Origin of the sequence: Chryseobacterium sp. C2(2020), assembly GCF_014218915.1 — a bacterium.
In the GTDB taxonomy this organism is placed as follows: domain Bacteria; phylum Bacteroidota; class Bacteroidia; order Flavobacteriales; family Weeksellaceae; genus Chryseobacterium; species Chryseobacterium mucoviscidosis.
This window is the reverse complement of record NZ_JACLCT010000033.1, coordinates 1-46,639: the sequence shown is the minus strand read 5'-3', so window position 1 is coordinate 46,639 and position 46,639 is coordinate 1. Positions and strand designations below refer to the sequence as shown.

At 34.9% G+C, this 46,639-nt stretch carries 38 protein-coding genes and 26 tRNA genes; 58 read left to right on the top strand and 6 right to left on the bottom strand.

Features of this window, described 5'->3' with window-relative positions; all coding sequences use genetic code 11:
- Positions 1-267: 267 nt before the first annotated feature.
- A complete protein-coding gene (locus H6W52_RS16615) occupies positions 268-756 on the top strand; it encodes a hypothetical protein (protein WP_185216818.1) in 489 nt (162 codons plus the stop codon).
- Positions 757-1,051: 295 nt separating this feature from the next.
- Here the strand turns inward: H6W52_RS16615 and H6W52_RS16610 are convergent, their stop codons facing one another.
- Both H6W52_RS16610 and H6W52_RS16605 read right to left on the bottom strand, forming a co-directional pair.
- Positions 1,052-3,124, bottom strand: coding sequence for a leucine-rich repeat domain-containing protein (locus H6W52_RS16610; protein WP_116099294.1), 2,073 nt, complete (start codon positions 3,122-3,124; stop codon positions 1,052-1,054).
- Between the two features lie 120 nt (positions 3,125-3,244).
- Positions 3,245-4,273: a LacI family DNA-binding transcriptional regulator gene (locus H6W52_RS16605; protein ID WP_116099295.1), complete on the bottom strand. Its 1,029-nt coding sequence runs from the start codon at positions 4,271-4,273 to the stop codon at positions 3,245-3,247.
- 338 nt (positions 4,274-4,611) lie between these two features.
- Between H6W52_RS16605 and H6W52_RS16600 the strand changes: the two genes are divergently transcribed.
- From H6W52_RS16600 to H6W52_RS16520, 17 genes are all read left to right on the top strand, one after another.
- Positions 4,612-5,598: a hypothetical protein gene (locus H6W52_RS16600; protein ID WP_087708894.1), complete on the top strand. Its 987-nt coding sequence runs from the start codon at positions 4,612-4,614 to the stop codon at positions 5,596-5,598.
- 11 nt (positions 5,599-5,609) lie between these two features.
- Positions 5,610-6,323: a DUF434 domain-containing protein gene (locus H6W52_RS16595; RefSeq protein WP_116099296.1), complete on the top strand. Its 714-nt coding sequence runs from the start codon at positions 5,610-5,612 to the stop codon at positions 6,321-6,323.
- Between the two features lie 450 nt (positions 6,324-6,773).
- Positions 6,774-7,439 carry a hypothetical protein gene (locus tag H6W52_RS16590; RefSeq protein ID WP_116099297.1) on the top strand — a complete coding sequence of 222 codons (666 nt, stop codon included), beginning with the start codon at positions 6,774-6,776 and terminating at the stop codon, positions 7,437-7,439.
- Between the two features lie 447 nt (positions 7,440-7,886).
- Positions 7,887-9,251, top strand: a complete 1,365-nt coding sequence (locus H6W52_RS16585) for an SDR family NAD(P)-dependent oxidoreductase (protein ID WP_116099298.1) — start codon at positions 7,887-7,889, stop codon at positions 9,249-9,251.
- Between the two features lie 5 nt (positions 9,252-9,256).
- Positions 9,257-9,328 (top strand) — tRNA-Val (locus H6W52_RS16580).
- Between the two features lie 85 nt (positions 9,329-9,413).
- Positions 9,414-9,484, top strand: a tRNA-Asp gene (locus H6W52_RS16575).
- 9 nt (positions 9,485-9,493) lie between these two features.
- Positions 9,494-9,568, top strand: a tRNA-Ala gene (locus H6W52_RS16570).
- A gap of 4 nt (positions 9,569-9,572) precedes the next feature.
- Positions 9,573-9,644 (top strand) — tRNA-Gly (locus H6W52_RS16565).
- 2 nt (positions 9,645-9,646) lie between these two features.
- Positions 9,647-9,718, top strand: a tRNA-Asp gene (locus tag H6W52_RS16560).
- 7 nt (positions 9,719-9,725) lie between these two features.
- Positions 9,726-9,798, top strand: a tRNA-Arg gene (locus H6W52_RS16555).
- A gap of 7 nt (positions 9,799-9,805) precedes the next feature.
- Positions 9,806-9,877: transfer RNA gene (locus H6W52_RS16550), tRNA-Gly, on the top strand.
- A 112-nt stretch (positions 9,878-9,989) separates the two neighbouring features.
- Complete coding sequence (locus H6W52_RS16545) at positions 9,990-10,508, top strand: hypothetical protein (protein ID WP_116099299.1); 519 nt, start codon at positions 9,990-9,992, stop codon at positions 10,506-10,508.
- Entirely contained in the window at positions 10,495-12,423 is a 1,929-nt protein-coding gene (locus H6W52_RS16540) for a hypothetical protein (protein ID WP_116099300.1), read from the top strand. The genes H6W52_RS16545 and H6W52_RS16540 overlap by 14 nt, the downstream gene beginning before the upstream one ends.
- A 7-nt stretch (positions 12,424-12,430) precedes the next feature.
- Positions 12,431-12,501: transfer RNA gene (locus tag H6W52_RS16535), tRNA-Cys, on the top strand.
- 281 nt (positions 12,502-12,782) lie between these two features.
- On the top strand, positions 12,783-13,610 hold the full coding sequence (locus H6W52_RS16530) for an SIR2 family NAD-dependent protein deacylase (RefSeq protein ID WP_116099324.1): 828 nt from the start codon (positions 12,783-12,785) through the stop codon (positions 13,608-13,610).
- Between the two features lie 11 nt (positions 13,611-13,621).
- Positions 13,622-13,690 (top strand) — tRNA-Arg (locus tag H6W52_RS16525).
- 318 nt (positions 13,691-14,008) lie between these two features.
- On the top strand, positions 14,009-14,794 hold the full coding sequence (locus tag H6W52_RS16520) for a TatD family hydrolase (protein ID WP_116099325.1): 786 nt from the start codon (positions 14,009-14,011) through the stop codon (positions 14,792-14,794).
- Positions 14,795-14,850: 56 nt separating this feature from the next.
- Here the strand turns inward: H6W52_RS16520 and deoD are convergent, their stop codons facing one another.
- On the bottom strand, positions 14,851-15,561 hold the full coding sequence (deoD, locus tag H6W52_RS16515; protein WP_116099301.1) for a purine-nucleoside phosphorylase: 711 nt from the start codon (positions 15,559-15,561) through the stop codon (positions 14,851-14,853).
- A gap of 139 nt (positions 15,562-15,700) precedes the next feature.
- Between deoD and H6W52_RS16510 the strand changes: the two genes are divergently transcribed.
- From H6W52_RS16510 to H6W52_RS16340, 35 genes are all read left to right on the top strand, one after another.
- Complete coding sequence (locus tag H6W52_RS16510; RefSeq protein WP_116099326.1) at positions 15,701-16,339, top strand: hypothetical protein; 639 nt, start codon at positions 15,701-15,703, stop codon at positions 16,337-16,339.
- A gap of 522 nt (positions 16,340-16,861) precedes the next feature.
- The gene (locus H6W52_RS16505) at positions 16,862-17,995 is read left to right on the top strand and encodes an AAA family ATPase (RefSeq protein WP_116099302.1); all 1,134 of its coding nucleotides are present in this window, start codon (positions 16,862-16,864) and stop codon (positions 17,993-17,995) included.
- On the top strand, positions 17,968-18,711 hold the full coding sequence (locus H6W52_RS16500; RefSeq protein ID WP_116099303.1) for a hypothetical protein: 744 nt from the start codon (positions 17,968-17,970) through the stop codon (positions 18,709-18,711). Before H6W52_RS16505 ends, H6W52_RS16500 begins: the two co-directional genes overlap by 28 nt.
- Positions 18,702-21,098 carry a hypothetical protein gene (locus tag H6W52_RS16495; protein ID WP_116099304.1) on the top strand — a complete coding sequence of 799 codons (2,397 nt, stop codon included), beginning with the start codon at positions 18,702-18,704 and terminating at the stop codon, positions 21,096-21,098. Before H6W52_RS16500 ends, H6W52_RS16495 begins: the two co-directional genes overlap by 10 nt.
- Positions 21,088-22,785, top strand: a complete 1,698-nt coding sequence (locus tag H6W52_RS16490) for an APC family permease (RefSeq protein WP_116099305.1) — start codon at positions 21,088-21,090, stop codon at positions 22,783-22,785. Before H6W52_RS16495 ends, H6W52_RS16490 begins: the two co-directional genes overlap by 11 nt.
- Positions 22,778-23,797 (top strand): tetratricopeptide repeat protein, encoded by a 1,020-nt coding sequence (locus H6W52_RS16485; RefSeq protein ID WP_116099306.1) that lies wholly within the window; start codon positions 22,778-22,780, stop codon positions 23,795-23,797. Before H6W52_RS16490 ends, H6W52_RS16485 begins: the two co-directional genes overlap by 8 nt.
- An 855-nt stretch (positions 23,798-24,652) precedes the next feature.
- Positions 24,653-24,725: transfer RNA gene (locus tag H6W52_RS16480), tRNA-His, on the top strand.
- 100 nt (positions 24,726-24,825) lie between these two features.
- Positions 24,826-24,899 (top strand) — tRNA-Arg (locus H6W52_RS16475).
- A 95-nt stretch (positions 24,900-24,994) separates the two neighbouring features.
- A tRNA-Lys gene (locus H6W52_RS16470) sits at positions 24,995-25,068 on the top strand.
- 95 nt (positions 25,069-25,163) lie between these two features.
- Positions 25,164-25,237 (top strand) — tRNA-Ile (locus tag H6W52_RS16465).
- A gap of 101 nt (positions 25,238-25,338) precedes the next feature.
- Positions 25,339-25,412: transfer RNA gene (locus H6W52_RS16460), tRNA-Arg, on the top strand.
- Between the two features lie 5 nt (positions 25,413-25,417).
- Positions 25,418-25,502 (top strand) — tRNA-Ser (locus H6W52_RS16455).
- A gap of 5 nt (positions 25,503-25,507) precedes the next feature.
- Positions 25,508-25,579 (top strand) — tRNA-Asp (locus H6W52_RS16450).
- A 68-nt stretch (positions 25,580-25,647) separates the two neighbouring features.
- Positions 25,648-25,719, top strand: a tRNA-Pro gene (locus H6W52_RS16445).
- A 6-nt stretch (positions 25,720-25,725) separates the two neighbouring features.
- Positions 25,726-25,797, top strand: a tRNA-Glu gene (locus H6W52_RS16440).
- A 99-nt stretch (positions 25,798-25,896) separates the two neighbouring features.
- A tRNA-Met gene (locus H6W52_RS16435) sits at positions 25,897-25,970 on the top strand.
- A 100-nt stretch (positions 25,971-26,070) separates the two neighbouring features.
- A tRNA-Met gene (locus H6W52_RS16430) sits at positions 26,071-26,144 on the top strand.
- A 695-nt stretch (positions 26,145-26,839) separates the two neighbouring features.
- Positions 26,840-26,926: transfer RNA gene (locus tag H6W52_RS16425), tRNA-Tyr, on the top strand.
- A gap of 160 nt (positions 26,927-27,086) precedes the next feature.
- Positions 27,087-27,159: transfer RNA gene (locus H6W52_RS16420), tRNA-Glu, on the top strand.
- 305 nt (positions 27,160-27,464) lie between these two features.
- Positions 27,465-27,538: transfer RNA gene (locus H6W52_RS16415), tRNA-Leu, on the top strand.
- A gap of 90 nt (positions 27,539-27,628) precedes the next feature.
- Positions 27,629-27,701: transfer RNA gene (locus H6W52_RS16410), tRNA-Phe, on the top strand.
- Between the two features lie 88 nt (positions 27,702-27,789).
- Positions 27,790-27,862: transfer RNA gene (locus tag H6W52_RS16405), tRNA-Gln, on the top strand.
- An 8-nt stretch (positions 27,863-27,870) separates the two neighbouring features.
- Positions 27,871-27,941, top strand: a tRNA-Trp gene (locus tag H6W52_RS16400).
- 224 nt (positions 27,942-28,165) lie between these two features.
- Entirely contained in the window at positions 28,166-28,651 is a 486-nt protein-coding gene (locus H6W52_RS16395; protein ID WP_029298559.1) for a ribonuclease H-like YkuK family protein, read from the top strand.
- A 99-nt stretch (positions 28,652-28,750) separates the two neighbouring features.
- On the top strand, positions 28,751-29,563 hold the full coding sequence (locus H6W52_RS16390; RefSeq protein WP_116099327.1) for a RimK family alpha-L-glutamate ligase: 813 nt from the start codon (positions 28,751-28,753) through the stop codon (positions 29,561-29,563).
- A gap of 23 nt (positions 29,564-29,586) precedes the next feature.
- On the top strand, positions 29,587-30,363 hold the full coding sequence (locus H6W52_RS16385) for an ATP-grasp domain-containing protein (protein ID WP_116099308.1): 777 nt from the start codon (positions 29,587-29,589) through the stop codon (positions 30,361-30,363).
- A 10-nt stretch (positions 30,364-30,373) separates the two neighbouring features.
- Entirely contained in the window at positions 30,374-30,745 is a 372-nt protein-coding gene (locus H6W52_RS16380; RefSeq protein WP_116099309.1) for a cyclic-phosphate processing receiver domain-containing protein, read from the top strand.
- Between the two features lie 96 nt (positions 30,746-30,841).
- The gene (locus H6W52_RS16375; RefSeq protein WP_116099310.1) at positions 30,842-31,858 is read left to right on the top strand and encodes an RNA ligase, Rnl2 family; all 1,017 of its coding nucleotides are present in this window, start codon (positions 30,842-30,844) and stop codon (positions 31,856-31,858) included.
- A 200-nt stretch (positions 31,859-32,058) separates the two neighbouring features.
- Positions 32,059-33,003 carry a peptidase gene (locus tag H6W52_RS16370; RefSeq protein ID WP_116099311.1) on the top strand — a complete coding sequence of 315 codons (945 nt, stop codon included), beginning with the start codon at positions 32,059-32,061 and terminating at the stop codon, positions 33,001-33,003.
- A gap of 278 nt (positions 33,004-33,281) precedes the next feature.
- Positions 33,282-33,749, top strand: coding sequence for a hypothetical protein (locus H6W52_RS16365; protein ID WP_116099312.1), 468 nt, complete (start codon positions 33,282-33,284; stop codon positions 33,747-33,749).
- A 69-nt stretch (positions 33,750-33,818) separates the two neighbouring features.
- Complete coding sequence (locus tag H6W52_RS16360; protein ID WP_123892003.1) at positions 33,819-34,151, top strand: hypothetical protein; 333 nt, start codon at positions 33,819-33,821, stop codon at positions 34,149-34,151.
- Positions 34,152-34,345: 194 nt separating this feature from the next.
- Entirely contained in the window at positions 34,346-34,909 is a 564-nt protein-coding gene (locus H6W52_RS16355; RefSeq protein WP_116099314.1) for a metallophosphoesterase family protein, read from the top strand.
- 93 nt (positions 34,910-35,002) lie between these two features.
- On the top strand, positions 35,003-35,548 hold the full coding sequence (locus H6W52_RS16350; protein WP_116099315.1) for a 3'-5' exonuclease: 546 nt from the start codon (positions 35,003-35,005) through the stop codon (positions 35,546-35,548).
- A 108-nt stretch (positions 35,549-35,656) separates the two neighbouring features.
- Positions 35,657-36,208 (top strand): 3'-5' exonuclease, encoded by a 552-nt coding sequence (locus H6W52_RS16345; RefSeq protein ID WP_116099316.1) that lies wholly within the window; start codon positions 35,657-35,659, stop codon positions 36,206-36,208.
- Between the two features lie 61 nt (positions 36,209-36,269).
- Complete coding sequence (locus tag H6W52_RS16340; RefSeq protein WP_116099317.1) at positions 36,270-37,289, top strand: hypothetical protein; 1,020 nt, start codon at positions 36,270-36,272, stop codon at positions 37,287-37,289.
- Positions 37,290-37,313: 24 nt separating this feature from the next.
- On the opposite strand, the gene H6W52_RS16335 is transcribed toward H6W52_RS16340, so the two are convergent.
- Entirely contained in the window at positions 37,314-37,763 is a 450-nt protein-coding gene (locus H6W52_RS16335; RefSeq protein WP_116099318.1) for a VOC family protein, read from the bottom strand.
- A gap of 306 nt (positions 37,764-38,069) precedes the next feature.
- Here H6W52_RS16335 and H6W52_RS16330 point away from each other — a divergent pair, with 306 nt between their 5' ends.
- From H6W52_RS16330 to H6W52_RS16315, 4 genes are all read left to right on the top strand, one after another.
- Positions 38,070-39,587, top strand: coding sequence for a TROVE domain-containing protein (locus H6W52_RS16330; RefSeq protein ID WP_116099319.1), 1,518 nt, complete (start codon positions 38,070-38,072; stop codon positions 39,585-39,587).
- A 169-nt stretch (positions 39,588-39,756) separates the two neighbouring features.
- A complete protein-coding gene (locus H6W52_RS16325; protein ID WP_123892004.1) occupies positions 39,757-40,368 on the top strand; it encodes a hypothetical protein in 612 nt (203 codons plus the stop codon).
- A gap of 119 nt (positions 40,369-40,487) precedes the next feature.
- Positions 40,488-41,015 (top strand): DUF6584 family protein, encoded by a 528-nt coding sequence (locus H6W52_RS16320; protein WP_116099321.1) that lies wholly within the window; start codon positions 40,488-40,490, stop codon positions 41,013-41,015.
- Between the two features lie 126 nt (positions 41,016-41,141).
- Entirely contained in the window at positions 41,142-41,369 is a 228-nt protein-coding gene (locus H6W52_RS16315) for a phosphate ABC transporter substrate-binding protein (protein WP_116099322.1), read from the top strand.
- 1,782 nt (positions 41,370-43,151) lie between these two features.
- On the opposite strand, the gene H6W52_RS16310 is transcribed toward H6W52_RS16315, so the two are convergent.
- Complete coding sequence (locus H6W52_RS16310; RefSeq protein WP_076393123.1) at positions 43,152-43,496, bottom strand: hypothetical protein; 345 nt, start codon at positions 43,494-43,496, stop codon at positions 43,152-43,154.
- An 11-nt stretch (positions 43,497-43,507) separates the two neighbouring features.
- Positions 43,508-43,924 carry a transposase gene (locus H6W52_RS16305; RefSeq protein ID WP_076392800.1) on the bottom strand — a complete coding sequence of 139 codons (417 nt, stop codon included), beginning with the start codon at positions 43,922-43,924 and terminating at the stop codon, positions 43,508-43,510.
- Positions 43,925-44,715: 791 nt separating this feature from the next.
- Here H6W52_RS16305 and H6W52_RS16300 point away from each other — a divergent pair.
- A complete protein-coding gene (locus H6W52_RS16300) occupies positions 44,716-46,254 on the top strand; it encodes a SulP family inorganic anion transporter (protein WP_116099323.1) in 1,539 nt (512 codons plus the stop codon).
- The last annotated feature ends 385 nt before the right edge of the window (positions 46,255-46,639 follow it).

Genomic DNA, 46,639 nt, shown 5'->3' with positions numbered 1-46,639 from the left:
CGAACTGGATAAATGCATAGATGGCAAGGAAAACTAAATATAATTCAATATTTTAGCGTCGAGTTCACGTTAAATTAGCATAAAATAAGCAGAATGATTCCTTTACATAGTTTTTTTCAGATCAATATTAAATACTTAAGTTTTGATCAATATTTAAATAGTAATATTGAATTCTTTTTAGAAACAAATAATATAAAATTTGAAAAAAGTAACTTTTATTATTATCCGATATTATTATCCGAAAATTGAAATGAAATAAAGAATAAATTGATTACAGAATACTCTTGTATTTCTTACGAAAGCTATTGTTCATTTGAGTATTATTTACAAGCAGAGAAAACGGATGTGTTCAATGAATATAAAGACCATATGGAAACATTGTTAGATTTATTTGAAGATTCCTATTTGCTATGGAAAAAAGATATTTTAGAAAAAGCTTTTTTAAACAAAACGAAGTTTGTTTACGAAAAATTTATAAGCAATTTACAAAAAGACAGCTTGATTAAAGATTCAAGCATTTTAATTGATATTAGGTATTTTGAAGTGTTTATTCTTAAATATAATGATTGTAAGTATATAGATTGGGACTTAATATCTGAAGTTGAATATTATCCTTGGAATGTTCAAATAATTGAAAGAAGCATACAATTAAATTGGTATAAATTACTTGAAAATAAAACTACAAGAAAAATAATTTTAGATTCTGAAAACAAGAAAAATTTCAAAATAAATTACATGATTTTTCTCTGCACTTAAGTAATATTGAACGTAGTCTAAATATGGTTGAAAACAAGAAAAGTTTATTTGTTATAGCAAATACAAACGGTGTAATATCTGAAAAGTATAGAATTCAAAGAAATATAAACCAATATATCAAAGATCACTTACCACAAATAGGAATTGTTAAATGGCTAGAAAGTTCAATTTATTCAGATGATATTATGATCAGAGAAAAGTTAATGATTGACATTTATAACATTTCATAATACTAATTTATGAAATATATTTTAATTTAACAATACCCTTAAAGTTATTTTTTCAGGCTCTATTCCTAATCAATTTCTATTGAAAAAGGAACAAAAGGTCTAAAATACCAAGTTGCAATCTCTGGTTTGTCCAGTTGTTTTTCAACGTCTTTCTCTTCTATCCTGTTTCCTGCAAGGTTGGCTTCGTGAAGTCTGGGAAGTTTATTTAATATACTTATATCATCGATTTTGTTACCATAGAGGTTCAGGCGTTCCAGATTCTTAAGATTTTCTAAACCGTCGATATTTTCAATTTGATTTTCCTCAAGATTTAATATTTTTAAATTGGATAAATCCTCCAGTTTGGATACGGTGGAAAGCGAACAGTTACTAAGATCCAGTTTTTTAAGATGAGGAAGGTTGTTTAAAGCAATGATATTATTGAAGTTGCTTACAGAAAACATAAGTATTTTTAATTTTTCCAGATTGCTGATGGTTATTTTTTGATCTTCCCAAGCAATCAGATGAAGTTTCTCAAGGTTTGGAAATTGATCTTGTACGTTTATTTCACAATAATCCCTAACTTTTAACTCAAGTAATTTAACGTTGTGTAAACGAGGAAGCTCATCCATTGTATTAACTCCGCTGTATAATTTTTCAAGAAAAGGCAAGGCCGCCAAATCTTTAAGGTCTCCTCTGTCACTCAGGTTAAGCATTTTTAATGATTTTAAATGACTTATTCCTTTAAAATAAAAATCTTTATTAGTATACAGTTGTAATTTTTCCACATTTTTAAGATGTTGTAAATCCAAAATAAAAGATCCGTTATTTTCCGGCTTATCCTCTTTAGGATAAATTCCCAGCTCCAGATTTTTAAGAGATTTCATAGATAATATTTTCTGTGCAAATTCTATAGAATCAGCGCTGATATCAAGCTCTTCTAATGTGGTAAAATTTGTTATCTGGTCAATGTTCTGGATGACCTCAGTATCCAAAAGAATGATTTTTTTTAAACTTTCTTTCAGAGGCAAAAGCTTTTCGATATCTACAAAATATTGTTCTTCGTAACGATTCACTGAAAAATCTATCTTTTTCAGTTTTATAAAATACCTGAAGGCATTCTGGTTTTTTATCGCAGTCATACGGAACCTTATCTTTTTAATTTGTGCTGCCACAGCTGAATAATCTTCCAGATCTACGGTGCATTTTTCAAAGGTGAGTTGATCTAACTTTGGTAAATGTTTCAAGTAATCTGTATTGGTGAGTTTGTATCCTTCTACTGTCAGATTTCGGAGATAAGGAGCAGCCGAAAGGAGTAGTTTTGCATCAAAATCAGGCTGTATAAAATCAGGAGTCAGATCGTAATATTGTACAAATGATTCAATAACGCATTCTTTAAGTGTAAACTGTTGTGAATTATCATAATCAGGATTGGGATCATTAACTTTTAAATTAGGATCAAGATAAAGCCTTTTCAGATCAGGAAACTGACTGATATTTTTTAAACTGTCCAGTTCACAGTTGTATAATTTTAAAATGGTTATTTCTTTCGATACAGGAATAAAGAAATCGAAGTTCTTCAATTTCATACTGTCGAAAGTTAAAAATCTTAATCCACCTTTCGTTTCTCTTTGATATTGAATGTCGTTTTCTGATTCGTTGAAACGGGTGTCTTCTATCGTTAGACTGTTTAGCCTGGGAAAAAGATTCAGTTCAGAAATGTTACCGACTGTACATCTTGTGAATGAAAAATTATAAAGATAGTTAGAGACAGGCAGGAAAAATCCGGGATGGGGAACATCCATATCTTCCAGACTAATATTGCAGAAATTTCCGGGAATGGTTTCAGCTTTTGGAATATTGGGATCAAAAGTATCTTCCGTGAAAATAGAACATTTCTTCATTTTAAGATGATCTAACCCATAAAGCAGGTTCAGATCTTTAGCATCCGCAATAGAACATTCTGTTAATATGAGTGTTTGCAGGGTGTTGAAAATAGGTTTTAGAACAGAGAAATTTTCAAGATGAATATTTGAAAGCGTTAAATAACTTAATCGTTCTGAAATATAACAAAGCTTTTCGTCTTCGTGATTTTCTTTTTCAAATTTAATATTGAGGGTATTTTCGAGTTGGCTGATTATAGTTTTAGAATCATTCATATTTTTCAATTAAATAAGGGCTGTTTTTACGCAATATAAAGCATTTCCATCATATTGAAAATCATTTTGTAAATGTTTTCTGATGAAATGAATAGAAGAATATTTAAAAAAATAAAAAACTTACTTCCTCTTCGAAGACTTTCGGATATGAAGCTGAGGAGCCAGAACCACTTTTTTCTCGATGGAAACACCAAAGCTGTTTTCCTTTACACTTTCGATAAAAACCTGTCCTGCCATTTTCCCCATCGTTACCGGAGTCTGGTCAACAGAACTCATCGGAAGCTCCATAAACTGGGTGAAAGGTTCATTGGAAAAGCCAATTACGGCAACTTCCTGAGGAATTTTAATCTTTCTTTTCTTAAGTTCCTGACAGGCTCCCAAAGCAGCAAAATCACTGGACGAAAAAATGGCATCGGGAACAGATTTTCTTTCCCACAACTTTTTAATAGCATCGATTCCGGCATCAATAGAACTTCCTGTAGAAATAATATTTTCCTCTTTTACAGAAAAATGATGATCGATGAGTGCCTGTTTATAGCCATTAAGACGGTTGCGGTAAATCTCAAGATTCAGATCTCCCGAAAAATGACAGATGTTTTTATAACCTTCGCTGATGAGGTGCTCCGTAGCAATATAACCCCCTCTGTAATCATCAATCGTAACCGTACTTATTCCCGGAATATCCTTTTTACGGTCGAAAAATATGATCGGCGTATTTGATGTATCTAAAATGTTCTGGATATGTTCCGTATCAACAGTCGTTCTGGAAACTGACATGAAAATACCGTCAACCTGCGCATTAAGAAGCGTATTCAGATGCTTCTTTTCAATGATCACATCTTCATGGCTCTGGCAGATGATCACATGATAACCAAAAGGAGAAAGCTCCTCTTCAATGCCGCGTATAACAGAAGAAAAAAAGTTGGTATTGATATACGGAACGATAATTCCCACATTCTTAGTTTCACCGCTTTTTAAGGCTTTGGCAAGATTGTTCTGCTTATAGTTCATTTCTTTGGCAGTTTTTCTTACCAGTTCCTTCGTTGCCTCACTTATTCTCGGATGATCGTTCAATGCTCTGGAAACCGTTGCCACACTTACATTTAGCTTTTTCGAAATATCGTATATCGTGGCACTTTTTTTATTCATAAAAACTTTTTTCAGGATGATGATGTACTTCAAAAGGAAATACGTTATTGAGGTAAATTTAATCAAATTATGGAGATTAAAAAGCAATTGAAATGATATTATAACAGAGAACTGTTATTATAAAAAAAAAGGTATGCTTAAATTGCTGATTTTATTTGCATTAAAAAGCAGTGCGCTTAAGTTGAAAAGAGTAGATTTGCATAAAATAAAACGTATTTCCGCTATTGTTAGATTTAGTTTTCTTAAGATTTTTCTGTAACAACAGTAAGTATAAATAATTTCAGTTTTGTATTGTTAATTGAGATAGTTTTGTAATTTGTAAAAATATTTTTATAACCATGAATTTGCAGAGGAAAATATCATATACTGTTCTCATTTTACTATTCTTTTCCGGAAGTCTTTTCTCTCAGAATCCACTTTCTGAATTTAAAGATAAAATAGATTTTTACTTGCTGGATAATTTCGTTAGGATGACTGATAATGACACGGTTTTTGTCAGTAATTTATATGATTATTCTGGTGACGGTTCCCATGAATTTTATTTTTATAATAGTAAAACAAGGCAAAAAATATTTCCTTACGGATTTGAAATGGCTTATCCTTTTGTTGGAAAAACGGCTGTTGTAAAGTATAAAAACCGATGGGGATTGATTGATCGAAGTGGTAGATTTATTTTTTACTCTTTATCTTCCTATCCGATTAAATTAACTTCTTACGAAAAATATGCAGTATTCGATAATGTCGTTAAATATGATGTGAGAAATGGAATTTTCCGGGAATCTTCTATTTACTGCGGAGAGCCCGCAACGCCCGATTATTTTATATCGAAAAGCCCAAACGGGAAATATAATTTAATTGAGATGGACAAAGGACCGGTTTTTAAAACAGAAATGGATTCTATTATTTCGCAGCACCGTTTAATTTATAAAGAAAATACAGACTTACTGATTTTAAAAAAGAAAAATAAATATGGTCTTTATCTGCCAGACGGAACTGAGATTCTTAAAATAAAATTTGAAAACGCAAAATTTATAGGGAATTACGTTATGCTATACGAAAACAGTAAGTGGAATTATTATACCTATGAAAATAATAAACTCAATTTAATTCTTTCAACACCATTTGAGTGTGTTACTCCAGCTTATCAAAATAATGTTATTGGCGCATTTAAAAAAGACAACAAATACAATCTGCTAAAAACGGACGGCGAAACTTTGCCTGAAAATTTTGATTATATAAGCGAAAATGCAACTTACGGCATAAAAGAAAATAGCTTAATTATTTTCGATTCCAATGCAAATTATTATACTTACGCTGAAAAATAATTCATTTGGGCATGAGCAACAGAAATCGGGGAAAAAATACAGGAGATGATACCTTATTCGGTTCCGCAAAACAGCTTGAGAAAATGAAATTGGCAGTTCAGGATATGCAGTATTTATTAAGCCGGAATTATGCTGAAAAAGCTTCGTCGGAACTGGTGGGAAATCATTACCGCCTCAAAACAAGACAGATTCAGGCAGTTCGTGGAGCTTCCACTTCAGAAACTCAGCTTCAGAACAGAAAATCTAAACAACTCGAAATTTCTGAATTGAAAACCAAAACAATATATCTTGATGGCTTCAATGTCCTGATTTTACTGGAAAGCCTTCTTTCCGGAGCTTATATTTTCGAAGGAACGGATGGCTGTTTCCGAGATCTTTCCGGTGTTTTCGGAACATACAAAAGAGTAAATCAGACGCAGAAGGCCATTGAACTCGTTGCTTCTTTTTTGCATAAATCTCATGCAGAAAAGCTGATCTGGATTTTCGATAAACCAGTGTCAAACAGCGGAAGAATTAAACAGATGATCATGGATTTTGCCATTGAAAATAACCTCAACTGGAACGTTGAACTGGAATTTAATCCCGATAAATTTTTAGCAGAAAATGCCGAAATCCTCGTCACTTCTGATGCATGGATTCTGGATCACTGCAAAAGCTGGTTCAATCTCATCGGATATTTAATTCAGGAAGAAAACCTGTTGGCTAATGTTATCAAAATGTGTTAATTTAAACAAACGCTATATAAAACACAAATGGCACAAATATCAACACTAAAAATCACAAATAATTATTGTATTATCTGTGAAAACATTAGCATTATTCGAGTTTAAGTAAACACAAATTGCACAAATATTAACACTAAAAGCACAGATAATTTATTGTGATATTTGCGGAAACATTAGTGTTATTCGAGTTTAAGTAAACACAAATGGCACGAATAAAAACACTAAAAATCACAAATAATTTATTGGGCTATCTGTGAAAACATTAGCGTTATTCGAGTTTAAGTAAACACAAATTGCACAAATAAAAACACTAAAAGCACAGATAATTTATTGTGATATTTGCGAAAAACATTAGTGTTATTAGTGTTTAAAGAACATAAGTCGCACAAATAATTTATTGTGATATTTGTGAAAGACATTAGCGTTATTCGTGTTTTAAAAATAAAAACCATGCAATTATTTCAAAAATATACATCATTATTTTCTGCGGAATGGAAAGAAAAATATCACGCCATTCTAGCCGAAGAACATCTTGAAAATTTACAGAAAAATGTACAGAGATTTAAAGACCAAAATTTAGATTGGGATCTGCCCTATTTTAATGAAGAAATTAAAATCGACCGTGATGAAAGTTTTAAATTATTCATCTCTGTTTTAGAATCTGAAAATTCAGATCAAAACAAAGCAGAACAATTGCAAGAAATTCCTTTCGAACATTGGCTGAATATTTTAGGACAACGCCTCACTTCGGCAAGCCTTCGTGATGAAAACGCCGTTCCGCCTTTAAGAAGTTTACTGGTTGAAGCCTGCGAAAAACCTTTCAACAGCGAAATTACCATTGCGCAGAGAGCGTGGGAAAAACACGTCGGTCGGCTGAATGACGATTTCTGGGGCGAAGTAAAAGGAAATAATCAGCAGAAACAGCAAAAAGTGATGGAGAAAATACACTATATTCTCGACCACACTACATGGTGGAATGTTTTCTTTCATTACAAACACGAACTGGTTTTTGAAGTCAGAGAAAAAGAAGGTCACGGAATCCGCTGGAGCCACGGCGGAAAACATTTGATCGGCTTTCTGGAGTTTTTTATTAATGATGAAAATTCTTCACAATAAGTTTTTGAACCATTTAATAGGTCATTAAGCTTTAGGAGTATTAAAATCTTAATATAAACTTTAAAATCAGAATGATTTAATCTCAACTAATTAAAAAAAACTCAGTTCGTGATAAGAAATGAGTTTAAATAATTGATTTATAGTGTTATATTAATTTGTCGCAAAGAAAAACAAAAGATTTTTTTACTTATTGAAAGTTGGTAAGCTAAACAAAGGCACTTCGTTTATTTAAAGAAGGCAAAAATAGTATTCCTTTGATAAGTTTTACGCCTTTGTATATCTTAAAAGCGGAATTCTTGATAATTGAATTTCGTTATTTAACCTTGCGTTTAAGAAAACTTATCCCGAACTCAGGTTAAAAAAACTTAATGGTTTAAAAATTTTTTATCTCTACGTAAAAACATTGCGCATTACGCAGATAATTTTGTAAGCGTAAAATAAAAAGCAATGGATTTTTCTAACCAAAACTTTACGCAAAACGAATGGGAATCATGTCTCAAGGTATTAAAAGCCCTGAAAGATGAACCATTTCTTAATCCGGACAATCAAACTTTTTCCGGGTTGATCACAAAAATTCATAAGAACGCCAAAAAGCAAAACCGTCTGGAAAGTTATTCTCAGATGAAAACGCACGATCTTGAAATTAATTCAGAATCGGTACTGATGAAAAAAGCTTTGGCGGGAGTTTCTGCTTTTTATGATGATGAAAAAAATGATACCCGACTCACCAGATTACAGATTCCCAAAAACTGCTACTGCTGTAACCAGAGTTATCAGTACGCCCATTCCTTTTACACCAGATTATGCCCGAAATGTGCGGATGAAAATTATGAAAAGCGTTTTCTTTCGGCAGACTTAACGGGACGGAATGTCATCTTAACCGGAGGACGTGTAAAGGTAGGTTTCGCAACGGCTTTAAAGCTCCTGAGAAATGGTGCCAATTTGGTTTTGACGACCCGTTTTCCGGCTTTGGCACTGGAAACTTTGCAGCAGGAAGCAGATTATGAAGAATGGAAAGACAGACTTTGGATCTATGGTCTCGATCTCAGAAATTTAAAAGCAATTCAGGAATTTATAGATTTTTATAAGGCGAAATTTGAAACGCTCGATATTCTCATCAATAATGCAGCACAGACGATTAAATATCCCGATCAGTATTACCTTCCGATCATCAGACGTGAAAACGAAATGCTCGTTGAGTTTAAAAACAATCATACATTGATTCCGAACGCAACCCCCATTTCCGCAGAGGTCGGAAAACTGGAATATGCGCAGAATGAAGAAACAAATGTCGCTTTAACACGTTTTGGACAACCGGTGGATAATCGTGATAAAACAAGCTGGAATTCGACACTGGAAGAAATTTCGATGTACGAATTGGTTGAGGTGAATTTAATCAATCACATTGCGCCGTATTTTCTGATCAAAGAATTAAAACCTTTAATGAAGGCTTCTTCTTTCAAAGAAAAATTCATCGTTAATGTAACATCTTCAGAAGGTATTTTCAGCTATAACAACAAAACGATGTTTCATCCGCATACCAATATGACGAAAGCCGCTTTGAATATGATGACACTTACTTCTGCTAAAGAATTTGAAAAAGACCAGATTTATATGACGGCAGTAGATGTAGGATGGATTTCTACAGGTGCGAAGGAAAGTTTAAGAAAGAAACAGTTTGAGCAGGGATACATTCCGCCATTGGATTCTGTGGATGGTGCCGCAAGAATTCTGCATCCGATTGTTGAAGGAATCAACGGAAATTATTTCAGCGGAGTTTTATTGAAAAATTATAAAATTAATGAATGGTAAAATATAAAAAGTTAGCTCAGAGGAAGAGCATCCGGTTGACACCCGGAAAGTCACGGGTTCGAATCCTATACTTTTTAGAAAGAAACTCATAGTTATAACTGGAAAAACATTGCACTTTCTATGCAAAATTACAGGTTCGAGTCCTGTTGAGTTTCCAAATAGAAAGCGTTAGTTCAGCAGGAAGAATACCGCCATGTCGCGGCGGAGGTCGTGGGTTCGAGTCCCACACGCTTTCCAAAACGGAGATAATAGTTTAATCGGAAAAATGTATTCCCTGCACGGAATAGATGCAGGTTCAAATCCTGCTTATCTCCCCAAACAGAAACGGTAGCTCAATGGAAGAGCATTAGTCTTCCTCACTAAGGGTTGCGGGTTCAAGTCCCGCCCGTTTCTAAGAGCGCATCGTCTAAATGGAAGGACACCGGCTTATCGTGCCGGAAATTCAGGTTCGAGTCCTGCTGCGCTCCCAAAATGGAGACAATAGTAATAAAATTGGAAAAATACATTCTTCTAAAATGAGTTGCGGGTTCGAGTCCTGCTTGTCTCCCAAAACGGAAATGGTAGCTCAAGGGAACAGCGCTGACCTTCCAAGTCAGAGGTTGCAGGTTCGAATCCTGCCCATTTCACAATGAATGCATAAGACAAAAGTTGTAGTTTAATCCGGAAAAATATATTCCGACCGAATAAGTTGTCGGTTCGATCCCGGCCTTCTTTTGCTTTATCTTAAAAATAAAAGCCATGTTAAAAAAAGTATTAGTTTTTTTCGGAATTATTGACGAAGTGTATACCCCAGTTCCGATGCAGTGGAAAGAAAGACCGGTTGTTGAAAAGCTTCCTGAAACATCTAAACCTTTGGTACATAAAACAGAAAAAGTCATTTTGGAAACTTTGCCAAAACCTGTTCCCCAATCTGTAGAAAAAAAATTGGAAAAGCCTGAAAAAAAAGAAAAAGAATTAACCAGAACTGAAAGAAAAAGACCGGCTAATAATCATCATCCAATTGAAAACTTCTCAGAATTCACCAAAGATTTTAAAACTTACTGTCTTGAAAAAACAAGCAACCAGCATATGCTGAAAGCTAAAAATTACAGTATTTATGATAAAAACGGAGTTACGGAAACATTCATTACTTCAGAGGATTCTTTTATCACGCATAACGAACACAAAACGCTCCGCATCCAAAGCGAATGTTTTGTAAAATATATCCAGCAGGAATATAACCCCATAACAAGACTCATAGAAAATGCATACGACTAAACCCATACAACGATATAAAATATTTTCCGTAAAAGACTTCACGGAAGCTGTTTTTGATGAGAATGCATCTATAGAAATTTATGCTAAAAACACAGCCTTTGATTGTACTGAAATTAAAGGAAATCTCGTGTTGAGAGGGGAAGGCTGTAATTTTCCGAATCTTGAGACTGTAAAAGGGAATCTCTCCATAGATGCTCCTAACTGTTCTTTTCCGGAGCTGAAAATGGTAGAAGAAAATTTTACGATGCATTGCCCTGCAATGTTGGACCGGTTGGAAAAAGTAAGAGGTAATTTTAAATGTATTGTTGATTTCAGCTTTAAAAACTTAGCAACAATAGGAGGAAGCATTGAACTGAAAAACGCTGCCGTGTATGCAAAAAGTAAAAAGTTGGTACAAGGAAGAGTCGTTATCCCGATAAACCATCAGTATGAAGTTAAAAATCTTCCAAAAGACGGAATCTTTAATATTGATATTTTCGGAGATCATATTATCATACCGCATCAGGAAATCCGTGGAAGAATCAACATTTTTGGTAAAGATATTTCCTTTCCGAATCTGGAATTCGTTCATGGAGGGCTTAAAATAGAAATCACCGATTCTTTAGCCGATGAATGTACCCATGATTTCCCTGTGCTGAAAAAAATGACAGGTAATCTTCGCTTTGTGCGGGCAAAACTTTCTTTTCCTGAACTTCAGGAAATGACGGGCACCATTCATCTTGAAAATGGTTCGTATGTTAACTTTTCTGCTTTGGAAATCTCTGGCGGAATTATGATCAATCATCGGTCCGGAGCTTCTTTTCCCGTATTGAAAGAAATAAACGGAGCATTGAAAAATCATGGTTCGGAAACCTGTTACTTAAATGCACTGGAAAAAATAAAAAGTACATTTTGTACCTATCAGATTTCAGCCCCGAATATTGTTGAAATTGGCGGAGATTTAGACATTCATGCTTATACTCATAATAGATTTGATCATTTAAAGAGAGTCAGCGGAAGAATACTGGGTTCTTCAAAAGTTCAGCTTAAAGCGCTGGAATATGTAGGAATTTTAGATAATGCAAGTTTAGCAGGCTCCGAGTTTCCTTCTTTGAAGGAGGTTACGCATTATTTTTACGGAACGCATACCGGACTGGAGAATGTGGCAAAAAATATTTATTTTAGAGTTACGGACAGTCTTTGCATTACAAAAGATCAGTTTATTGTCGGAAGGTCAAATTTTACTTTTGTTTTGAATTTGCAACGTCATTATTTTAAAAAGCTGATTTCTATTTTAAAACTTAGACACAGCAGCTTTCAGAATTTTAAAACACGGGAATTTGAAAGAGAGTGGACTCATTACAATACTCCGATTTTTAATGATGTTTTAAATAGAATTGAAAAATTATGGGATAAGGTAGAGCCGATCGGTTTTGATGAATTTTTCAATGACAAAGACCGAAACTTTAAGCTTTTCTGTTTCAGTTATTTCGGAGTTGGGAATTTAATGAAAAACCTGAAAGCTGAAAAAATAAATCAGGCAGAAATTGAGGTTAATTATTTTGGGTATGATGATAATGGAAATGAATATATAACGAAAAAAATCAATCAGTATGAAGTTCATCAGGTTGAAAATGAAAAACTCGGAATATTCGCCTGGGGTTCTGCAAACCGTTATTCTTATGCTGTAAAATGCTGGTGTCCCTCTACGGAAAAAGAACATTGGCTGTGGATTGAAGAAGCGTATAAAGACAATGCGTTAACGGCAATTGCATCCACTTTCAGAATTCATGAAAACATCATCCCGCACATCAGATGTTTAAAAAGACAGGGAGATCTGCTGATTTGCGAATTGAATAAAAAAATTCCGCCGCGAGGTGCTGTAAGAGCTTTAACCGCTTCAGAATATTTCGGTCTTCTGGAAGCTGAAACCTAAGAAATAAGAAACAGTAGTTTAATCTGGAAAAGCACTCCGAGCACAGGAGGGTTGCAGGTTCGAATCCTGCCTGTTTCTGTTTTTTTAAAATTTAAAAAGCATTTTAGGATTAATCTTTTTCTCTCGCAGATTTTTTTTCATTAAGCCGACATAGAAAGCTGAAGTGTTAAGAAAATTAATCATGCAAACGTTAAGAAAATTCTACTGTTTGAGCGCGGGGAAAATATTAAATCAAAAAGCAAATACCAAATTCGCGCGAGTTTTAGAATTTTTAGAGAACATTATTAATTTTTAGCGTAAGATTCCAAGTCTTGAACTTTTGTTTTGCTTCAAGGCAAAAGAAAATTAAAATGAAAATCATGAAAGAATTACAAACCATATTAAATACCATCCTTAAAGAAAAACAAGGATACATTACTTTCCTTACCGGAGCCGGAATTTCTGCGGAAAGCGGACTTCCGACTTACCGCTCGATCGACGGAATCTGGATTAAAGGAACAAAATATCACCGTCCGGAAGAATTCGGGACGTATAAATATTTCAGCCAGAATCAGGAAGAAGTATGGCAGTATAATCTGTTCTGGAAGAAAATGATTGCCGAAGCAAAACCTAATCCGGGACATTTGGCGATTACGAAAATTGAAAAACTTTTAGGTGAAAGATTTAAGCTAATTACTCAAAATGTTGACGGGCTTCACCAAAGATCGGGAACGCAGAATGTCTATGAAATTCATGGAAGCAAACAGAAAGTCCGATGTTCAAAAGAATGCAGCGAACCTTTCGATTTTCCTGAAAATATTAAGTTTAAAGAATATACCGAAGATTTAACGGCAGATGATATCGACGATCTGAAATGTAAAAAGTGCGGAAATTGGCTTCGTCCTCATACTTTATGGTTTGATGAAAGTTATAATGAAAAATACTATCATTTCGATACGGCTTACAACATTGCAGACCATACAGATATTTTATTTGTAGTCGGAACTTCGGGATCAACGGCTTTGCCTGTAAATATTGTGGAAGCGGTAAAAATCCGTGCAAAATGGATCGTCGTGGTCAATCCTGAGAGCGATACGTATTTTGATTATATTTTGAAAGGAAGCAAAACATTATTTTCGGTACAGGAAAGCAGTTCAAAAGCACTTCCTGAATTAAAAATGATGATTGAAGATATTATAAACGCTTAAATTTTCATACGGAAGCAGTAGTTTAACGGAAAAGCGCATCATTCTAAGATGAGTTGCAGGTTCAATTCCTGCCTGTTTCCCTTTTTTTAAATTTTAAAAACATTTTATGATTAATCTTTTTCTCTCGCAGATTTTGCGGATGACGCAGATTTTATTTCATTAAACCGACATAGGAAGTTGAAGCGTTAAGAAAATTAATCATGTGAACGTTAAAAAAATTCTACTGTTTGAGCGCGGGAGCTATTTAGAGCCGAAGGACAAATGTGAAATTCGCGCGAGTTTAGAATTTTTAGAGAATATTATTAATTTTTAGCATTCAGATTCCAGGTCTTGAATTTTTGTTTCTTTTGCTTCAAGGCAAAAGAAATATGTCCAATAAAACTAAATTTAATAAAGAAATGAACACATTAATCGACATTGGTATAAACTTAACCAATAAACAATTTTATGACGAACAGGAAGAAATAATCAACCGCGCACTCGACAATGGAGTAGAGCAGATGATTCTCACGGGAACGAGCGTTCGCGGAAGCAAAGAATCTGCGGAAATTGCAGAAGATTATCCCGAAATTCTGTTTTCAACGGCGGGAATTCATCCTCATGATGCAAAATCTTTCAACAGCGAAAGCATTCCTGCATTAAAAACATTATTAAAACAAGACCACGTTGTTTCCGTAGGAGAATGCGGACTGGATTTCGACAGGGATTTTTCACCAAGACCTGTTCAGGAAAAATGTTACCGCGCCCAGCTTGAACTTTCGGTTGAAGTGAATAAACCGCTTTTTCTTCATGAAAGATCTGCCTTTAAAAGATTTAATGAAATAACGGATGAATATTTGTCTAAACTTCCAAAAGCCGTCGTTCATTGTTTTACAGGAACTTTACAGGAAGCCAAAATATATCTGGATAAAGGCTTTTATTTAGGATTTACGGGAGCCATCAGCGATCAGAACAGGTTTAAACATTTGGAAGAAGTGATAAAATACGTTCCTCTCGACCGGATGATGATTGAAACCGATGCGCCTTTTATGCTTCCGAAAAATATGCCGAGAATGCAGAACCGCAGAAACGAGCCTTCCTTTTTACCGTATGTAGCACAGACGATTGCCCATCTGAAGAAAATCGGCATAGCAGAAGTTGCAGATGAAACCACGGAAGTCGCCCGTAATTTTTTCAGGATATAAAAAAAGAGTTCTACAGATGATGTAAAACTCTTTTTATTTTGGATGATCGATAATGATTACAAACTCTTAATCCCCGCTTCCAAAGCAAGCTCGATCATTGGTTTCAAAGCCTTTTCTCTCTGGTCAGCCGAAATATTTTCGTGCGTAGGAATAATATCCGAAACCGTAAGAATCGTTGCCGCATTTTTTCCTAAATGTTTAGCATTGGCAAACAATCCGAAAGCTTCCATTTCTACCGCCGGACAATTATATTTTGTAGCAATTGCTGGAATTGCAGGATCTTTTCTGTAAAAAATATCACTACTGTGGATGTTCGTCGCTTTTGCCGTTAAAGACATTTCTTTTGCCGTTTCGTTGATGGTATTGAAGATATTTCCCTGATGAGAAATACTTTCCTCTTCAATTCCCCATGCGAATTTTGCGTAGGTGCTTTCACTGGCTGCATTTTCCACATTCAGAAGATCATACACTTTCAGATCTGTGGTATACGCACCGCAGGTTCCGATTCTGATGATCGTCTCTACATCATACTCTGTAAAAAGTTCAAAAGAGTAAATTCCGATGCTTGGAAAGCCCATTCCGCTTGCTCCCACAGAGATTTCTTTCCCTTTATATAAACCTGTGTAATATAAAATTCCTCTGGTCTGGCTTACCAGTTTAGCATCTTCCAAAAAGTTTTCCGCAATGTATTTGGCACGCAGCGGATCTCCGGGTTGTAAAACAACTTTAGCAATTTCTCCTTTTTTTGCACTGATGTGGATACTCATAATTTTTTATTTGAAAGGGCAAAGATATAAAATTGTGATTTCTTAATCCTTGAACAATAATTTTTTAATTAAAGATTTATAATCAACTTACCTTCAAAATTTTCAATTCGAAAAGAATATTTTTTATTTTTGTTAAATGATGGAAAAAAAATCAGCTTTTTTAGACACTTTATTTCTGCTTCGAAAAGAAGAATGCATTACCATTTTTTCAGATATTCATGAAATTACCAAAAAGGAAGAACAGGATGCCGCAGATTATTTTCAGGCTGAATTTGAAAAAGAAAGGCTTGAATTTTTATCCGACACACTTGTCTGCGATACAGAAACAGCAGTCTGGGCTGCCAAAATAGTCTATCACAGTGCGCAGCTTCATTTAATAAGAGAAAATACGGCTAAAGATTTAAACAAATTAATTCCGTCTTTCAAAGGGAAAAGAGATGTTTCAGGCATCCTGTCCGCAGATTTATCACTCCGGTTTTTACCACAGATTGTTTCTGCTTTACAGGTTTCAGATCCGGAAGATCCTTTGGTGAAAATGCTGGAAAATATTCTGAAACAATTTCACTATTCAGCAGTAGGATTTGATCTCGATCTCGAAGACACCAACTGGGAAGAAGAATTAAAAGACAAAACCTACCGAAAGCTCTATCTGGAAAGAATTGTAGAAAAGAAATCCTATCGGCTTGCTGAAATTCCTTACCTCAATCAGTTGTTAATTGCTGAATTTGGACTGCATAAAGATGTATTTTGGAAAGAATTAAAAACAACAGAAAACTAACCTTTTTCTTCTTTGCTAAGTGAATAGTTTATACTGAACTTGTCGAAGCACCTTTGCGAACTTAAAAACAGTTAGTAGTTAAAATAAACTTTGTGGTCTTTGCGTTCAAAACCTAAAATCACGCAAAAATTAAACAATTAAGAATAGGTAAGAAGTTAAGACGAATTAAGAATTTGCAAGCAAATTAAAGGCAAGCTTAAGAAATTTATTTCTCTTAACTAATCTTAAACCCTTAATAAATCTTAATGATTAAAATATATAGAAAGTAAATAAAAACTTTGTGGACTTTGTGTTAAAAAAACAGTTCAAAAAAACAATTATTTTCGTCAAAAAAGAAAAATAACAATAAATTTAGACCTTTGCTTGCTTTGTTAAATGAATAGTTTATGCTGAGCTTGTCGAAGTACCTTTGCGAACTTAAAAACAGTTAGTAGTTAAAAGAAACTTTGCGGACTTTGCGTTAAAAAAACAGTTCAAAAAAAATAATAATTTCCATCAAGAAAAATTATAACATAAAAACAAATGACTCAAAATATAGAAAAATTAAACACCGTTCTTAACCACGTCAAAGAAACCTTTGTCGGAAAAAACGATGTCGTCGATTTATTGGGAATCTGTCTTCTGGCAAGAGAAAACGCCTTTTTGTACGGACCTCCCGGAACCGCAAAATCTGCCATTGTAAGAACGTTGGCAAAAACCGTGAAAGACGGAAAAAACTTCGAATATTTATTGACCCGTTTCACAGAACCGAACGAAATTTTTGGTCCTTTTGATATCAGAAAATTAAAAGAAGGAGAATTATTAACCAACACCGAAGGAATGATGCCCGAAGCATCCATGGTTTTTCTTGATGAGATTTTCAATGCCAATTCAGCCATTCTGAATTCCCTTTTGATGGCTTTAAATGAAAAGATTTTTAAAAGAGGAAAAGAAACCAAGCACCTTCCTGCGCTCATGTTCGTGGGAGCGAGTAACGTTCTTCCTGAAGACGAAGCATTGAATGCGTTGTTTGACCGTTTTCTCATCAGAATTAATGTAGATTATGTTCATCCCGACCTTCTTCATCAGGTGCTTTTAGCAGGAAGAAAACTGGAAAATAATACAGAAACAGAAACGCCCGAAATTCTTTCCCACGAAATAAAAGAACTTCAGAATCTTTGTAAAACAGTCGATCTAAGACCCATTTACGAAGTCTATTTAAATACCATCATCAGTCTCCGAAATACAGGAATTGCCATTTCCGACCGTAGAGCCGTTAAATTGCAGAACCTTATCGCGGCAAGTGCTTTAATTTGTGGCAGAAACGAAGCCATTTTATCAGATTTATGGGTGCTAAAACATATTTGGGACACCGAAGAACAGATTGAAATTCTCGAAGGTATAATCAACAGAACGATTGAAAAAGATGATCATCCAAAATCTCATCCGCAGGCGTTGCAAAACAAAACGCCGAATCCGGAAGAAGTGATGAAAGACGTAAAAATCTTAGTCGAAAAATGGAATCAGGGATCTTTGAGTTTTGAAGAACAGAACGTCATCAAAGATAAACTGAGATACCTTCAGACGCGATGCGAGTGGATCAGAATCCCTGAGCAGAAACAGTACATTCAACAGGAAATTGAAAATCTATGGCAAAAGATTCTTCAAACAGTCTAAAAGAATTCTGGGCAGAAATTCCGCGTGCAGATGAAGATGTTCTGGGCTCGATCCGTGACTGGAAAAATGTTCAGATCGCTTTAGAAGAAGATGTAGTCTGGCTGAAAGGTTTTACCGATGAACAGGCGGTTTCACCGGAAATTCAACAGTTGCCGAATTTTCTGCTTTATGAATTAAGAGACGGACTTTTATTCAGAAAAGAGGCTTTGGTTCCGAGCAAAAAAATGAGAACGGCTTTACTGTGGACTTCCATTGATAAAGCTTTGCGCTTAACTTTTCCTTCATTCAATAATAATTTTTTCGGAATTGACGGAAAAATTGAAATTAAACTGAAACCGAGCGAAGAAGAGCATCCTGCAACAGCATTGTTATGCTCAATGAAAGAAATCAGGGAAACCATAATTGCGCTGCCGAAATTTAAAGTGGAGAAAATCGAATGGTTGGTGATTAATGACAATGCCTTATTTCTAGGAACCCCTTTATTAAGTTTTCCGGGAAAAACATTTTGGTCAAAAGACGGACATCTTTTACCTACAGGTTACGATTTTGAATTTAAAAACATGAGCTCTTTATTACAGAGAAAATATAACGCAGGTCGCGATCAGTGGCTTTTATGGAACGAAAACGGAAATGTTCTTTACCTAAATAAAGAAGATTTCCGCAAATTATCCGTAAGCTCTTTCCGACTGACTGAAAAATCACAGGAATGGATATAATTGCATATTTCCAATCATATATCAATTATTTCTGGGAGTGGACAACCGACGAAGATGTTCCGGACGACACCCGATATAATGAAAACAACCTTATTTCGATCCCGAATGTAGGCGCAATTGCGTACAGACCCTACGTAATGGAAATTCTTAAGGAACTTAAAGAACAGGGTCTTCCGCCTTTCGGTTCTTTATTGCTTGTTTTGTATGCGCTTCATGATGGCTACTTAAATTTAGACGGCGTTTTTTATTATCTGAACAGACAGAAAGATAATTTTGCGGAAAATGAATCCGATGTAGATCTTGTCATTAAATTTTTAGAAAATCTGAGCAGTATCGGAAGTTCTTTAAAGCGGGGACAGAATAAAATCATTCTTTTACAGACCATTTTTAAAGACAGTCACAATCGGGTTTCCTCTGTAAATTCAGGGTTAATCTTAAAAATATTTGAGACCAAACCTCATATCATCGGCGAAGCTGCTGTTAAAAAGCCTCTGACTTCAATTGCGGTTAACAGAGATATTAAAACTTTAGCGCTTCTTCAGAATAAATTTCCGACTAGAAAATCCATTATCAATGCCATGAAAGGTTTCACAGATATTTCGGAATTGGAAGATGAAGTGGTGGAAGAAGAAACCACCGTTGAAACCGATAAAGATTTTATTCAGGAACTTATTGAAGAGCCGAAAACGTTTCAGGTCGGAAGTTTGATTAAAAGGATCTGGAGCGGTCTGAAAATCCCGATGCGTCATCTTTCGCCCGGAGAACAGCCGATTGGAGGAATCTCGGATATGACGAATAAAGGCGAACTTCACAGAATGCTTTTGTCTGAATTTGCCAATGAAGACGACATTTTCATGAACCGTGTTGCAAACAATGAAGCGTTGTTTATCCAAAGAGAAATTCCGCCCGAAGAAAATATTTTTGAAAGAATTATTTTAATTGATACTTCCCTGAAAAACTGGGGAACCCCGAAAGTTTTGGGGTTTGCATCGGCAATTGCGGTCATCAAACATCCGAAAGCACTTTCAGAATGCAAAGTTTTTGCATTGGGACAGAATATCATCCCGATGTCTCTGGATAATGTGGATGAAGTAGTGGAAAATCTCAATCATGTAAGTCCGGTTCTGGAAGTTTCAGGCGCACTTGAAAAGTTTTTTAATAAAGAACATAAAGAAAAAGATCTGGAAGTTTTTTTCATCACGAATCAGGAAAACTTAAGCCATCAAAATCTTCAGAAAATCATTCATGAAAACAGAGACCGCCTGAAATTTTTGGTGACAACTTCTGCAAACGGTGAACTGAACTTTTACAAATATCATAAAGGAACAAGAAAGCACATCCAGAAAATTATGCTTCCGTTGCAGGAACTGTGGGCAAACCCGCCGGAAAGAAGACAGAGAAGGGAAAGTAAATTTTCAGGAAACGGCAAAAAAGCAAATGTTCCGTTCAATTATCCGATTTTGTTTCCTGCGCCAATCAATAAAATCGCAACCTTTCTGTATGAAGGTGAATTTTTTATTTTAAGCAATAAAAAACAGTTGCTGAGAACCTATCTTTCAGACAATTATTACAACCGCAATTATTATGACACGTATAAAACGCATCATGGCTGCGAAATTTTAATTGATGATATTTCCGTAAAGCCAAAAGGTCAGTTTGCGTTGGCGAAAAATAAGCAGGGAGACTTTATTTTATGCCAGTATCAACCCGATAAAAAGCTGATTTCCAAATTAAATTTAAATACTAAAGAATATTCTGAACTGAATTTGACAGGATATAATATTAAAGACTGGTTTGAAGTTGCGTATTTCAACAAAAATTTTTATTTGTTCGAGCAAAGAATTGATGATGTTTATAAAATTAATTTAGAAGGAAATATTTCAATTGAATTGATTAAAAATGATCTTTATGAGGTTGAAAAAAATGATAGAAAAGTAAAAACCGAATTGGATAAATTGAAAAACAGCGGGATTAAAATTTTAAATAATTTCCACAATATCGGAATCAATACAGAAAAAAAGCTAGTCATTTCAAATAACGAATTAAACAAATTATATAACGAAGATTCCATCACGTTTTACAGAAATAATTATCCGCTGGAAATCTGTGCGGAGCAGAATAAAAACAAATTTACCTTTTCAGACGGAAGCGAAATTATAACGGACAATCGCGGAATGCTGACTTTTAAAAGCAGCAATAAAAATATCCCCGAATTTTACATTCCTTCTACAGAATATGGAAATCTGGCGTTAGCAACCAACACGGAATTCGGAGGCTCAGAATATTATCTTCCGCAGAATACACTTTTGAAAGTGCGAACAATGAAAGAAATGTATGTTGAATATATGGAACGGTTTATAGATCAAATTTGGGAATATGGAACTTAGAATTAAACCCTTTCCGAAAAATAATTACCCCAAAAAAGGACTTTTAATCAAAGGTTCTTCGCAGCTTGTATGGCTTAATGAAATGGAAATATTAGGAATAGATTTACATCAAGTTCAGTCGTTCCCGATTCCTTCCACAGAACCTAATATTTTGTACGGATGTTTTTTGGTATTTAAAAATCTGGCTCCGAACGAAATTGGCAGAAATTCTTATTTTCAATGCGTCGACAATAGATTTTTTATTCCTGAAAATACGGTCTTTTATCCGAAAGTAAATCCTGAAGAGTGGCAGAATATCGATGCGGAATATCTCATCATGCATCCCGAATTTGGTTTGGTTAAATTGAATGAAGAAATCGACTGGATCTCCATCATTCAGAATCCGGAAATCTCGGAAGATATAGTAAGAAAACCCTCGAAAGGAGTTCAGATTCCTCAGAAAATCGAAAGTTTTACCGTTGAAATGGACGATGAAAAAGTTCTGGAATCTCTCGAAAAACCGCAAACCGAAGAAGAATGGATGAAAAACCTTCCCTTTGACATGAAAAAGGTGATGACGGGAAATAAAAAGGAAATCGAAAAATATCTAAAATATATCGAAAAATATCCTGACAGAGCAGTAGAACTTGGCGTTCCGTTGGATATTACGGGAACTTCGAGAGGAGATGGTTTCGAGATTTTTAAATTTAAAAATTCATGGCTCGAAAAACTGTTTGGTAAAAAAGAGGAAGACGATTTTAACGGAAAATCTTCCGGTAGAAATTACCGTTGGGTATTCTGGGCGGTTCTTTTAATGATCGGATTAGTCCGGGTTTTTATGAACCTTAATAAAGATGGAACTAAAGAATCGCAATCCATTTCTTCAGGCAAAGTTCAGACTCCGGATAAAACAATGATGGCTCCCGTAGTGGCGTACAAATCAGGAGTTACCGATATTGATATGAAGATCGACTCCATGTACGGAAAAAAGCGGAGAGAACTGATGAAAGAACATATGAGTGCTTCTCTAAGCATGAGCAAACCGGGTGAAAAAAGTTATCAGGAATATCTCAAAAACGGAGGAAGACCACTTGATAAAATTCAGAATGATATTTTTAAGCTGAATGACAAAACAGATGCGGCAACCGATTCATTAAAAAGAGTATACCGAAAGAAAATTGTAAAATATCTGGCTCAGAATGAAGGAAAGATCCGAGAGAAAATTAAAGATTCCATTCAGAAATCAGGTTCAGGGAAACCTGCCGATGAAGGAGTTGTAAAAACCATTATGAAAAAGAAAGCCATTTTGGTGGAAGATTCTTTGGGAAGGCTGTACGGAACGAAGGAGCTTCCACAGACTCCGCCTGCTATTTCGACACTGAACGCTGAAAAAAGTAATCCGGAAGAAAAAAGCACCTCTTTTACAGAAATTTTCTGGCTGATTGTTGCGATGACAGGAGCGGTAGGACTGTATTCTTTCTTCGTCAAAAGAAAATCGCTGAATGTAGGCGGAGATAATGTTCCGGCGGGAACCAAGATTTTCCTAATGATTATTCTGATTACCATGTTAGCGTATATTTTCTATCCGCTGATCGAAATGTTTGGGTACAACTGGTTTGTATGGATTCTTATTATCGGTATTGTATTGCTTCTTTACCGTCTTTTCAGCGAAGATGAAACCATTTTAAAATCTGATAAGGATGAATAGACAGAAATTTACAGACAAATTTATGGCGGCATTTTTCATTCTCGCCATCATCAAAATAATCGGAATTCTGGCGCAGCTTTTCCATCAGAGTTTTTGGAGTGTGGTAGGAACTTTGGTGATTTTTGCCATTGTTGCGTTCATCATTTTTGTGGTACTCATGCAGTTGGAAAAAAAGGAAAAAGAAAGCAACTCTTCGGGAAAAGGCAGAAACGGAGGGGGAAATTTTTATCTGGAAGCATCTCTTTTCGATAAGATCAGGAATAAATACGAAGAACTGGCCCAAAAATACATCAGCGAAAAAGATTATAAAAGAGCGGCAAAAGTATACATGAACTTGATGAAAGATTACTATCGCGGAGCAAAAACACTGGAAGAAGGAGGTTTATACAATGAAGCCGCAGTAATTTATCTTAAAAAACTGAAGAATAAATCGGAAGCCGCAAACTGCTACGAAAAAGCAAAGCAGTATAAAAAAGCAATCGATTTGTACAAAGAACTCGAACAGAAAGAAAAAGTAGGCGATCTCTACAGGAAAATTAATGATGCCAAAAATGCCAATATCTATTATCAGATGGTTGTGGACGATTATGTAAACAACAGTCAGATGGTAAAAGGTTCTTTAATTTACCGTAAAAAAATGGAATTGCCCGAAGAAGCGCAGAAAATCTTGCTGAAAGGCTGGGAAGAAGACCGTGATGCTTTTAACTGTCTCAATAACTATTTTGCCAATATTTTTGATGTGAAAAAACTCGATCAGCAGATTCATGAACTTTATCAGAAAACGTCTTCGGAGAAAAAGATTACTTATCTTGAAGCCATGAAGCATGAATTTAAAAAAGATCCGAAACTTCAATCGACCACAAGAAATATTGCCTATGAAATCATCGCCGAAAAAGTAGCAACCCGCTCAGAAATCGTGAATGAACTGAAACATTTCAATCCGGATGATGAAGTGATTCTGAAAGATATTTCCAGATATAAGACGGGAAGGAACAGGATATTCAGAAATTGATGATTCGTCATTGCGAGGAGCAAGGCGACGAAGCAATCTCAAAGTAAAATGATATAATATAGATTGCTTCACTTTCAGTTCGCAATGACAAAATAAAAAACTTTTAAGAAAAAGATTTATCTTTGCAACCATAAAATAATGACAATACAAAGAGCACATATCAGTTTAAATCTATGCGATAGCCCTGTACTAAAGGGATCGTTTGGGTATGAATGGATGATATCTTATGAGGCGAAATGTGCTTGCTTTGAAAATTATTTACTGTAAAACCGTAAAAATTTTATCAAAATACTGCAAAAACGCCTCGATTACCGAGGCGTTTTTTGTGTTTTTAGAGCAGAAATTATTTAGAATGAAAAAAAATAACCATAAAAATGAAAATTATTTAATAACAAATGAACAATTAATAAGAAAATAGAGCGTGATAAGTAACCCGATGAGAGACAGTCATTTAGGTATTTAAGACATCTGCAAAGTATTGCGGACGGAAATCCTCTATTCTGAAATTAGCGCATAATTAATTGATTTCCAAATATTTAAATGAAAAATAAATTTGCGAGTTAAAAAAAATCATATTTACTTTGCAACCGAAAATTGAAAGCAACAGGTTTTCAAGCCTTTCAAAAAAACATTTTTAAAACAACAAGAATAAAATGAAACAATTACATAACATATCTAATTTATATTCAGGACAACGCGGTACAGAACCGATGGGGCAAAGATATGCTTGTGTTATTCTTCTTGATAGTGAATTTGTGGGAAAAAGGTGCTTATATACATGGGTCAGCTAATGAACTGACACGTCCAGAAATATAAAGCGCCTCCCGAAAAGAGGCGCTTTTTTTATGGTTGTATGGTTTCTCTAGCTTATTTGGTAAAGCGTCGGTTTGTGGCACCGGAGAACAGGGTTCGATCCCCGGAGATACCCAAAAATGTGAATAGTTAATAGTGAATTTTACTTCGTAAGTGAATTTAAAAATTGATGAGCAAGACGAATTGACGATTGACCATTCACAAAATATAAAAACAATCTCATGGCTCAATTGGATAGAGCGTTGGTCTACGAAACCAAAGGTTGAAGGTTCGAGTCCTTCTGGGATTACAAAAAATGAATGGTCAATAGTGAATTTTATTTCAAGTGAATTCAAAATTGACAAGCAAAGCGAATTGACGATTGACCATTCACAACATAAAAACAATCTCATAGCTCGAATGGTTAGAGCACCGGTCTTTTAAACCGGGGGTTGAAAGTTCAAATCTTTCTGGGATTACAAAAAATGAATGGTCAATAGTGAATTTTGTTTCAAGTGAATTTAAAAATGACAAGCAACGCGCATTGACGATTGACCATTCACAACATAAAAACAATCTCATAACTCAAATGGTTGGAGCATCGACCTGATACGTCGAAGGTTGAAGGTTCGAATCCTTCTGGGATTACAAAAAAGTGAATAGTCAATAGTGAATTTTATTTCAAGTAAATTGAAAATTGACAAGCAACGCGAAATTGACAATTGACCATTGATCATTCACAATACTAAGGTTCCGTAGCTCAATTGGATAGAGCATGGGTTTTCTAAACCCAGGGTTACAGGTTCGAGTCCTGTCGGAATCACAAAAGGAGAGTAGGCAAATACTGGTTTGTTGCGGCTTACTGCTAATGAGTTCTACGACAGTAGTGAAGGTTCGATTCCTTTGCTCTCCGCAAAAGGTCTATTGAGGTAATGGTTAACCTTCCCGACTGTCTCTCGGGCACTGCGAGTTCGATTCTCGCATAGACCGCAAAGATTCACGGAAAATTTCGGCTCCGGCTGTCTCCCAGAAAAGAAAATGGAAGTGAATCTGCAAAACTGGAAAGATAACGGTGGTTGTTTACCCGCCTTGGACGCGGGAGGTCGCAGGTTCGAGCCCTGCTTTCCAGACAGTTTGCTCCATTAGCATAGAGGTTAGTGCATTCGGCTTTCTACCGAACGACAAGGGTTCGATTCCCTTATGGAGTGCAAAAAGTGAATAGTCAATGGTGAATTTTACTTCGTAAGTGGATTTAAAAATTGACAAGCAAAGCGAATTGACAATTGATTATTCACCAAATTAAAAACGATTTCGTAGCTCAATAGGTTAGAGTATCGGTTTCATAAGCCGAAGGTTGAAGGTTCGAGTCCTTCCGAAATTACAGAAAAGTGAATGGTCAATGGTGAATTTTACTTCGTAAGTGAATTTAAAAATTGATAAGTAAAGCAAATTGACAATTGGCTATTCACCAAATTAAAAACGATTTCGTAGCTCAATAGGTTAGAGTATCGGTTTCATAAGCCGAAGGTTGAAGGTTCGAGTCCTTCCGAAATTACAGAAAAGTGAATGGTAAATAGTGAATTTTACTTCGTAAGTGAATTTAAAAATTGACAAGCAAAGCGAATTGACAATTGGCTATTCACAATTCACACTAAGTTAATTGTTTCAAAGAGAAAAAGAAAAGGTTTGTCGAGAGCAGAAGATCTTTAGCCAAAAACACGATATTATATAGACAGGCTTTTTCTTAACTCATTTTGAAGCGGGATAATGAAAGTTTTAAACATAATATAAATTTTAGATCAGATAAAGTTTGTCAAAGCGCAGAAGTTCTTATATCAAACAAAAAAATAAGACAGACTTTATTTTTTTGATTAGAAGCTAGAATTTAGAGATATAATATTATCTAAAAACGATCAACCAGCAACCAACAACTAGTTGCAAAAACGATGGTTCGCCGAAGTGGAAGAGTCGGGGCGGTCTGCAAAACCGTTGCGTAAGCTGAGTGGGTTTGAAATTTGAAACATTCGTGAATTCAGATAAAAAAGAATAAAAAGGTTATGAACAATCCCATAACCATCTCAAATAACTAAAATTAGATTAGTTCCGAAGAAAGAAAAAGTTTGTCGAGCGCAGAAGTTCTTACATCAAACTAAAAATTAAGACAGGCTTTGTTTTTCTTCAAAAATTAAAGATTAAAAAAGTTAGTTGGAAAATATTACTCATTACCAATTAATTATTACTCATGAAAAAGGAAGTACGCCGAAGCTGGAGAGTCGGGGCAGACTGTAAATCTGTTGCTTCATTGCTGAGTAGGTTCGAATCCTACTACTTCCACCACACCGCTGATAATGTAATGGCAGCATGCAGGAAATGTACTCTTGTTGTTCAGGTTCGACTCCTGGTCAGATGGTCAAAGAAAAGTGAATGGTAAATAGTCAATTGTCAATTTAAAAAATGACTGCAAAGAAATTGACGATTAACAATTCATAACAAAGATGCTCTATTCGTCTAACGGTTCAGGACGCCTGCCTTTCGAGCAGAAAACAAGGGTTCGATTCCCTTATAGAGTACAGGAAAGTGAAAAGGTGAATGGTGAATTTTGCTCCGCAAGTGAATTTAATAATTGACTACGAAGTAAATTGACGATTGACAATTCACAAAGAAATAGGTTAAATGGAAAGAGAAAGGTCTGTCGAGCGCAGAAGATCTTTAAAAAAACATTACAGGCATAGTTTATAAATATAGACAGGCTTTTCTCGAACCTAAAAATATAAGTAATAAGCAATGAATAATTATTGAAGGTTAATACGAATTATAAATTTATAGAAGATAATTTTTATTACTGATTACCAATTACTCATTACTAATGAAATCCGCGGGAATGGTGGAAATGGTAGACACACTTGATTTAGGCTCAAGGTTTTGGGGGTTCGAATCCCTCTTCCCGTACAGAATATAAGTAATCGGTAATAAGCAATGGGTAATAAATTGCAGGCAAAAAATATTATTGATTATCAATTACTCATTACCTATAAAATTGGAAGAGTGGTGTAGCAGGTCTGCACGTTAGTCTGAAAAACTAAAGGTATAGGTTCAATTCCTGTCTGTTCCACGAGATATAAGTAATAAGTAATGTGCAATAAGTAATGAATTATGCGCAAAAAAATTACTAATTACCTATTACTCATTACTTATAAAATTGATTCATAGTGTAATTGGTCAGCACACAAGACTTTGACTCTTGTTGTTCAGGTTCGAGTCCTGATGAATCAACAAAAACTACTCCGATGGTGTAATGGCAGCATCTCAGTCTCCAAAACTGATGGTATTGGTTCGAATCCGGTTCGGAGTGCAGGAATGTAATGGTCAATGGTCAATGGTCAATTTGCTTCGCAAGTGAATTTAAAAAAGCTTTGTATTCTTAGCTGAGTGAAACGCCTTTGCGAACTCTAATAGCAGTGAGTAGTAAAAAATCTTTGAGGACTTTGCGTTAAAAAAGCACTCTGCTGGATTACAGATATTCAAATAATAATTAATAAAAATTTAAATATAACAAATTTAAAACATGTAGAAAAAATGGAAACGCAACAACAAGTATGGCAGAACATGACAGGAAAAATTTTCCAAAACTCTATCACCCAATTGGTAGAAGAAGCCATCATCCGCGAACAGGCAAATGGACACCGACTGAAGGTTTGTGTAGGTTCAGACTCCCATGTATATGGGGATGCCATTAATTATGCTACGGCAGTAGTATTTATTCGTGAGGGAAAAGGAGCGTTTACCTTTATCAGAAAAGAAAGAGAAATACAGACTATCAGTATCAAAGAACGTATGCTGAACGAGGTTAACAAATCCGTAGAAATTGCTTACGCCATTTGCGCTGTTCTGGATGCTTATGGAGTGGAAATGGAGGTACATGCAGACATTAATACCGATCCGGATTTCAAATCCAATGTTGCCTTAAGAGACGCAATGGGATATATTCTTGGAATGGGATATGTGTTTAAAGCAAAACCTTACGCCTTCGCAAGTTCCAATTGTGCTGATATGATGGTATAAAATAGCTGGAAGCGGGATGATGGGAGATGGAAGTTTTTTAACAGTATGAATTTAATTTCCTTCATCCAGCTTCTAGCCTCCATCCAAAAAAATAAAACAATGAAAACAATTTTAATCATCAACGGAGAAAAATACTGGCAGGATTACTTTGCAGGATTTGATGTGGTTCAGAAGAAAGTTCAGACCTCAGAATTTATCGTAAAAAATGCTGAACTGTATGCCATTGATGAGAATGGAGTCTGCAAACCGGATGTTATTTTTTGGAGATTGGGAGCGATCAATCCTGAAGCAAAGCACAGAAACATTTTGGAATTGATTGAATATTCAGGAATTCCATGTGTGAATTCAGCTTCAACATTATTAATGGGTTACGAAAGATTATCTATGTTAAACAGATTGAAAAAGCTTGGATTACCTGTGATTGATTTTAATGTCGCAACCAATACAACTCAATTGAAAAATCTGGAAATGCAATTTCCCTTTGTGGTTAAAGTTGGAAATCATCACGGCGGATACGGAAAGAGTCTTGTTTCAACCGAAGAACAATGGGAAGAACTGAAAGATTTACTCTTTATTCATCAGGATTATGTGACGACAGAGAAATTTATTGATTATCAATATGACATCCGTTATCTGGCTATCAATGATAAAGTCTGGGCAATGAAAAGAAAAGGGAAATATTGGAAAGCCAATTCTTTAACTCAGCAATATCAACTCATCGAGCCCGAAAAAGAATGGATAGAAAAAGTAAAACTGTTACAGGAAAACATCAAAGCAGATATTGTGGCGATTGATGTTCTGGAAACAGAAAACGGAGAAAAAATAATTGTAGAATACAACGATATTCCCGGACTTTCAGGATTTCCTGAAGATGCAAAACTGGAATTGGCGGGTATTGTAAAAAGCAAATAAAAGAACCCTAAAAACAAATAACCATGTATTTTTTAGTTCAGGCTAATGTATATTTAGATCCCGATCATTACAGAATTTTTGATGCTTTGGAAGAATTAAATATTGATTACAGCGTAATTAATATTCCTCCAACCGCACAAAAAATTGACTTCGAAACAGACAGAAAAGATGTTTTCGTATACGGTTCGGTGACGATTGCAAGATTGGCAAAACAAAATACCGATTGGTTTCCCGGTTCTTTTTACGGAGGAAATCACCTGTATGAAGTGTATTCCAAATACTATGGTGAAAACCTTCTTAATCACAAAGTTTCCGTACATAAAATTTCGGAAGAATTGATTTGGAAAAAAGATGAACTCAAATTCATCAAACCTTACAATGAAGCGAAAATTTTTACAGGAAAAGTCTTCAACGAAACGGAATGGAAAGATTTTGCTTTTGAAGCATTGCAAAATCAAACCAACAGAATTACAGAAGATTCTTTGGTTCAGATTTCTGAAGCAAAACGAACAATAAAAGAAGCAAGACTTTGGATTGTTGGCGGACAGATTATCGATGCAGGATATTATAAATTCAATGATAATGCTCCTTTTGAGAAAAAAGTTTCAGAAGAAGGATTGAATTTCGCCAATGAAATGATTCAGCTTTTCAATCTGGAAGAAGCTTTTGTAATGGATATTTGTTTAACCAATGAAAGCTGGAAAATTGTTGAAATCAACTGCATCAACAGTTCAGTATTTTATCCGAATACAAATGTGATAAGTATTATCAAAGCTTTGAATATTTACTTTTCAAATTAAAAAATAAGCAATGGAACTAACAAAAAGATTACTGTTTCTGGATGATATACGATATCCTGTTGAAGCGTATCAATATACCAAACAGGATATTTTCCTCAGAAAAGACTGGCATATCGTTCGGAATTACGAACAGTTTGTCAGCAGGATTTTGGAAAAAGGACTTCCGGAAATGATTTCTTTTGACCACGACCTTGCCGATGAACATTATTTGAAGTCCGATTCTCAGGAATTTGTGGAAAAAACAGGCTACGATTGTGCAAAATGGCTGGTAGAATATTGCATGGATAACTATTTGGATTTGCCACAGTTCTATTGCCATTCCATGAATCCTGTAGGAAAGGAAAATATTGAAATCCTTTTAAAAAACTTTAAAAAATGGTAATGGATATTTTTAGGCTGATAGATGATACAGTAGTGAAACCTCACAGGTTTTCAAAACCTGTGAGGTTTAGTAAAAACCAAATTAAAAATTAAAAAAATGATTTTCAAAACATATAACTCCATAGAAAATGCTTACCAAAACCGCGTGATCGATCAGATCAGGATTCAGGGTTTTTGGGATGAGATTTTCATCGTGCAGGAGAAGGTTCACGGAGCTAATTTCTCTTTCTTTACCGACGGAAAGGAAATTAAAATCGGCAAAAGAACTGCTTTCATCGAAAAGGATGAAAAATTCTTCAACGCACATCAGATTTTAGAACGCTACAGAAAAAACGTCATCGAAGTATTCGAAAAAGTGAAAAATATTCATCCCGATGTTGAAACGGTTGTGATCTACGGTGAATTGTTCGGCGGTGGTTACAAACACAAAGAAGTGGAGCCTGTAAAAGATGCGGTAAAAGTGCAGAAAGGTATTGAATATGCTCCGCACAACGAATTTTACGCATTCGACATTAAATTGAACGGAACTACTTATCTGGATACCGATGTGGTGAATGAAATTTTCGAAGAAACCGGATTTTTCTATGCAAAAATTCTTTTTCAGGGAACTTTGGAAGATGCTTTGAAGTTTCCGAATGTTTTCGATTCTAAAATTCCGGGTTGGCTTGGACTTCCTGAAATCGAGAACAATAGATGTGAAGGAACCATTGTGAAAACTTTAAAAACCAGATATTTTGGAAACGGCTCAAGAGTCATCCTGAAAAATAAAAATGAAAAATGGATTGAAAAATCTAAAGTGGTAAGAAAACAGGAAAAAACCGTTCAAAAACAAATCAGCTTTAGCGAAAAAGCTCAGAATATCTGGGGAGAAATCCAAAAATATGCAACTGCAAACAGATTGAATAATGTTGTCAGCAAAATTGGCGAATTCGAACCCAAAATGATTGGGAAAGTCATTGGTCTTTTTGCGCAGGATATTTTAGAAGATTTTGAAAAAGATTTCCCAAAAGTTTTCGAAACCATTGAGAAAGAAGAACAGAAAAGAATCAATAAAAAACTGAATTCTTTGGTCATTGATGTGATAAAAGAAGAGTTAATGACTCTAAAAGTGTAGTTTCGGTAATATATTTACCGGAACTTTTTATGTGTTAAATTGAACCATAAAAGTTAAAATATTTTATTATTAAACGCACTCTTTGTCATTCCGTAGGAATCTAAGCAAAGTTTGTAGAAATAATAAAAAATTATACGCTTAGATTCCTACGGAATGACAAACTGAGTGTAAACTTTATAGTTTATAAAAAATTAGAAAAAATGTTACAGGCAGAAATAAAAAGTCTATTAAAAGAAGATATCAGTATATTACTAAAAGTTCCGAATTCAGCAAAGCATTATTTATGCGATTGCGGTGAAGCAAGTTTGCTGACGGTGAAAGAAGTACAATCCGTTTCGGCAATATTCATCAGTCATACTCACATTGATCACTTTTCCAATTTTGATGGCATTTTCAGACATCAGATTGGAAGCGGAGAAAAAATAGTGATTTGCGGACCGAAAAATATTCATCAGCAAATTGAAGCAAGATTAAAATCTTACACTTGGAATTTAATTGATGAAAATGCGATTGAATATGAGATTAGAGAAATCGTTTCTAAAGAAGAAATTAATGTCTATAAAATTTGTCCTCCACATTGGAATCTGGAATTGATAAAAACTCAGAATTTCCTTTTTGAAGACGAATATGTAAATGTTGATTTTGCAATTTTGGATCACAAAACAAATTCCATTGCGTATTTATTCGCGGAAAAAGATTCGGTTACTTTTAATGAAAACGGTTTAGAATTCAAAAAAGGAAAATGGATCAGCGAATTGAAGAAAGCCTTTGAAAACAACGATTCCGACCAAGAAATCGAGATTGAAGGAACGGTTTATAAAGCATCCGGTTTATTTCACTTTCTGACTCGAAACAAAGGATATAAATTAGGCGTAATCATGGATCACGCGGTCTGCGAAGACAATTATGAAAAGATAAAAACAGTTTTCAGAGAAGCGGATATGGTGTACATCGAAACGTTTTACAAAGATGAAGATCAGGAATTTGCGAAGATCAACTATCACAGTTTTGCATCTGCATCCGGAAAAATCATGAAAGAATGTGAAGTGAAAGAAGCCATTCCTATTCACTTTTCAAGACGATATGTCGAAAGCGATCAACAGGAAATTGAAACCGCTTTTTATAAAGCATTTCAGGGAAATTAATTGACCTGAGTTCGTGATAAGTCTTCTTAAACGCAAGGTAAAACAAAGAGTTTCAATTATTAAGAATTCAGCTTTTAAGATATACAAAGGCGTAAAACTTATCAAAGTAATACCATTTTTGTCTTTTTTAAATAAACGAAGTGCCTTTGTTTAGCTTACCAACTTTCAATAAGTAAAAAAAATCTTTTGTTTTTCTTTGCGATAAATTAATATGATTTTATAAATCAATTAATTAAAATTATTTATTCAACTAAAATTTAAAAAAACTAAAAATAATCATGCAAAATAAATTACCTTTTCATTTCGATATGGAAACGGCTGATCCTGATGATTCGATGACGTTGTCTGTTTTGGCAACGCATCCCAAGGTTCATCTCGCAAGCGTATCCATACATCCGGGAGGAAAAGATCAGATAGGATTTGTAAAACGTGTTCTGCAAATTCTGGATAGGGAAGATGTCCGCGTCGGTGCAGGAATTCCAAAATCTTCGGCGAGCCGTGTTTCAGGTTTTTACCAAGACTGGATCGGAAAATTTGAAGACTCAGAAGCGGATGATACCGCAGCAAACATTATGAATGAAACACTTCATCAATTTCCAGATTGTACTTTACTGACGGGGGCAGCACTTACAAATCCGCATTCATTGTGGGAAACCGGAGTTTTCTTCGATCGCTGGTTTTGTCAGGGCGGTTTTGCAGGCGATAATATTGTCCCAAAAGAACATCGACTGGAAAAATTTGACTGAAAAATTACCTGTGCGACATTCAATCTGAATGGAAATCCATTGGCTGCTGAAAAGCTGCTTTCAATCCCAATGACTGAGAGACGGATGATCAGTAAAAATGTTTGTCATGCTGCTGTTTTTACAAAGAAAGATGCCGAAATCCTGATCCCGTTTCGAAATGAAAACAAAGGTTTGAAGCTGTTTCTTAAAGCAGTGGAACTCAAAGAAAAGGCACTTCATGATACTGTGGCAGCTTTATTGGCGATAGATCCGTCAAAAGCAGTCTGGGCAGAAGTAATTCCTTACAGACAGCGTGGTGAATGGGGTTCGCGCGAAGTAAAAGAAAGCTCCGGACACAACTCATCATTGATTACAACTCATATTCCGGATTTCAAAGATCTGTGGATGGTGATGAAACCTTAACGAATTAATATTTATAAAACTAAAATTACAAAATTTATGCATTAAGTTGTCATTCTGACACAGACTGAAGGGATGCGAACGAAGTTCAGAGAATCTCACATAAAGATTTTTAGAGATTCTTCACTCCACTTCGTTCCGTTCAGAATGACAGAGGAAATAGTGAAATATTGTAGTTAAAAACAAACAATTAAAAAATGAAACCAAACATATTTTTCACAGCAGACCATCATTTTGGTCACGAAAATATTATAAAATTCTCCGAAAGACCTTTTGAGTCTTTGGAACACATGAACGAAGAACTCATCAAAAGATGGAATGAGAAAATCGGTAAAGATGATACGGTTTATCACTTGGGTGATTTAAGTCTTGGCAAACCGGATTTCACGAAAGAAATCCTGGATCGGTTAAACGGAAACATTCATTTGATAAAAGGAAATCATGAAGGTGCAGCATTGACGTATCCAAAACGATTTGCTTCCATCAGAGATTATCACGAACTGAAAATTGATGAGTCTGAAAACAGCAACGGCAAACAGAAAATCATCCTCTTTCATTACGCCATGAGAACATGGAACGGTTCGCACCGCGGCGTTTGGCAGCTCTACGGACATTCGCACGGAACATTACCCGACGATGAAATGGCTCTGAGTTTCGATGTAGGAGTAGATTGCCATAATTTTTATCCGGTTTCTTACGAAGAAGTAAAGGAAATCATGAAAAGGAAAAAATGGACACCTCCGTTTGCACCGAGAAATTAAAAAGTTGGGAGTCTGAAGCTGGAGGCTGGAAGTATTTTCATAGTGTGAAACTTCCATCTTCATGCTCCCATCTTCCAACCTAAAATCAAAATCATGAAAACAACAAACGAAATCGTAATTATCGATTTGGAAGCTACTTGTTGGGAAAATGACAGAATTCCCGCAGAACAAAAAACCGATATTATAGAAATAGGAATTTGCGAATTAAACAGAATAACGCAGGAAATTTCAAAAAAACAAAGCATTTACATAATTCCCGAAAGATCTAAAATCAATAAATTTTGTACAGAACTTACAGGAATTACACCGCAGCTCATCGAAGAAAAAGGAATCTATTTCGAAGAAGCCTGCGAAAAAATCAAAGATGAATATCACTCAGCTCAGCTTACTTGGGCAGGTTTCGGAAACTTTGACAAAGAGCAGATCATGGAACAGTGCGATTATCTCGGTATCGAAAATCCTTTTTCCGAAAACTACATCAATATTATGTATCAGTTCAAAAAATACAATGGACTGTTTAAAATGATGGGTTTAAAAAGAGCCTTACATTTTATGAACATGGATTTTGAAGGAAATCATCACAGCGGAGCAGACGATGCTTACAACGCCGCCAGAATTTTAAGAGAAATTTTGGGGTGAATTTGGGTTAGAAGTCTGAAGCTGGAGGCTGGAAGTAAATTACACGCTGTAAAAACTTCCATCTTCCCGCATCCATCTTCCAACCTTTAACAATTAAATATTACAACAATGAAAACAACAGACAACATATTAATTATAGACCTCGAAGCCACATGTTGGGAAGACCGACCGCCGAGAGGACAGGAAAGCGAAATCATAGAAATCGGAGTGTGCATCGTGGATGCAAAAACCGGAAAAATTTCCAAAAATGAGGGAATTTTAGTAAAACCCCAATATTCGAAAGTAAGTCCGTTCTGTACGGAACTTACTTCCATTACACAACAAATGCTTGATGACGATGGCATTTTGCTGGAAGACGCATTAGATATTCTGAGAGCGGAATACGATTCCGAAGATCTGACTTGGGCAAGTTACGGAAATTATGATCTTAATATGCTTCAAAATCAGGCAAGAAGATTTAATGTAGATTATCCTTTGAGCGATGACCACATCAATGTGAAAACTTTATTCGGAGAACTGCATCCCACGATTCGTAAAAGCGTCGGAATGGCAAGAGCTTTAGGCAAACTGAATTTTATACTTGAAGGAACGCATCACAGAGGCGTAGATGATGCTAAAAATATTGCGAAAATCTTGCATTGGTGTTTGCAGAAAGCTTAATCTAAATTTAGAAAAATCCCTTTAAATTCTTATATTTAAGGGGATTTATATTTTAATTGTGATGGAAAAAATAAATGTTATAGAACACATCAGAAGACGACCTGGAATGTATATTGGTTCTCTGGATCATGCGGGTTTTAATGAATTAATACATTATCTAATTCAGGATTTAATAGCAACCGAAACTTTTGAAATTACTTTTATTCTTAAAGAAAATAATCAATTAATAATAGAGGGATTAAACGAAAAAACATTTGACTTTATTTCTAAAGCAGTAGAAGATATTAATGATTATAATGGTGAGAATTTTCATTTGTCTATAGCAACGCTTATCGGACTATCCGATTATTTAAAAATTGAATTTGACGATTGTGTAGTTTTAAATTCAAATAAAGGAATATTTAAAATAGAAAATGAAATTCTCAAAGCAAAAAAAATCAAATTTGATTTTACAATTGACAAAGATATTTTTAAAAATTTAGTCGTAGATTATATCAGTATTAATCATTTGCTTAAAAGATTTTCTTATTTAAATTCGAAATTGAGAATTAAAAGTATTGATGAATCGGGAATCGAAAAGCAAACAAACATCTTTCATTTTTCTAATGGCTTATCGGAAAAAATTGATTTTGAACTTAGAGAAAGAATGTTGAATAATGATTTGATTTTTAGGCTAAATTTTGATAAAGAAACAGAATATTCATATTCGTTAGCTCTTGCTTTTGTAAGAGGTTTCTGGATGGATCCAAAATTAAAGGTATATTCAAATTACAAAGAAAGTTCTTTGGGAGGATCACTTTTGGATGGCATACTTCAGGGAATGAAATTGTTTTTTAAACGACAATCTCGCAAGAAGAATTTGAATATGAGTATAACAAATGCTAAGTTAAAGAATCATCTTATTCTTTTTGCTTCGGTAACTGGCGAATTAAATTATTTAGGTGCAACAAGAGCTAAATTAGGAACTCCAAAGGTTCAACTCGAAATTAAAGAATTCGTTTATTTGGAACTACAATCATATTTTTCTGATAAAGAAGATGAATTAAAAGATATTTTTGATGTTCTACAGAATAATTATTAAGCTTCCTTTTGAAAGGGAGTTTTTTTATTTCCTTTCCATCCACTCCTCATAAGAAAGCACGCCCAACTCCGGTGGTTTTCCGTCACCATCCAAAACCGAGATAAATTCCAGCTGGTTTCCATCCGGATCATTAAAATAAATGGCCAAAGCTGGCATCCATGCAAAAACCATTGGCTTTTCAATGCCGTCTTTCAGAAAATTATAAGGTTTCAGGTTTTTATTTTTCAGAAATTCGACAGAATAATTCAGAATATCTTCCTTTTCGGAGGTAAAAGCAAAATGCCTTGTTTGAAGATTTTCCTTCTGCTCCCATAATCCCAACATGGATTCCTTGTTTTTTCCGATCCATAAAAAAGCAATTCTTCGGTTTTCTTCTTTGTGGGCAAATTCTAATCCCAAAATTTCAGTATAGAATTTTATTGCATTTTCCAGATCACTCACCTGAACATGAGTTTCGTAGAGTCCTTTAATCATGAGTTTAAAATTTTAATGAAACAAATTTAGAAAACGTATTTCCATAAATTCCCAATTATTAATTCCTTTATATAAAATGCATGATAGATTTTTTCTAAACACAAATCCCACAAATTTTTTCACAGATTTCACAAAGAAGATTGGTATTATTAGTGCAAGAATCCGTGTAATTAGTGTTTAAATAAAATTTTTTTTCAAAAAAATTATACTACGCAAAAACATTGCGCAAAAGAATCCTTACTTTGCATCAGAAATCAGGGAGAAAGTGATAATCCTCTGAAATGTTTAACAAAAAAAACAGTAACCATGAAATTTAATTTTTTAAGAAAAGAGAATAAAGTAGTAACGAACTACGAAGGTGCAAAAGCTTATACCATGACACATGCTGAAGAACTATACAGTGCTGTTGTTACAACAGGATTATCCAATACCACTTATGAAAAAGGAAATGAAAGACTCACAAGAATTCAGTCCCTGATTCAGAAAAATGATCCGGAATTCGTAGCAAAACTGGCAGTTTATGCAAGAAAAGATATGTATCTGCGTTCCATTCCGTTGGTTTTGACGACCGAATTGGCAAAGCAGACTTCAGGTACAGACCTGGTAAGCAGAACCATCGATGGCGTAATCCAGAGAGCGGATGAAATTACTGAACTTTTGGCATATTACCAATTGGCAAACGAAAGAACAGATCTTAAAAAACTCAACAAACTGTCAAAGCAAATCCAGAAAGGTCTGGTAAAATCATTCAATAAATTTGATGAATACCAGTTCGCCAAATACAACAGAAAAGCAGAAGTAACCTTGAAAGATGCCTTGTTTTTGGTTCACCCGAAAGCAAAAGATGAAAACCAACAGGCTATTTTCAACAAAATCGTCAACGATTCTTTGGAAACTCCATATACTTGGGAAGTTGAACTTTCAGTATTAGGTCAGGCAAAATTTGCCGATGATGCCGAAAGAAAAGCGACCTTCAAAAACAAATGGGAAGAACTGATTTTCAGCAACAAACTGGGCTATATGGCAACGTTGCGAAACCTCAGAAATATTCTGGAAGCCAACGTTTCTTCGGATGCGATGCAGAAAGTTTGCAGTTATCTTTCGGATGAAAAAGCGGTGAGAAATTCAAAACAGCTGCCTTTCAGATTCTTGTCTGCGTACAGAGAACTGAAAAGTATGAAATCACCTTATCTGTCATCCATTCTCGAAGCATTGGAAGATGCGGTTTTGGTGAGTGCCAAAAATATCAAAGGTTTTGGATTCGATACTTCGGTGGTGATCGCGGCAGACGTTTCCGCTTCAATGCAAAAGTCGGTTTCTCCAAGATCTAAAGTTTTGCTGTATGATATTGGTCTGTTGATGTCGATGATGCTGCAGTCGCAGTGCAAAAATGTAATTTCAGGAATATTCGGAGACACCTGGAAAAGAGTTCCGATGCCTAAAAACGGTATTTTGAGAAACGTGGATGCATTCTACAAAAGAGAAGGTGAAGTAGGTTACTCTACCAACGGTTATCTGGTTATCGAAGATTTGCTGAACAGACGCGAAAAAGTGGATAAAGTAATGATTTTCACCGATACTCAGCTTTGGAACAGCAACGGAACCCGAAATTCTTTCGAAGATTCTTGGAATCAGTATAAAAGTTTCCACCCAAATGCAAAATTGTATATTTTTGACTTGGCGGGTTACGGAAGACAGCCTTTGGATATCAGACAAAATGATGTATACCTTATCGCAGGTTGGTCCGATAAAATTTTCGACGTACTGAATGCTTTGGAAGACAAAAAATCTGCCGTAGAAATGATTAAAAAAGTAGTGCTGTAAAAGGCACTGCTTTTAAAATAAAACTAATAACCATTATTTTCAGGAGCTTAATCCCGCTCTCCGCACTCGCTATTTTCTGGATTTCGGCTGTGGCGGCAAAGCCGCCACAGCCGAAATCCAGAAAATGAGCTCAGACAAATGCTGCGATCGGGGCTAAAAAATGCTAAAAATGATACAACTTTTTAACGTTATTGAAATCAATCCCTTTAAATATTCTCAGGAAGACTATGAGATTCCTGAATTATCAGACTCTTCAATTTCTGAAGAACGGGATGATAGATGGCGAAAAGCTATATCTATTTTAGATCTTAATCTAAAATTAATCGAGGAAGATTCTTATTTCGTAGATATTGAAACAATTGACGATGAAAATCTGAAGATTATTTTAAAAATAGTTTTCGATGATAGAGATATAGATATTGAAGAAGAAAATTACTTGATGCTGTTTGATGGAGGAATTCTTTTAAAGAAAGACAATGAACTTCTCCTTGAGCCACAGTGTTGTGCAGATCTTGAGGATATCAAAAATTGGGAATATATTTTCAAAAATAGTTCATCAGATTGGTCACAGTTATGGATTGGGCATCCGTGGATTTTCTACAAAAAAGAAAATGGTAAAATTCAATTTTCCGATTATACCGAGGACTTGTTAAATGAATGGGAAAATAGACAATCTGTTTTTGAAGTCGATGAATTAGATTTGCAAATTGAAATTAATAAAATAAAAGAACGGCAAATACATTTCAATGATAGAGTTATTAAGCTTTTGACAGAAATATAAATTTAACAATCGACTTAGGAAATGTAGGCGTTAAAAAAATAAGCTATACGAACGTTAAGAAAATTCTACTGTTTGAAATAGGAACAAATTCAAAACGAACAAATGAATAATTATAAATAATGGGAACTATTTTTTACAGAATTGAAAAGGATCTTAAGGCGGGAAGAAAGAAAAAAGCCTGCGACAGACTTCGAAATCTGATTAATGAATTTCCCGACGATCTTTCTTTAAGAGACAAACTGGCTCAGATTTATTATGATTCAGGGTTTAAAGATGAAGCCGGAAAGTTTTGGATCTTATCTGAACCTCAGAATTTCGAAATGAAAGAAGCAATTGAAATCTACAGAAATTCATTAAGCAATTCAGGAAATGCTATTTTAAAAGATATCGTTTTTCGGGGAGATAAAACCCAACTTTCGGAATACGCAAAAAATATTCTGAAACAATTGGAAACCGATAGCTTTAAGAAAACAAAACATATTCCTGATTTTAAAAGAAAGCAAAGAGAAAAAGGAAATTATGCGGAATCTAAAGACAGCTTTTTTAGTAATGTAGGATTTTATTTGCTCATTGGAGGAATTATTTTACTTCCATTTTTAGGACTTGTTAAGCTGGGAGAGATTATCGGGTCAATATTTTCAAAATAAATTTTAACTGCGTAAAAAGAATGCGCACTGACGCAATAATTTTGCATCAACAAAAACAGATAACCATGAATTACTATAAAAAATGGCTTAAAGGAACACTGTATTGAGGTTAAATACTCAATACTTATGAAAAAAATTAAAACATTAAAGAAGTCTTTCGGATACAATGAATTTGGATTAGTTGACTTTCCGAAGAAAATTTCAAATGTGCAGATTTCCAGAATTTTATATGGAAATGAAATGGGGTGTTCTTATTGTTTTCCACATGGTTATGAAACCATTAATTCAAAAGAAATTAAGTTTCAGAGAAACTGGAAAAAATACAGAAAAACCCAATGGAAAATCAAAAAGTAAGTGTCGTAAAACAGAATTGCTTCGTTGGGAGCGGTTATACAGGTTCGAGTCCTGTTTCCGAACATTTGGAATGGCGTAAATGGGTAGCGCGCCGCTGTAAGTGTCTGTTTGATTTTTCACCTTACTTAAAAAAAATTACCGGTGCCGTAAGAAAAGAAGTCCTTCGATTTCCACTTGAACAAGAGTCTTTTCGTTACATTGCCCGGTTTTAAACAACCAATGTCGTCATCATAAGAGTTCCATCGTCTTACTTAAAATTTGAATTGATATCAAAAACTCTTATACAATGTTACTTGGTTTTTTTAAAAAATAATTTTAACTGCGTAAAAAGATTGCGTACCAATGCAATAATTTTGCAGTAACAAAAAACAATAACCATAAAAACTTAAAAATAATCGATGCCGTAAGAAAGAGTTCCTTCGAATCCAAACTGAAAAAGTCTCTTTCAAAATTTTGCTCGATTTTAAAATTACTTACAAGTGCCGTAGATAAAAGTTACTTCGATTTGTACAGAGGTTCGAATCCTTTCGCCGAAAGGTGTGGTCGAGTGGTTAGACGGTTTTTAAGACAGCTTTTATCACTGTTTGCCTTGTAATTTTTAAGAAAACTATTTAAAAAACATAAAAAATCAAGTGTCGTTTCAGAATCATACTTCGATATTTAATCTTTGGGTCGCAGGTTCGATTCCTGCCTTCTCTGTTGTAAACGAGATGTAGCTCAGACGGTAGAGCAAAAGCACTGAAAGATTCTCACATTATTACCTTGATTTAAAAAACAAAAGAGTGCCGTAGAAAAGGCTTACTTCGAACAGCAATTATTTAGACCAAAAAAATCTAAAAAACAAGTGCAATTTCCTGAATAACAGTAGGGATCAGGTGCATGTCTGTCTTTTCGCCTTTTGCCTCTTTTTATAGGGAATTTAAAAATATCGGGTGTCGTAGTACAGAAATACTTCGTTCCAAACCGGAAATACAGGTTCGATGTCTGTCAGTAAATAAAAAACTGTCGTCTAATTTGAGTAAGGACGCCGGAGAAATATCTGTACGAAATTTACCTTGATAAAATAAAGAGTGCCGTTAGAGAAAACTTACTTCGGTTAATCTTAATGATGTTGGTTCGACTCCAGAATAAATCTGAAAATGATTTATAATAAAGAGTTTTCTCGTCTTTTGCCTCTTTTTTAATTTTAAAAACTTACAGATAAGTGTCGTAGAGAAAGGTTACTTCGTAACTATAACGGTCCTAAGGTAGCGTAATTCGGGCGACCGAACTGGTGAGGTTGGGTTGAAAACCAACTGGGCAAAAGTTTTCGAAAGAAAGCGCAAGTCTCTCGCAGATGTAGAATTGCCGGCTCCCTGCCCAAATCGGGTAAGAGCGGCGCTCATAAGAGCAAAAATACCTTTTTCGCCTTTTACCTTATCTGTTTTTATAATATACAAGTGCCGTAGAATAGTGTTACTTCGCTCATTACGACGGGGTCGCGGGTTCGAGTCCCGCCTTTTCCACAGTTTAAAAAACACAAAATTAAAATAGGAAAAGTAGCTCAGTTGGTTAGAGCACGACATTGCACTTTCTGGTTGTTGCCTTGTTTTAAAATATAAAGTGTCGTAGAGAAAAGATACTTCGTCACCAATCGAAGGGGAGGAATAATGAAGCAGATCATACCTGCAAGATTATCCGGTTCGACTCCGGCAGAACGATGCCCCGCTTTTCTTTTCTCGTCAGTAATCTTTTTATTAAAAATCCGAAAACGCTTTGTTTTCGGATTTTTTTATTTTGAAATCAGTTCTTTGAAGTAATTTTTTCGTATTCTTCTTCAAACGTTTTTTTCCATTTTGCAATGGTAGTTCTGCTGATTTTATACTTTTTCGACATATAATTTGTAGAAAAATTATGCTTGTTCTGGTATTGCAAAAGCTTCAGCATCGTTTTCTTATCGTAAGTCTTCAGTTTCTGATTTTTCTCAAGGCTTTCTTTTGATTGCTTGAAAACCAATTCATTAAAATTCAAAACATCTTCAGTGGTTTTTAAATTTTTTATCAGACGCTGAACTTTGGGATCGTTCAGTTTATCAGGATCTTTTTCTTTAAGCATATCCTGATAGATCTTCGTGTAATTTGGACGCATGGGATGTTTTTTTAAATTTTTTGCAGCCATCGGTGAAGCGTACTTTTAGGGATTGAATACTCCTGGATGATTTCATTATGAGTCATCTCTCCGGATTGTATTTTTCCGATGATGAATTCTTTGATCTCCTGAGTATAAATATTTTTTCTGAAATACGGAATTTTATCCGATTTCGGATTTTTTACCTTGTCAACAGCAGAAGGAGGCGCATATAAGATAAGGTGCGAACTGTAAATTCTGAAGAAATCATACTCCAGAAGTTTAGAGCATCTTAATAAAAGATCTGTTTCTACCGATGCACTTTCGAAGATTTTATCGATAGCTTCCTCATCTTTTTTAAGAAAACTGCACATTCTTTCTTTACTAACTTCAAGTTCGTTAGCTCTTTCTTTAATAAATTGTCCTATATGTATGTCTTTGTATAGCATAGGTTTTTTTAAGCCTTAGTGATTAATAAGCAATTTGCAGTCCGAAATTATAAAATATAGAAAAAATATGAAAACTTTAGCACGATTTATTACGTTATGCCCGTTTAATAATTAGCGCAATACTTATTTACAAAAAAAAAATGAATCGAATTTACTTGTAAATAGTATAAATAGAAATGTAAAACCAAGAATTTATGCTTTATTTTGCAGTACCCTCATGTATTTCAGATCCTCATTACTTTGTTCAGTAAACTTTAACTATCCCGACTTTTTGTAAGCACCAATACTAATTTCCATTACTTTATCATCTACTTTATCATCATGTAAACGCCTTTTTTTATAATGTAAGATAATTTTCTTTCTGTAATTAATTAATCATCAATAATTGAATTAAATATTTAGAAAAAATACTAACTTCTCTGAAATCAAATATAGAAAAAATTGGATTCAGTCCAAAAGAATGAGGAATAAAATTTCATGAAATACTATTTTTAGTTAAAGTTTAATGAAATATGTGGTATGTGTTGTGAAATATTACATTCTGAAATAATTGTAGAGAACATAATTTTACAGGAAACATATTGTGAAATATTTAAAGTAAGGAAGGTAAAAATTGTCTGAGAAATTTTTAGTCAATATCTTTGCAGATAATATGCAAATAAAAACAAAAACTTCCTCCGAAGTTACACCGCCTTAAGGATTTGATAAATTTAATAAAACTGTTTTCTAAAAAAGAAAACAGCAATTTCTGTTTTTAAAATATCATTAAATCCTTAAACATTACTTTTCCAATGGAAAATTCTCTTAAACTTTTCGACTTTTCACAAAAAATCAATTTCAAAAACGAACTTCTTGCCGGATTTACAGTGGCAATGACGATGATTCCCGAATCTCTTTCCTTTGCCATTCTTGCCGGACTTTCTCCTTTAACGGGATTATACGCCGCCTTTATGATGGGATTGGTAACGGCTATTTTCGGAGGTCGTCCCGGAATGGTTTCCGGTGGAGCAGGAGCAACCATCGTTGTTTTAATTGCACTCATCAAAACTCACGGAGCAGAATATTTATTTGCAACTGTAGCTTTAGCCGGAATTTTTCAGATGCTGGTCGGCGTTTTCAGACTTGGAAAATTCGTAAGATTAATTCCGCAGCCCGTAATGTACGGTTTCCTGAACGGTCTTGCTGTTATCATTTTCATGGCACAGGTAGAACAGTTTAAAATTACCGATGCAAACGGTGTTGTAAGTTGGCTTCAGAGTTCTTCCTTATATATTATGTTAGGTTTAACTGCTTTAACGATTGCTATCGTTTACTTTTTCCCGAAAATTACTAAAGCCCTTCCAAGTTCTTTAATCGCAATTTTAATTGTTTTCGGAGTGGTTGTTGGTTTCGGAATTCATACAAAAACCGTTGCAGATATTGCCCGCATCAGCGGAAATTTACCCAGTTTCCATATTCCGGAAATACCTTTTTCATTAGAAACCTTACAGATTATTTTTCCTTATGCTTTAATTATGGCAGGAGTTGGCTTAATTGAATCTTTGCTTACTTTATCTATGGTGGATGAAATCACCAATTCAAAAGGAAACACCAATAAAGAAGCCGTAGCGCAAGGTTTAGCCAACGTTACCAACGGTTTTTTCGGAGGAATGGGAGGCTGTGCAATGGTTGCCCAGACTTTAGTGAATCTGAATGCCGGTTCCAGAGCCAGACTTTCCGGAATCATTGCTTCCCTCACGATCTTAATTATTATTTTAGTCGGAGCCCCGTTTATTGAAAAAATCCCGATGGCGGCTTTGGTTGGTGTCATGATGATGGTTGCGATCAGTACTTTTCAGTGGGTTTCCATAAGCATCATTAATAAGATGCCGAAATCTGATATTTTTGTGGGAATTACAGTGGCATTAATTACCATTATTCTTCACAATCTTGCTTTAGCGGTTTTGGTAGGAGTAATCATTTCTGCTCTTGTTTTTGCGTGGGACAATGCGAAAAGAATCCGTGCCAGAAAATATACAGACGAAAATGGGGTTAAATATTATCAGATTTCAGGACCGCTATTCTTTGGCTCGGTTACAACATTTATTGATAAGTTTGATCCTGTAAACGATCCGGATCAGGTAGTCATCGATTTTAAAGAAAGCAGGGTTGTTGATATGAGTGCAATTGATGCTCTTGATAAACTCTCTAAAAAATATACGCAACAAAATAAAAAACTGCATTTAAGACACCTAAGTGAAGACTGCCGCAAAATGCTGAAAAATGCAGAAGCGGTGATTGAAGTGAATATTCAGGATGATCCTACGTATAAAGTGATGCCGGAGAAGTAGGAGGGTTTTTGAGTTGGAGTGTGGGAGAGTTTGAGTGGTTGAGAAGGTTTTGAGGCGGGAAGATGGAAGATGGAAGATGGAAGATGGAAGATGGGAGGTGGAAGATGGAAGTGCGATGATGGAAGTTTAGAAATACTCCGCAAACATCTGAAAAATCTTGTAATTTGTAGGAAATAAAATTTTGAATAAGCTGGAAGTGCGATGATGGAAGTTTAAAATTCATGCAAATATTTGTGTAATCTATAGAAAATAAAAAATCTGCATAATCTGCAAAATCAGTGGGAGAAAAAACAATTCATCATTAATAATGACACTATCCCGTAAAGTGTGTAAGTAGAAAAGTTAGGCTTGGATTTTATAATCTGAGCCTTTTTTCAAAAATAAG

Bases quoted from the DNA above. Each gene is read 5' to 3' on its own strand.
- H6W52_RS16610 (WP_116099294.1), bottom strand. From the start codon at position 3,124: ATGAATGATTCTAAAACTATAATCAGCCAACTCGAAAATACCCTCAAT.
- H6W52_RS16605 (WP_116099295.1), bottom strand. From the start codon at position 4,273: ATGAATAAAAAAAGTGCCACGATATACGATATTTCGAAAAAGCTAAAT.
- H6W52_RS16600 (WP_087708894.1), top strand. From the start codon at position 4,612: ATGAATTTGCAGAGGAAAATATCATATACTGTTCTCATTTTACTATTC.
- H6W52_RS16595 (WP_116099296.1), top strand. From the start codon at position 5,610: ATGAGCAACAGAAATCGGGGAAAAAATACAGGAGATGATACCTTATTC.
- H6W52_RS16590 (WP_116099297.1), top strand. From the start codon at position 6,774: ATGCAATTATTTCAAAAATATACATCATTATTTTCTGCGGAATGGAAA.
- H6W52_RS16585 (WP_116099298.1), top strand. From the start codon at position 7,887: ATGGATTTTTCTAACCAAAACTTTACGCAAAACGAATGGGAATCATGT.
- H6W52_RS16545 (WP_116099299.1), top strand. From the start codon at position 9,990: ATGTTAAAAAAAGTATTAGTTTTTTTCGGAATTATTGACGAAGTGTAT.
- H6W52_RS16540 (WP_116099300.1), top strand. From the start codon at position 10,495: ATGCATACGACTAAACCCATACAACGATATAAAATATTTTCCGTAAAA.
- H6W52_RS16530 (WP_116099324.1), top strand. From the start codon at position 12,783: ATGAAAGAATTACAAACCATATTAAATACCATCCTTAAAGAAAAACAA.
- H6W52_RS16520 (WP_116099325.1), top strand. From the start codon at position 14,009: ATGAACACATTAATCGACATTGGTATAAACTTAACCAATAAACAATTT.
- deoD (WP_116099301.1), bottom strand. From the start codon at position 15,561: ATGAGTATCCACATCAGTGCAAAAAAAGGAGAAATTGCTAAAGTTGTT.
- H6W52_RS16510 (WP_116099326.1), top strand. From the start codon at position 15,701: ATGGAAAAAAAATCAGCTTTTTTAGACACTTTATTTCTGCTTCGAAAA.
- H6W52_RS16505 (WP_116099302.1), top strand. From the start codon at position 16,862: ATGACTCAAAATATAGAAAAATTAAACACCGTTCTTAACCACGTCAAA.
- H6W52_RS16500 (WP_116099303.1), top strand. From the start codon at position 17,968: ATGGCAAAAGATTCTTCAAACAGTCTAAAAGAATTCTGGGCAGAAATT.
- H6W52_RS16495 (WP_116099304.1), top strand. From the start codon at position 18,702: ATGGATATAATTGCATATTTCCAATCATATATCAATTATTTCTGGGAG.
- H6W52_RS16490 (WP_116099305.1), top strand. From the start codon at position 21,088: ATGGAACTTAGAATTAAACCCTTTCCGAAAAATAATTACCCCAAAAAA.
- H6W52_RS16485 (WP_116099306.1), top strand. From the start codon at position 22,778: ATGAATAGACAGAAATTTACAGACAAATTTATGGCGGCATTTTTCATT.
- H6W52_RS16395 (WP_029298559.1), top strand. From the start codon at position 28,166: ATGGAAACGCAACAACAAGTATGGCAGAACATGACAGGAAAAATTTTC.
- H6W52_RS16390 (WP_116099327.1), top strand. From the start codon at position 28,751: ATGAAAACAATTTTAATCATCAACGGAGAAAAATACTGGCAGGATTAC.
- H6W52_RS16385 (WP_116099308.1), top strand. From the start codon at position 29,587: ATGTATTTTTTAGTTCAGGCTAATGTATATTTAGATCCCGATCATTAC.
- H6W52_RS16380 (WP_116099309.1), top strand. From the start codon at position 30,374: ATGGAACTAACAAAAAGATTACTGTTTCTGGATGATATACGATATCCT.
- H6W52_RS16375 (WP_116099310.1), top strand. From the start codon at position 30,842: ATGATTTTCAAAACATATAACTCCATAGAAAATGCTTACCAAAACCGC.
- H6W52_RS16370 (WP_116099311.1), top strand. From the start codon at position 32,059: ATGTTACAGGCAGAAATAAAAAGTCTATTAAAAGAAGATATCAGTATA.
- H6W52_RS16365 (WP_116099312.1), top strand. From the start codon at position 33,282: ATGCAAAATAAATTACCTTTTCATTTCGATATGGAAACGGCTGATCCT.
- H6W52_RS16360 (WP_123892003.1), top strand. From the start codon at position 33,819: ATGACTGAGAGACGGATGATCAGTAAAAATGTTTGTCATGCTGCTGTT.
- H6W52_RS16355 (WP_116099314.1), top strand. From the start codon at position 34,346: ATGAAACCAAACATATTTTTCACAGCAGACCATCATTTTGGTCACGAA.
- H6W52_RS16350 (WP_116099315.1), top strand. From the start codon at position 35,003: ATGAAAACAACAAACGAAATCGTAATTATCGATTTGGAAGCTACTTGT.
- H6W52_RS16345 (WP_116099316.1), top strand. From the start codon at position 35,657: ATGAAAACAACAGACAACATATTAATTATAGACCTCGAAGCCACATGT.
- H6W52_RS16340 (WP_116099317.1), top strand. From the start codon at position 36,270: ATGGAAAAAATAAATGTTATAGAACACATCAGAAGACGACCTGGAATG.
- H6W52_RS16335 (WP_116099318.1), bottom strand. From the start codon at position 37,763: ATGATTAAAGGACTCTACGAAACTCATGTTCAGGTGAGTGATCTGGAA.
- H6W52_RS16330 (WP_116099319.1), top strand. From the start codon at position 38,070: ATGAAATTTAATTTTTTAAGAAAAGAGAATAAAGTAGTAACGAACTAC.
- H6W52_RS16325 (WP_123892004.1), top strand. From the start codon at position 39,757: ATGATACAACTTTTTAACGTTATTGAAATCAATCCCTTTAAATATTCT.
- H6W52_RS16320 (WP_116099321.1), top strand. From the start codon at position 40,488: ATGGGAACTATTTTTTACAGAATTGAAAAGGATCTTAAGGCGGGAAGA.
- H6W52_RS16315 (WP_116099322.1), top strand. From the start codon at position 41,142: ATGAAAAAAATTAAAACATTAAAGAAGTCTTTCGGATACAATGAATTT.
- H6W52_RS16310 (WP_076393123.1), bottom strand. From the start codon at position 43,496: ATGCGTCCAAATTACACGAAGATCTATCAGGATATGCTTAAAGAAAAA.
- H6W52_RS16305 (WP_076392800.1), bottom strand. From the start codon at position 43,924: ATGCTATACAAAGACATACATATAGGACAATTTATTAAAGAAAGAGCT.
- H6W52_RS16300 (WP_116099323.1), top strand. From the start codon at position 44,716: ATGGAAAATTCTCTTAAACTTTTCGACTTTTCACAAAAAATCAATTTC.